We start from the raw sequence: 57,671 nt of genomic DNA, 5'->3' as shown, positions 1-57,671 counted from the left end.
TGGGAATGGCGCATCGAAGGTATGCCGCCGATGGACGAAACCTACTTCATGGTGCATTTCGACACGAACAGCGGCGGGGTCAAGAAGACCTCGAAGCGCGTCGCCGTGAAAGGCTAAACAAATCAATATCCTTGGCAGCTTGAGCGGCCCCCGGTAAACTAACGCTTCTGCCGAGGAGCGCTGCGACCCTTTAATTCGGGGGCCAGGCTCGGCAATGATCAACGGCGCTCGCAAACCCGCGTTTTCCTTGCCCCGGTTTGCGGCGCCGTTCGTTTTTGCGGCGTCCCCGGTGCAATTTCGCTTTGCCGAGGTGATCCATGCAGCCAAACCGTACCGCCGAACTCTCTTCCCTGCTCCAGCAACGCCTGCTCGTCCTCGATGGCGCCATGGGCACCATGATCCAGCGGCACGGCCTGCAGGAAGCTGATTACCGGGGTGAGCGCTTCAAGGATCACCCCCACGACCTGAAGGGCAATAACGACCTGCTGGTCCTGACCCGGCCAGACATTATCGGCGGCATCCACCGCGAATATCTGGAAGCCGGCGCCGACATTCTCGAGACCTGCACCTTCAACTCGACCGCGGTATCGCAGGCCGACTACAACCTGTCGGAACTCGTCTACGAACTGAATTTCGAAGGCGCCAAGCTGGCCCGTCAGTTGTGCGACGAATTCACCGCCGCCAATCCGGCCAAGCCGCGCTTCGTCGCCGGCGTGCTTGGCCCGACCAGCCGTACCGCCTCGATCTCGCCGGACGTCAATGATCCGGGCTACCGCAACGTCACGTTCGACGAACTGGTCGCCAACTACGTCGAGGCCATCACCGGTTTGGTCGAAGGCGGCGCCGACATCCTGCTCGTTGAAACGGTGTTCGACACGCTGAATGCCAAGGCCGCGCTATTTGCCATCGAGAAGTTTTTCGACATCGCCCAGCGTCGCTGGCCGGTGATGATCTCCGGCACGATTACCGACGCTTCCGGCCGCACGCTATCCGGCCAGACCGCTGAGGCCTTCTGGAATTCGCTGCGCCACGTCCAGCCGGTCAGTTTCGGCCTGAACTGCGCACTCGGCGCCAAGGAACTGCGCCAGTACGTCGAGGAACTGTCCCGCGTCTGCGACTGCTACGTCTCGGCCCACCCGAACGCCGGCCTGCCCAATGCCTTTGGCGGCTACGACGAAACGGCCGACATGCTGGCCGACGAAATCGAAAGCTGGGCAAAGGCCGGCATCGTCAATATTGTCGGCGGCTGCTGTGGCACCTCGCCGGAGCACATCGCTGCCATCGCCCAACGTGTTGCGACGGTCAGCCCGCGCCAGCGCCCCGCCATCGAACCGGCGCTGCGCCTGTCCGGTCTCGAAGCCTTCAACGTCACACCCGGCTCGCTCTACGTGAACGTCGGCGAACGGACCAACGTCACCGGCTCCAAGGCCTTCGCGCGCATGATCCTCGAAGGCCGTTTCGACGATGCGCTGGCCGTTGCCCGCCAACAGGTCGAGAACGGCGCCCAGATCATCGACATCAACATGGACGAGGCGATGCTCGATTCGCTGGCCGCCATGGACAAATTCCTCAAACTGATCGCCTCCGAGCCGGACATTTCGCGCGTGCCGATCATGATCGACTCGTCGAAATGGGAGGTCATCGAAGCGGGCCTGAAGTGCATCCAGGGCAAGGGCATCGTCAATTCGATCTCGATGAAGGAAGGCGAAGCCAAGTTCATCGAGCAGGCCAAGCTGGCCCGCCGCTACGGTGCGGCGGTCATTGTCATGGCTTTCGACGAGAAGGGCCAGGCCGACACGTTTGCCCGCAAGACCGAGATTTCCAAGCGCGCCTACGACCTGCTGCTGAGCATCGGCTTCCCGGCTGAAGACATCATCTTCGACCCGAACATTTTCGCCATCGCCACCGGTATCCCGGAACACGACAACTACGCGGTCGATTTCATCGAATCGGTGCGCTGGATCAAGCAGAACCTGCCGCACGCCCACATCTCCGGTGGCGTATCCAACGTCTCGTTCAGCTTCCGCGGCAACGACCCGGTGCGTGAGGCGATCCACACCGTCTTCCTCTACCACGCGATCAAGAACGGCATGACCATGGGCATCGTCAATGCCGGCATGCTTGGCATCTACGACGATCTGGAACCGGAATTGCGCCAGAAGGTCGAGGATGTGGTGCTCAACCGCAACCCGAATGCGGGCGAGGCGCTGGTCGATTTCGCCCAGACGGTCAAGGAAGGCAAAGCCAAGGACACCGGACCGGACCTCAGCTGGCGTGAGCAGAGCGTTGAGAAGCGCCTCGAACATGCCCTGATCAAGGGCATCACCGATTTCGTCGTGGCGGATACCGAGGAAGTCCGCGCCCAGCTCGAAGCTGAAGGCAAGCCACCGCTCGCCGTCATCGAAGGCCCGCTGATGGCCGGCATGAACCATGTTGGCGACCTGTTCGGCGCCGGCAAGATGTTCCTGCCGCAGGTGGTCAAATCGGCCCGCGTGATGAAACAGGCGGTCGCCCACCTACTGCCCTACATCGAAGCGGAAAAGACCCGCACCGGCCTGGGCAGCAAGGGCAAGATACTGATGGCGACGGTCAAGGGCGACGTGCACGACATCGGCAAGAACATCGTCGGCGTCGTGCTCGGCTGCAACGGCTACGACGTGATCGACCTCGGCGTCATGGTCTCCTGTGACAACATCCTGAAGGCGGCGCTCGAACACCGCGTCGACATCATCGGCCTGTCCGGCCTGATCACCCCGTCGCTTGAGGAAATGGCCCACGTCGCCAGCGAAATGCAGCGCCAAGGCATGAAGCAGCCGCTGCTGATCGGTGGCGCGACGACCAGCCGCGCCCACACCGCGATCAAGATCGCCCCCAACACCGAAGGCGCTGTCGTCTACGTGCCAGACGCCTCGCGCGCCGTTGGCGTCGCCACCAAGCTGCTCTCCACCGAGCAGCGCGATGGTTATATGGCTGAAATCGTCGCCGAATACGAGGCTGTTCGCGCCGAACACTCAGGCCGCAAGGGCGCGACGATGGTTACGCTGGCTGAAGCCCGCGCCAACCGTTTCACGTGGAACGAGCCGTTCACACCGGCCAAGCCGAAACAGCTCGGCCTGCAGACGCTCAACCCGAGCCTGAGCGATCTGGCGCTACTGATCGACTGGACACCGTTCTTCCAAAGCTGGGATCTGGCCGGTCGCTATCCAGCCATTCTCGACAACGAAACGGTCGGCGAAACCGCTCGCCAGTTGTTCACCGATGCCAAGGAAATGCTCGGCAAGATCATCAGCGAAAACTGGCTGAGCGCCCGTGCCGTCTTCGGCCTTTACCCGGCCAAGGCAGAGAACGAAGACATCATCATCTACAGCGATGAAAGCCGGACGACTGAACTGACCCGCTGGGTGGGCCTACGTCAACAACACAAGCAACCAAAAGGTCGCTTCAACATGGCGCTGGCTGATTTTATTGGTGAAAACGATTATGTCGGCGCCTTTGCCGTCACCGCCGGCCACCGCATCGAAGAGCGTGTCGCTGCATTTGAAGCCGCCCACGACGACTACTCCGCGATCATGCTCAAGTCGCTGGCCGACCGTCTGGCCGAAGCCGCCGCTGAATGGCTGCATCTGCAAGTACGTACCCAATACTGGGGCTACGCCCACGATGAAACCTTCACCAATGCCGAACTGATTGCCGAACAATACAAAGGTATCCGCCCCGCCCCCGGCTACCCGGCTTGTCCAGACCACACCGCCAAGCGCGAGTTGTTCGCCCTGCTCGATGCCCCGGCCAACGCCGGCATGCAGCTGACCGAGTCCTGCGCGATGACCCCGGCTGCGGCAGTATCCGGCTTCTACATTGCTCACCCGGCAGCGGCCTATTTCGCCATTCCGAAAATCGGGCGCGATCAACTGGAAGATTGGGCTGCCCGCAAAGGCATGTCACTCAAGGATGCCGAGTACTGGCTGGCACCCTTGCTGTAATGGCTGGTCGCGGCGCGCCTATGGTGCGTCGCGATCTTCCCTGAAGCCATATTCCTCAGCCGGATAAGCCTGCCACCGGCTGTCGCCCGTGAGTTCCAGCACCTGCTTGTGATACTTGAGGATGGCTGGACGATGCGTGACGCTGACCAGGGTCGTTTTCATTTCCTGAAGCAGCCGATAGAGGGCATCCTCGTTGGCGTTGTCCAGCGCACTGGTTGCTTCGTCGAGAATGGCGAAACGTGGCTTGCTGATCAGGATGCGGGCAAAAGCCAGGCGCTGCTGCTCGCCAACCGAGAGCACCTTCTGCCAGTCCATTTCAACATCCAGCCCCCCAAAACGGTTGGCCAGATCAGGCAGGTTGACCCGCTCCAGCACCTTCAGCAACTGCGCATCGGCAATCGACCGCTCCTTGTGCGGATAAAGCAGCTGGCTGCGCAAGGTGCCGAGCAGCATGTAGGGCTGTTGGGGCAGGAACAGGATGTCGTTCGGCTGCGGCCGGTAGATGGTGCCACTACCGGCATACCAGATACCGGCGATGGCGCGTAGCAACGAACTTTTACCGCTACCGCTCTCGCCGACAATCATCAGCCCCTCGCCTGGCTTGACCGCCAGCGACAGATCGCGGATCAGCGTCCGTTCGTAGTTCGGCGTCTGCAGGGTGAGGTTTTCCAGGGTCAGATGCGACGCATCCACCGACAAAATGGTACTGCCCCTGCCGACATGGCCCGCCGGATGGCCGGGCAGAAAGCGGGCCAGGGCATCGAGACGCTCGATACCGGCCGCAAAGCGACTCAGGCTTTCGAAATTCTCGACGATCAGTGAAAAGGCGCTGAGTATCGCAGCGAAAGCACCGGCCGCCTGTATCGCCCGGCCAACCTCCAGTTCCCCCGAGAGCACTCGCGAGGCGATGATGGCACTGGGCAGCACGATGGTCATCAGGCCATAGGCGTGCTGGAAGAAATTGAGTCCCATCTGGCTGCGGATTAGGCGCTTGAAGTTCTTGAAAGCAGCGGCAAAGCGCTGCCTGACCTGTTGCAGTTCCTGCGCCTCGCCCCGGTACAAGGCAATCGATTCGGCGTTTTCACGGACACGCACCAGACTGAAACGAAAATCCGCCTCCCGCCGCAACTGGTGGAAGTTCAGGTTCATCAGCCGGTTGCCGAAGACCAGGATCGTAATCAGCGTCCCCCCAATGGCGTAGAAAACCAGGAAATAGACCAGCTCATGGGAAATCGACCACAGCACGCGGCTAAAGGCAGCCAGTTGCAGGATGGACCCAATGAAGATCAGCAGGAAATACAGCGAACGCTGGGTGAAGGTATTGATATCTTCGGCCACCCGCTGGTCCGGGTTGTCGATTCCGGCATTGGCATTCAATTCATAGAAATGCCGGTGGCTGAAATAGCTTTCCAGAAAGTGGTGGGTCAGCCAGCGCCGCCAGTGGATGCCGAGTGTGTCCCGGACAAAGTAATACAGGGTGTAGATCGGCACCGCCGCAACCAGCAAGCCCAGACAGAACTTGATCGAATTCCAGAAACGCTCTTCGTCGCGGGCAGCGAGAGCGGAAGTAAATTCCCCGGTCTGCTCGTTGAACAACACGGCAAACTTGGTTTGCCCCAACAACAGCAGAATCAGCAGCGCCAGCAGCCCCCAGGCTTTCAGTCGTTCGTCCTGGCGCCAATATGGCGAGGCTATGGCCCAGAATCGCTGCCAGAGGTGTCGGTCGGCCGGCTTCATTATCGTGTCGCCATGGAGTTGTCCGGGGAGCCGAAAATCGGTCGCCACGTAGTGATCATGTTTTACTCCCCGGCCGCTGCCCGGGTCAAGCACCGATCTGCCCCCTGCCCGCCATAAACCAACAAGCAACTCCAAACCAGGTCAAAAATCGACGAAAATCCTGCCTATGAATCCCAGCACCAACGTCGACCTCACCCCATTCAACACCCTCGCCCTCCCCGGCCGCGCAGCGCGCTATCAAAAAGTCACCGCGCCCGAGGCGTTGACCGCGCCCGAGCTGGTCAAGGAAAAACGCTTCATTCTCGGCGGCGGCAGCAATCTGGTGCTGACCGGCGATTTCGATGGCCTGCTGCTGCACATGGCCATCCCCGGCAAACGACTGGTCAAGGAAGATGCCGAGGCGTGGTTTATCGAAGCCGGCGCCGGCGAGAACTGGCATGACTTCGTGCAATGGACACTGACCCGCGGCTGGCCGGGCCTGGAAAACCTGAGCCTGATTCCCGGCACAGTTGGTGCCGCACCGATCCAGAATATTGGGGCCTATGGGCTGGAAGTCGCCGATTGCCTGCATTCTGTCACCGGCTGGGATTTTGAAAAAAAAGCGCTGCTGACGATTGATCGGGACGATTGCCGTTTCGCCTACCGCGACAGCCTGTTCAAGCAGCAAGGCTGGCATTTGAACGGTAGGATCGCCATCACCTCGGTGATTTTTCGCCTGGCCAAGGCCTGGCAGCCGAACATGCGCTATGCCGACATCGCTCAGGAACTGGCGACACGAAAAATTGCCGCGCCAAGCGCTCAGGACATCGCCACGGCAGTCATCGCCGTCCGCCAGCGCAAGCTGCCCGACCCGGCAGTGACCCCCAATGCCGGCAGCTTCTTTCACAATCCGGTCGTTGAAGCCATACAGGCCGAAGCCCTGGCCGACGCTTACCCGACACTACCCCGCTACCCGCAGCCCGATGGTCGGGTCAAACTGGCCGCCGGCTGGCTGATCGAACAGGCCGGCTGGAAGGGCAAGGCGCTCGGTCCGGTCGGCATGTACGAAAAGCAGGCACTGGTATTGGTCAATCGCGGCGGCGCCACAGGCCAGGATGTGCAGCGAACCATGGCTGCCGTACAGGCTGCCGTGCGGGAAAAATTCGCGGTCGAACTGACGCCGGAACCGATATTTCTCTGAAGCAAGCTATTCAGCGGGTGTGTCGCTTGCCTTGACGAACAGACAGGCCGCGATGCCGGTGGCCACGGCATCGGCCATGCGCGCCTGGCGCTCAGGATCAAGCAACTCCAGCTCTTCGTCGCGATGCTTGATGACCCCGGCCTCGAACAGCACGGCCGGCAAGGTCGTCCGGTAAAGCACGACCAGATTGTCGTAATACCAGACACCATTCTCGGCATCGGCCGGGACATGCTTGCGGGCATGCCAGTCGGACGGCACGAAGCCGGCGCGGCGCATCATGGCGCCGATCGTGGAGGCGCAACGCAGGCTGGTTTCGAGATCCGGGTTCTGCGCCGAAACGAAGAGGCCGAAACCGCGCTTGACCTCGGTATAGCGCAGCGGCTGACCATTCCACTCCCAGTTAAGCAGCCACGGTTCGCCGACCGAGTCGTGATGAATGGCGATGAAGAAATCGCTGCCGATCGCCGCGGCCGGACGAGCGGCCAGACTGCCGATCTTGCCGTCGAAATTGACTTCCAGAACACCTAGCTCATGCTCGCGCAACGTTGCCGCCAGTCGCCCGGCAAAGTCCCGATTGAACTCGAATTCTGTTCGCCCACGGGCGCTGATCGCCCCCGTATCCTTGCCGCCATGGCCGACATCCACCGCAACCAGCGGTGGCGCGGCGATCACTGCCGTCGCCATCAGGAAGAAGGGGGATATCAGGAAGCGGACAAAACTCATGCACGAATTATCGCGGCAAATTAAGATATTTGCCCCAGCCCTGCCTAGCTCCTGATTTCCTGACCATGCCCAAGCTCACCGCTTTTTCGACCACCACCCCACCCCCATCCTATGACCGGCCCAGGCCGGACCGCCTGGTCAAGGGCAACCCGCTGCGCACCACCTGGGAACATTTCCTGACCGAAAACGGCGATCTGTCGGCCGGCATCTGGTCCTGCGAACCCGGCGCCTGGAATATCGCCTTTGCCCCAGGAAAAGATGAATTCTTCTGCATCATCGAGGGCCGTCTGCGGATCACCGACAGCGACCAGCAAGCCAGCGAATTCGGCCCCGGGGATGCCTGCATCATTCCAGCCGGCTTCACAGGCACCTTCGAAGTTCTCGAAGCCGTCCGCAAACACTATGTGCTGATAGAACGGCGGACATGAATTGCGCTATAGTTTGGCGGAAAAAGAGGGGAATACATGACTGTCGAGATAAACCAACCACGCGGTACTAGCGCCCATATGCCGGACCTCAACTGGAGCCAGGTCCGCGAGACCGTGCTGATGCTTGAGCTCTCTGCCGTGCAGATCGAAGCCGCGATGAAAGACAGCAACGCTTCCGTCGAAGTGCTGACCGACTCGTTCACCACCATGGCCGGTTACATGCGGATGATTTCCGATACCGTCCAGACCCTGCCCGACCAGGGTGAAGTCGGCGTCGCCAAACAGAATCTGACCGGCGTTTCCGAGCACGTCTCCGGCATGGTTCATCAAGCCATCATCGCCTTCCAGTTCTACGACAAGCTGGTTCAGCGCCTCGCCCACGTCGGGCTCAGCCTGGGCGACCTGAGCGATCTCGTTGCCGACAGCCGTCGTCTGTTCAATCCCGCCGAGTGGGTCGGCCTGCAGGACAAGATCAAGACCAAGTATTCCACCCGCGAAGAAATCGCCATGTTTGATGCCGTCATGAATGGCATGCCGGTTCAAGAAGCAGTCGACAAGTACATGGCCGAAATGAAGGAAAAGAGCGACGACATTGAGCTCTTTTAATCCCGACTCGCCCCCCCCTTGACCATGGCGCCTTCCAGCCAGATTCCGGCTGAAGCCCTGGAAGAAGCGCTAATGATCGCTGGGGTGGGGTGCTGGTCATGGCACACCGAAACCCGGCAGTTTAGGATCTCGCGCAATTTTCACAGCCTGCTGGGCTACAGTCCGGATGCGCTGCCGGAAACCCCTGAGGCCTGGCTAGCGCTGGCACATGCCGATGAGCGGCCGCAACTGAGCACGCTGTTCGCAAGACTGAGCGCGAATACCGCTCGCGGCTACCCACCCTTCACCTTGCGCCTGAAGCATACCAATGGCCTGTGGCACTGGTTCGAGGTACGAACCCCGTGCACTGGCACGGGAGATGGTGCCGCACCGCTTGTTATCACCTTCAACGAGATCACCCAGCAAAAGCAGGCCGAGGCTGCGCTACGCGACAGTCAGCTGCGCTTTCGGGCGCTCTACAACACCTCTCCCCTCGCCTTCATTCTGTGGGACCGGCAGGGCCATATTACCGAATGGAATCGCCGGGCCGAGCAGATGTTCGGCTGGAAGGCCGCTGAAGTCATCGGCAAGCAGGTACACCACCTTCTGCTATCAACCGAGCACCACGAGGCCTTTGCCGATACGGTTCGCGCGGTCATGCACGGCACCGGTACGGGTAAATTTACCGGCCCGGCGCATGGCAAGGACGGCGTGCTGCTTGTCTGCAACTGGTACAACGTTGCCTTGCGGACAGCACAAGGCAAGTTGGTCGGCATCCTGTCGCTGCTGCTCGACATCACCGAAGAGCGCCTGACTCACCAGCGCATCGAGAAAAGCGAGAAGATCTATCGGACGCTGGTGGAAACCTCGCCCGATGCCATCCTGCTCCTCGGCCTCGATGGCGGCCTGAAAACGGCCAACCAGCAAGCCCACCGCCTGTTCGGGCTCGACGAAATGCTTGATCTCGACTCAACCAATGTTCGCGACCTGCTGCCAGATAACGCAAGTACCGAGCACTTCCTCGACGACCCTGAAGATTTCAACGGCTTCATCGTCACCCGCCAGTTGTCGATGCAACGCCTAGATGGCGGTCGCTTCGATGCTGACACAGCATTTACCACGATCATGGACTCGACCGGGCAGCCCACCGGCATTGTCCTCTTCGCCCGCGACGTTACCGGAAAACTGCAAGCTGAACGCGAGCTGGAGGCGCATCGCGAAGACCTTGAACGTCTGGTTCAGGAGCGAACCTACGACCTCGAAAATGCCCACGACACCTTGGCCAAGATCATCGATGGCAGTCCGGTACCCACCCTGGTGCTCGACGCGGATCACAAGATCACGCACTGGAACGAAGCCTGCGAACAAATCATCGGCGTCAAGGCTGGCGATATCGTCGGAACAAGCAACCAGTGGAAGGCCTTCTATCCATCTCAGCGCCCGATCATGGCCGATCTCGTGCTCAACGGTGAAATGGCGCAGATTCAGGCACTGTATTCCGATAAATACCGGCGATCCAGGCTCGTACAGGGCGGTTACGAAGCGGAAGATTTCTTCCCCATGTTCAAGCGCTGGCTATTCTTCACCGCCGCCCCCTTGTACGACAAGCAGGGCAGGATCGTCGGCGCCATCGAAACCCTGCAAGACATCACGGAACGCAAACAGGCCGAAATTGCCCTGACAGAAGCCAAGCACGCAGCCGAAGCGGCCGCTGAAGCCAAAGCGGCATTCCTGGCCAACATGAGCCACGAAATCCGAACGCCGATGAATGCCGTCATCGGCCTCGCCCACTTGCTGCTCAAGGGCGACCTTTCGGGCAAGCAACGTGACTACATTTCCCGCATTCACGGTTCCGGGCAAATGCTGCTTGGGTTGATCAACGACATCCTCGATTTCTCGAAGATCGAAGCCGGACGGATGGTGCTGGAGGAAACCGAATTCGCGCTCGACGATGTGCTCGATAACGTCACCAGCGTTCTGCTGCATCGGGCCCAGGAAAAGGGCCTGATCATGCAATATGTGGTCGAACCCGATGTCCCGACAAATCTGCTTGGCGACCCGCTGCGCCTCGCCCAGATCCTGATCAACCTGCTCGGCAATGCCTTGAAATTCACCGCCAGCGGCTCGATCACCGTTTTCGTTCGCCGCCTGCCCGGAAATACCGCGCGCGCCGAACTGGAAATCGATGTCCAGGACACTGGAGTCGGCATGTCACAGGAGCAGCAGCAAGTCCTGTTTCAGGCCTTCAGCCAGGCCGACTCGTCAATTACCCGAAAATATGGCGGCACGGGCCTTGGCCTGACCATCTGCAAGCGGCTGGCCCAACTGATGCGGGGCGATATCTGGGTGACCAGCCAATCAGGTGTCGGCAGCACCTTCACGTTCACCGTAAACCTGGGCCTGAGTACGCTCGAAGCCAACCCGCCGCTCAGCGCGATGCGTCGCGCATTGGTCGTCGACGATAGCCCGCTGGCTCGCGCCATCCTCATCCGTCTACTCGAAAAACACGGCTATTCGGCGATTCCGGCCGAATCCGGAGCAGAGGCCTTGGGCCTGCTCGCCGATACGAGGACAGCCCCCTTCGAATTCGTCACCATCGATTTCAATATGCCGGGCATGGACGGCCTTGAACTGTCCGAGGCCATCCGCAACCAGATATCACCGTGCCCTCGACTGGTCATGGTCACCGCCAGCGATACGGCCGCCCTGGGTAGCGATGAACGCCTGCACTGCGTCGATGCCGTGCTCAGCAAGCCGGTAACGGCCGCCCAGATCGGCAAGCTGGTCAGGGACCGGGAATTGCAGAATCACGCCAAGCCAAATGCACCGGCACCACTGGCCGGCCTCCGTATCCTGCTGGTCGACGACATGCCGACCAATCTGCTGATCGCCGGTGAAATGCTTGAATCCTTCGGCATCACTGTCGATACTGCCGACAATGGCGTGCTTGCCTTGAAAAAAGTAATCGACGAAGGTAACGACTACGATATCGTGCTAATGGACATCCAGATGCCGGAAATGGACGGCCTGGAAGCCACCCGCCGCTTACGTGCCGTTGAGCGCAGCCAGAGTCTGCCGATCATCGCCATGACGGCAAATGCACAAGATTCCGAACGCCAACGCTGCCTGGCGGCTGGCATGAATGATTTTCTGACCAAACCGATCGATCCAGGCTTGCTGCAAGACACGCTTTTCCGCTGGCGCCCCCGGCAAGACACAACTGCTCCAACAAGAAAACAGGAGACGATTCCCATGACACCCGCCGATGGACTGCCGGATCTTCCTGGCATAAATACAGCAGAAGGCCTCAGACGAATGATGAACAAGCCTTCGCTTTACGAAAAGGTATTGCGCGATTTCCACGCCCGCTTCACTGACGAGGCCAAAGCCATCCGGGCAGCCATTTCGGCTGGTGATTTTTCGACGGCTGAACGCCGGGCCCACAGCACCAAGGGACTAGCCGGCACGATCGGCGCGGTGGGACTACAAAATGCTGCCCTGAACCTCGAACAGGCACTCCACAATGGCGAGGCGGCGCTGGAATCCATTTTTGATCAGTTCGAAAACGAACTGAGCATCGTCATCGGCAGTATCGCCCGCGCCTTCGGCATTGATCTGGCCGGTTGATCCAAGGTCAGAACGCTGCCGAGGCCTCCCAGACAATATTGGCCCTGGCCCCGCCCCGGCTTGTTCGATCAAGCATATCGATCAATGGCCAGGCACGCTGGCCGAGTGCGACCACCGGCTCCTTCTTCTTTCCCGTTTCATCGAACTCGTCATCCTGCGGCGGCGCCTCAGCCCGTTGCACTGCCTCGCGCAAGACCTGAGCTGCAGCAGCCATTTCGGCCTGGGTAAAAGCGCCACGAGCCGTGGTTTCCTTGCCAATGGCCTGCAAAAGCGGTCTGGCAGCCTCGGCAAACATCAGAATTTCCCCGGTTTCGCTGGATATAAAGCGGACTAGCATGATTTTCCCTTTCACTGCACCGATTCCATGTTGTCACATCGGCAGGCCTTCATGCACAATGAAGCAAAGCGGGGAGACAACACATGACAATGAATATTACCGCCAATCCTCTGGAGACAGGGGCTGACGAACTGGAGCGCTTCGCTCTTGAAGAATGCGTAAAACGACAACGGGTTGATCGTCGCGTCTCTGTCCTGATCATGTCGGACACGCGCTGTGAGATGGCGCTCAAGTTCGCCCGCCTCGGCGCGCAGGTCGTTGTTGCGGATGATGCCAGCCTCCAGACCGATATCGAGGGACGAATACTGGCCGCCGGACTGAACGAAGAAATTTCATTTAGCCCCTGTGCCCTGTCCAGGCTACCGGAAGAGATACCGGGCGAACCATTCGACATCATCATCATTCGCCGCGGCATGTGCTCCATGCCCTATGAGCAAGCCCGCCAGGTAGTTCGCCAACTACTGCTCAAGCTGAAAATCGGCGGCAAATTCTATCTCTCCGTTCTCGGCCTGCACTCGGAACTCAGCGAAGGCTACACCGCCGGAGAAGCGACCATCGACCAGCGCTTTGCCGAACTATCGCCTGTCCTCGCCGAGAAATACGACATCCGCCAACCCGTCTGCCTGTACACCGAGCGCAACCTGTTCATGCTCCTGCTCGAAGCCGGCGCCAGCGTCCTGCGCACCCTGACCACCACCTACGGCAACGTCAAGGGCATCGCCGTCCGGGTCTGATGCGCCTCGGCATCGACCTTGGTGGGACCAAGATAGAGATCATCGCACTAGCCAGCGACGGTCACGAGTTGCTGCGCCAGCGTATTGCAACGCCACAAGGTGATTACCTGGCCACCCTGATGGCCGTGGCTGGGCTGGTCGAGGCAAGCGAATCGAAACTCGGCCAGCGAGGCAGCGTCGGCGTCGGAATTCCCGGCGCCGAATCGCTGGCCACCGGGCTGATCAAGAATGCCAACTCGACCTGTCTGATCGGCAAGCCGCTCAAGCGCGACCTGCAGGCACTGTTGCGGCGAGAGGTCAGGCTGGCCAACGACGCCAACTGCTTTGCGCTGTCTGAAGCCATCGATGGCAGTGGTCGCGATGCCAATATCGTCTTCGGAATCATTCTTGGCACCGGCGTCGGCGGCGGCATTGTGGTCAATCAACAGGTACTGGCCGGTGCCAATGCGATTGCCGGGGAATGGGGGCACAACCCATTGCCCCTGGCAGCCGCTGACGATCTCCCCCTGCCCACCTGTTATTGCGGCCGGTCGGGGTGTATCGAAACCTATCTTTGCGGCCCGGCGCTGACGACCGATCATTATCGCCATACCGGTGAAACGCTGGCGGCAGCCGAGATCGAGAAGCGCGCCATAGCCGGCGATACGGCCTGCGAAGCCACGCTGCAGCGCTACGAGGACAGGCTGGGACGCGCCCTGGCTGGCGTCATCAACATCCTCGATCCACAGGTCATTGTCATCGGTGGCGGCTTGTCGAACCTGCAACGGCTGTATCGCAACCTGCCTGAACGTTGCACCCCGTACGTTTTCTCGGACGTCATCTACACGAAATTCCTGCCGCCCAGCCACGGGGATTCCTCGGGGGTCCGCGGGGCGGCGTGGCTGTGGAATTGATGGCAAAATCCGGAAACCATGGCAAACGTTTCCCTATTTATTGGCGGCATCCGGCCGCTCCCTGAATCCGGCCGACCAACCGGCATGTACAAGCAAGCGGTCACCACCGAACTTGTACTCGGCCCGGAAGGCTTCATCGGCGACCAACAAGCCGACCGGCGCGTCCATGGCGGCCCGGACAAGGCCGTTCATCTCTACCCGGCCCGCCACTATGCCAAACTGGCGGCTCGCTTCCCTGAAGCTGCCGCCCAACTGGTCATCGGTAGCCTGGGTGAGAATATCTCGACGGCCGATATTGACGAAAACGATGTCCGCATCGGCGATATCTGGCGCCTCGGTACGGCCCGCCTGCAACTTTGCCAGCCTCGCAACCCGTGCTGGAAAATTGACGAACGCTTCGCCAGTGAGGGCATGGCGGAATTCATCGCCAGGGAACGGCTGACCGGCTGGTACTGGCGGGTGCTCACCCCCGGAAATGTTGCCCTGGGCGATACCCTCGAGATCGAACGGGCAGCCTCCGCGGCCTTCACATTGGCCGAGGCGATGCAATGCTGGCAAGCGCATCGCCCGGCACTGGCCGATCTGGAAAGACTGGCTGCCACGCCGGGTATTGCCGAAAACTGGAAACAAAAGATCACGACGCGTCTCGAGTGGCTCCGCAAAAATCCACAAGTATTGCCACCACAGTCACCGGCGTTTCACGTGAAACCGGAGAATCCGTGACTCACCCCGACACCCGAAGCCTGTGGATCAGGCTATTCCTGCCTTTTGCCGCCGGCTACTTCCTCTCCTACCTGTTCCGCACCGTCAACGCGATCATCGGACCGGTTCTGGCGCGCGAACTTGGCCTTGGCGACAACGCGCTCGGCTTGCTGACCAGCACCTACTTTCTGGCCTTCGGCCTGGCGCAGTTGCCGCTCGGCATGCTGCTCGACCGCTTCGGGCCCCGTCGGGTCGAAGCCGGTCTGCTGGTCATCGCCGCCAGTGGTGCTGCCGTATTTTCAATATCGGATGGGCTGGGCGGGCTGGCCATCGGCCGGGCGCTGATCGGCCTAGGTGTTTCAGCCTGTCTGATGGCCTCGTTCAAAGCCTTTTCACAATGGTTCCCCCCTGAGCGCCAAGCCTCGCTGACCGGCTGGGTCATGGCCTCCGGCGGCTTGGGCGCGCTGGCTGCGACCAAGCCTCTGGAAATGCTGCTGGGGTTTACCGGCTGGCGGGAAATCGCCTTTGCGCTCGCTGTGGTTACCCTGATCGTTGCGGGCATCCTGTGGCTGAAAGTACCGGACAAGGCCACGGAACAGAAGGGCGCCGGCCTTGCCGAGCAGTTGGCGGGAGTCCGGACTATTTTTGCCAGCCGCCACTTCTGGCGCTATGCCCCGATGGGCTTCTTCTTCACCGGAGGCTTCTTGGCGGTGCAGGGCTTATGGGTCTCGCGCTGGATGACAGTGCTGGAAGGCATGGAACACACAGCCATTGCCACCCGCCTGACCTGGATCAGCGGCGCCATGCTGGCTGGCTTCCTGTTCATGGGCTTTTTCGCCACCACCCTCGTTCGACATGGATTGAAACTGGAACGAATTTATCTCGGCGCGATGAGCATAGCACTGGCCTGCTTTGCACTGATCAGCAGCCTGCCAACCGTCGCCGGTAATCTGTTTTGGCCGATACTCGGTATCTGTTTTTCGCTGTCCAATATTTCCTACTCGCTGGTTAGCCAGGCATTTCCACCCGCCGTCTCCGGTCGGGCCAACACCGCGCTCAATCTGCTGGTCTTCGCCGGGGCCTTTGGCCTGCAATGGGGCATCGGCAGTTCCGTCGATGCCCTCCAGGCCAATGGCTGGGCTGGCGATACGGCCTACCGTAGCGCCTTCTTTGCGCTGCTAGGCGGCCAGACTCTGGCCCTCGGCTGGCTTCTGCTGTCCGCCCGGCGCAACTGACACGGCAAGGTCGACCTGTTGCAGATGGCCGACCTCGCCGGCTTCGGTCAGATAGACGCCGGCCGCCCGGATTTGCCCCAGCAACTCGTTATCTTCAGTTTTTAACGCAAAAGGCGCCTCGACCGCACCGGTATAGAGCGCCCCAACCCCGCCCTGGCTCAGTGAGGTGTATGAATCACCCGACCAGATGGCGAGTTGTTTAAACGCAGCGTCGCCCTCGTCAATCCAGCCATTGTGGTCACCATCAAGCTTGGCGAGATCGGCAAACCCATTGCCGCTGACCGCGCCGAACAACTCGCTGCCGTTATCTGCCTTGCCGTTGCCATTGCGGTCAAAGACCAGAAATCCACGACCGGCGCCAAGGCCCGGAATTTCCTCCGGTAGGCCATCGGCGTTAAGGTCGAAGGCAATTCGCTCCGTCGTCAGTTCACTCGATTTGCCATCAAAATTGATGATCAATGGGTCGCGCAGTTCGACCGTACCGCTTTCATCCCGTGTTGAACTTTGATGATAATCACGCGCCAGATTGAGCGAGAAATCGAAGGCGATGTCGCGTCCATCGCTGGTCTTGACGCAGCCCTTACCGCAGACCGAGGTCTTTTCCGTCTCGCTCAGCTTCTCGGTCACATGCCTGCTCCAGGTCATCGCACGGCCGCGGGCCGCCGGCGGCAGTTCCTGCGGCAAGGTGTCGCCGGCGGCAATGTTTTCCTCGCACTTCTTGCCGTCAACGGCCGCGAGGATGGCATCGATCAGCGATTGCAGCAGCTTCTGGACGCGCTGCCGGACGGCAATCTGCTCGTCCGGTGCGCTGGTGGCCAAGGTGTCGAACATCTGCCGAAAGCCCATGCTGCCAGTGATTTCCATGCTCCGGCTAGTGCTTGCCTCATGGCTGGCCGAGAGTTGGACCGTTGAATCGAGGATTTTCATGATGCCCTCCTTGCTGTTGATGAATCATCACCACTGCAAGGTGCGTGCCGGTCAGAACTCCAGTGGATCGACCTCGATGTGCCAGCGCAGTTTGGACGGCGCCTTGATGCCCTCGATGGCTTCGCGCCAGAGCGGCAGAAAGACCTGTAGCGCCGGGCGGGAATACGACTCGGCCAGCAATTGGCCACGCTCCAGATTGGCCAGCCGGGCCAGCTTCATCGGCACCGGGTCGTAGATCATGATGTTCTCGTGTTCGCCGATCAGCGGCATGGCGGCGGCGGTCTTCAGGAAGGCGATGGCATCAGCCATTTCCGGCGCCTCGGCGCGCAAGACGGCCTGGAAGGCATAGGGCGGGAAGCCGGCTTGTTCGCGCTCCTTGAGCTGCAGGGCGGCAAAACCCGGATAGTCGTGTTTGACCAGCGAGGCGAACAGGGGGTGATCCGGGTATTGCGTCTGGATCTGCACCTCGCCCTTCAGTTCGGCCCGCCCGGCTCGCCCGGCGACCTGCATCAACTGGGCAAACAGGCGCTCCGGAGCCCGCCAGTCAGCGGCAAACAGTGCTGAATCGGCCCCCAGCACGCCGACCAGCGTCAGTTTGGGGAAGTCATGCCCCTTGGCCAGCATCTGCGTGCCGACCAGAATGTCGGCCTCACCACCGTGGATGCGGTCGAGCATCACCTCCCATTGCTTGCGGCTCTTCACCGAGTCACGGTCGACCCGGAGCACGCGGGCCTCAGGAAAGGCTTCCTGCAACCAGCCTTCCAGCCGCTGCGTGCCGCGCCCGAAGGGATGGATATCCTGGTTACCGCAGGTCGGGCAGGCTTTGGGAATACGATGCTCGCAACCGCAGTGATGGCAACGTAGCCGCTTATCAGCCAGATGCAGCACCATATTGGCGGCACAACGCGTGCAGCGTGACACCCAGCCGCAGGCCGGGCAGGCCAGCACCGGCGAATACCCCCGGCGATTCAGGAAGACCAGGCTCTGCTCACCACGGGCCAGGCGCTCCTTAATCGCGGCAATCAGCGGCTCACCGACGCCCTCCTGCAGCACCATCTTGCGGGTGTCGAGGATATGGATAGCCGGCAACGATGCTTCCGGGTTGGCCCGTTCGAGCAGGGTGATCAGGTTATAGCGCTTGCTCTGGGCATTGGCCCAGGTTTCCAGCGACGGGGTCGCTGAACCGAGCAGCACAGGAATGCCTAGCTGGTGGGCGCGAAACACCGCGACATCGCGCGCCGAGTAGCGCATGCCGTCCTGTTGCTTGAACGAAGCATCGTGTTCCTCATCGACGACAATCAGGCCAAGACGCGGCATGGGCGTGAAGATCGACAGGCGGGTCCCGAGCACAATGCTCGCCTCGCCGGAAAAGGCAGCCCGCCAGTTCCGCTCACGCGCCGCCTCGGCCAGTTCGCTATGCAGGGAAACCACTCCCGCCTCAGGAAACCGGGATCGCACCCGTCCCTCGAGCTGCGGCGTCAGGTTGATTTCCGGCACCAGCAGCAAGACCTGCTTGCCATCGGCCTGCGCTCTTTCTATCAGACGCAGGTAAACCTCGGTCTTGCCGCTGCCCGTCACCCCATGCAACAGATGGGCCGAAAACCCGGCCGCTGGATCCACCGCAGCCACGGCGATGGTTTGCTCTTCGGTCAGGGCGGGTGGCGCTATTGCGACCGACGAACGGCTCGCCCGGGCATTGCGACGGGTTGGCGGATCAAGGCGCTTGAGGCCGATCGGCAGGGCCTGCATGATCACTTCACCAAGCGCCGCCTGATAGTAAGCACTGGCAAACCGGCAAAGCCTGAAGAAATCGCCTGGCAAAGGCGGCAGATCGCGCAGCACTTCAATTGCCGGTTTCAGCTGTTCGAGTGGCCAGTCGCTTTCGGCCAGCACTTCGACAATCACCCCAAGTTTTTCGCCACGGCCGAAAGGCACCCGGACGCGCAAGCCGATATCCTCAGTCGACGCCGACTCGACGACATAATCAAAAAGTCGATGGAGCGGCAAATCGAGAGCAACGCGCAAAACTTGCATGGATTTAGCGGCTGACACCGTCATTTCTCCGAAAAAACTGGCTGGTCAGGATCAATTTTGGCCGCTTTTAAAGTTGTCCACAAAAACTGTGGATAACTTTGTGGATTTCTTTGGCGAATTGGCGCCAAGTCACGGTGCGGTAAGGTTTTTGTCACTCTGCCGAAATATTGAGCAACAGATAAAACCCTTTTAATTCAATATTTTAAATAAACACACTGGCGTCAAGGGTTTTCAAGCAATTTATTTCAGGTGGCGGCAAAGCTCTGTGCATAAGTCAAGCTTTGCCGCTCACTTATGCTATCACTTACGTGATAGCCGACTGTGCGAATGAACCGCTTCAACCAGCGCAGTCACGCTTTCCGGTGGTGTGAATTGCGAAATGCCGTGGCCGAGGTTGAAAACGTGGCCAGTATTGGCCGGGCCAAAGCTGTCGAGCACTTTTTTCGCTTCGGCAGCAACGATTTCCGGCTGAGCAAACAAGACGTTCGGATCCAGGTTGCCCTGCAAAGCCACTTTGTCACCGACGCGACGGCGAGCTTCGCCAATGTCGATCGTCCAGTCGAGGCCAACAGCATCGCAGCCGATATCGGCAATCTTTTCCAGCCACAGACCACCGTTCTTGGTGAACACGATGCTCGGAATGCGCTGACCGTCCTTTTCCTTCTTCAGGCCAGCCACGATGCGACGCATGTATTGCAGCGAGAACTCCTCGTAGGCGGCATTGGACAGCGAGCCTCCCCAGGTATCGAAGATCATCACCGCTTGCGCACCGCTATCGATCTGGGCATTCAGATAGGCGATCACGGAATCAGCGGTCACCGACAGGATGCGGTGCAGCAGGTCCGGCCGGTTGTAGAGCATGGCCTTGATGTTGCGGAAATCGCTGGAGCCCTCGCCTTCGACCATGTAACAGGCCAGCGTGTAGGGGCTGCCGGAGAAGCCGATCAGCGGAACGGAGTTGTCCAGCGCACGACGAATCTCTGACACGGCATCCATCACGTAGCCAAGATGCTCATAGGGATCGGTCACCGTCAGGTTGTTGATCGCCCATTCTTCGCGCAGCGGGCGCTCGAACTTGGGGCCCTCGCCTTCGGCGAAATACAGCCCAAGCCCCATTGCATCGGGCACGGTCAGGATGTCGGAGAACAGGATGGCGGCATCGAGGTCGTAGCGGGCCAACGGCTGCAGCGTGACCTCGCAGGCCATCGTCGGCGATTTGCACAAATTCAGGAAATTGCCAGCCCGTTTACGGGTTTCGCAGTACTCGGGCAGATAACGCCCCGCTTGGCGCATCAGCCACAGCGGTGTGTATTCGGTCGGCTCTTTGAGAAGGGCACGCAGGAAAGTATCGTTCTTGGGTCGGCTCACGTCGGACTCCGCCAGAAAATCGGAAAGGCGGAATTATCCGCCATTCCGACCGCCGGGTCACTGATACCGAATACCCGCAATCAAAATGCGCTCGCTCGGTGAGTGATGCGGCCCTACTCTTCGCCGCGCTTGCCGAGTTTGACGTCCAATTGCTTCAACTTGCGATAGAGATGCGTCCGCTCCAGCCCTGAACGTTCGGCCAGCTTGGTCATATTGCCGCCTTCCAGACGCAGGTGATGCTCAAAATACATTTTTTCGAAGGCATCCCGGGCTTCGCGCAGGGGCTGGTCGAACAAGGGCAGCAAGGAAAGAACTTCCGGACTTTCCCCTCCGTCGTGTGGCATGACCCGTGCCACATCGTCGGCGCTGATTTCTTCGTCGAGCGAGGTCACTGCCAGGTTACGAACCAAGGCGTAAAGATCGCTCCAGCTCGATTCCGGCTGTCTTTTCCACGACAAGGTACGCAAGGCATTCAACGCTGCCGTTGAAAAGCGCCGCAGCGGCACTTCGCCGCGTTCGACAAAGTTGCTCAGCAGCAAGCTGGCAATTTCCGGCAATTCGTCACCATGCCCAGCCAGCGATGGCATGGCCACCCAGATTTCACTCAGCCTGGTCAGCAACTTGCTGTCCCAGCCCGCCTCGTTGAGCGCGGTGATCGATGACACACTGGCGGCAATCAACTGCAAATTCAGTTTTTCCAGACGCTCGATGGCAAACGCCAGGTTCATCTGCTGCATCTTGCCGAGCACGGCCAGATCGGGCACAAACAGGATGCCGCCAGTGACCTTTTCCAGCATGTCCTGAGTCAGTGCGCTACTGATGCCGGACAAATCCAGCCATGGCGCCCGCGGCGGTTGCAAGGTGCGGGCACAGATTTCCGCCATGCCGCCATTGGCTCCCTTGAGTAGCAGCACCGGCGATTTGGCGGCAGCCTGTTCAAGGCGCCGCTTGAATTCCTTGACGAAGGCAGAGCGACTAAAGGCTTCCAGCGTCAGCGCCGGCCGCGCCGGCGGCTTGTCGTGCTTGAGCGCTTTTTGCACGGTCGACAACAGTTTCTGCAGCGCAATCGGCTTTTCCAGAAAATCGAACGCCCCGAAGCGCGTGGCCTCGACCGCCGTATCGATCGTGCCATGCCCCGACATCATGACGACCGGCATGTTGAGATGCCCGGCCGCATGCCACTCCTTGAGCAGCGAAATGCCGTCGGTATCCGGCATCCAGATATCGAGCAGCACCAGATCGGGACGCAGCTCTTCGCGGACCAGACGTGCCGCCGTGGCATTTTCGGCCAGGCGCACGTCGTAGCCTTCGTCGATCAGGATTTCCGACAACAGCTCGCGAATACCAACTTCGTCATCAACGACCAGAACTATGGCCATGCTTGGCTTCCTCCTCCTTCACCAGAGGCAGGCGGATGTCGATCCGCGCTCCGCCCTCGGGTGCATTGCTGATTTCGATAGAGCCCAGGTGTTCCTCGACGATTTTCTTGACGATGGGCAGGCCAAGGCCGGTACCGCGGGCCTTGGTGGTGACATAAGGTTCGAAGATGCGCGACAGCAACTCGACTGGAAAGCCAGGGCCATTATCGGCGATCAGTAGCCGAGCATAACGCCCAAGCGGCTCGGTCTGGATCAGGATACGAGCCCCCTCATGGTTCTCCAGCGCATCTTCGGCATTGCGCAGCAGATTGTGGATGATCTGCCGCAACTGCGTGGCGTCACCGAGTATCGGCGGTAAAGCGCTATCGAGCCGGTTCTCGATGACGGCCGAAGAGCTTTCATAGAGCCCCAGCACTTCGCCGATCAAGGCATTCAGGTCGAGCGGAGCGACTTCCGGCGCCGGCAGGCGGGCATAGTCGCGGAAGTCATCAACCATGCGCTTCATGGCCTGCACCTGATTGATGATGGTCTGCGTGCCGCGAGCCAGCATGTCGGCATCGCCGTTGGTCAGCTTGCTGGCCAGCTTGAATTGCAGACGCTCGGCAGAGAGCTGGATCGGCGTCAGCGGATTCTTGATTTCATGGGCCAGCCGGCGCGCCACTTCCCCCCAGGCCGCACTGCGCTGGGCTGCGATCAGCCGGGTGACATCGTCAAACACCACCACATCGCCACCGCCGCTGGCTTCCGGCAGGCGCGATCCACGCAACAGCAGCACCTGCGGCATGCCGTTCGGGCGCTCCATTTCGAGCTGGGCCTGCCACTCGATCTCTTCGGTGGCTGCGAAATTCTCACGAATGAAAGTACCGAGCGCCTGCTGACGCGGCCATTCGTCGACCAGGGCACCGATCAGGCCGATGAAATCATCATTCAGGATGGTCAGCGCCCCTTCATTGACCGTGCGCAAGACGAAACGACGGTCAAAAACCAGCACCCCCGTCGACAGATTGGCCAGAATCGATTCCAGGTAACCCCGTGCCGACTCCAGTTCCGCCCGGTGCCGTTCCGTTTCGCGCCGGGCATCATCGAGCTGCCGGGTCATCCGGTTGAAGGACTGGGTCAGCACACCAAGTTCATCGCCACTATAAATGGCCTGACGCGGCGAAAAGTCGCCCTGCGCCACCGCCTGCGTGCCTTCGGCCAGAATGTAGAGCGGTGCCACCAGCCGGCGCGCCATCAGATAAGCCAGCGCAAAAGCGCCAAACAGCGCGACGAGGACGGTCAGCGTCAGCGTCAGCGCGTAGATTCGCGTCAGCCCATCACGCGCCAGTTGCAGCTCCTGATAGTCGCGATAAACATCCTGCACGGCATCCGCATCATGGGCCAGGCTGGAGGGCACCGGCTGGGTCAGTTGCAGGATACGTGGTTCTTCGAACATGTCGCGCGCCGAGACCGGCACCAGAACACGCAGATAGAGCTTGCCGCCATCACCCTCGACCGTGCCTACCGCCCGCGTACTGCGGGCCTGCTTAAGCTGGGACTGGTTCGGCAGATCAGGCAACAGGCTGGACAATTCACTGGTCGCGCTCGAAAGCAGCTGTCCGCCCACCGAAAAAAGCGCTGCCGTCTGCACGCCCTTCTCTTCGCGCAAGCGCAGCAGCGCCGAACGACGTGACACTTCCTGGATGTCAGAAAGTTCGCTGGCCATGCTGCGCCCCTTGTCGACCAGGTCGGCCAACAGGGAGTCCAGCGCCGAACGCCCCAGTTGCAGCCCTGATTCGAGGGCTTTTTCCACCCGGACATCAAACCAGCTCTCGATCGAACGCGTCACGAACTGCACCGAAACCCCATAGACCAAGGCACCAGGCAATACGGCAATGAAGCCGAACATCAGCATCAGGCGCAGCTTCAGCCTCGCCCCGAAAACCTGGGCCTGATAATCGCGCCACAGTGTGCGCAACTGCCAGCCGACCAAACCGACCATACCCAGCGCCAAGACCACGTTCAGGGCAATGAGCAGCGGATAATTGCGCGAAAAGATCACTGTGTCGGCGGCTGTCGACATCAGCAGCAGGAACCACAGGATGCCTCCGATGGCTGCAGCAAAGGCCCCGCCGGCAGCGACGAAACGTTTCACTTGGCCTCCGTCGGGGGAGCGATGGCCGGCAAGGTGGCCTGCCAGGTTTTCCAGTCGGAAGCCAGGCTCCAGTCCTTGTTACCGAGCGCCGAAATCTGAAAAGGGCGTGGCAACTGGGTGACATCCAGACGCAGGCGTAGCGCCGCTTCGTACGGCTCGCCGGCTCGAATGCCTTTCTCGCCACGCTCGATGACTCCCCAGTTGCGCAGGCGGGACAGCACTTGCACCGCATCGGACAGGGTGGCGAAGGACTGGTGCAAACCACCAGTAGACAAGCGGTATTGCCGGGTCAACGCATGATAAGAAAGGCGATATGTCTGGCTGCGGCTGGCCAGTTTTTCGTCCAGCCAGTACCAGCGCGCTCTGGTTAGCTCGAAATCGGCGACGAAATACAGCACGACGCCTTTCGTCACGGCCTCTTCAAGGCGCGGGGTCAAATCAAATTTGAAATCCGCCGACAGGACATAGCTGTCGTCACCCGCGACCAACTGGGGATTGGTAATATCGATTTCTGCGGCCCAAACCACCAGCGGTACAAAAACAAACAGCGCCAGCCAGAGGCGCAGTCGTTTAAGCATGCTTTTCAAGTAGGCAGTAGTAAAAGCCATCGTGGTCGGCTGTTGGCAAAAGCTGTTCTTCGTGACAGCGGCGGGCCTCCGGCTGGCGCTCCAGAAAGCGCGCAATCTGCACACCGTTTTCGGTCGGAAAAACCGAACAGGTCACGTAAAGCAGTTTACCCCCGGGGCGAACGACCTGCCACAAGGCGTCGAGTATGCGGGCCTGGGTCTTGGCAAAACTGAAGATATCGGCCTCACGGCGCAACCACTTGGTATCAGGATTACGGCGGACGACGCCGCTGGCGGTGCAGGGCACATCGGCCAGCACCGCATCGAACGGCCGGCCATCCCACCAGGTGTCCAGCTTGACGCAATCAGCCGCCTTGACGCTGGCGGTCAGCCCGAGTCGAGACAAATTTTCCTCGATTCGGCGGCAGCGGGAAGGCTTCAAGTCCAGCGCCAGCAAATCGAGATCGCTGCGTTCCAGCAGATGCGCCGTCTTGCCACCAGGCGCGGCACAGGCGTCGAGCACCCTGCTACCCGGTTCCGGATCGAGCAGTGACGCCGCCATTTGGGCGCCCGGGTCCTGCACGGACAGCAGCCCGGCGGCAAAACCAAGCAGGGATTCGACCGGCACCGGCTTGGCCAACGCCAGGCCGGATTCACCAACCGCTGTGGCGCTTATCCCGGCGTCGGTCAATCGCGCCAGATAATCATCACGCGAGGCGCGGCGGACGTTGACCCGCAGCCCCATCGGCGGCGGGGCATTCCCGGCTGCAACGATGCGCTGCCAGTCATCCGGATAGGCGGCCTGCAACTGTGCCAGCCACCAGTCCGGGTGCTGGGATACGGCGACCGCATCGTCCGCCAGTGCGGCAACCAGGGCCTCTTGCTGGCGCAGAAAATTGCGCAGCACGGCATTGACCAACCCACGAAAACGCCCGTTCGCCAATTCGCCGGCGGCCGAAACCGCCTGATCGACCACGGTGTGTGCTGCATCCGGGCGGGTTTCCAGTCGATAAATCGAGACCAGCAACAGGGCGCGGACTTCTTCGACATCCAGCGGCTTGTCGAGCAGGCGACCAAGGAAAAAGTCACCCCGCCCGTAAGCCCGCAGACTGCCATAGACAAGATCCTGGACGGCAGGGCGGGCGGCTGGATCGACTCGAGCAAGAAGGCCGTCGGCCAGGCTCTGCCCGGCAAAGACGGCTGCATCGATGCGAGCGGCCTGCAGCAGGGCAAAAGCGAGTGAATTGAAGGGCAATCTGGACATAGTGCGCGATTATCGCACGCGGCATAATGAGCCAATGCGCCAAATCTTCTCTGCCCTGCTTTTCTTTTCATTGGCCTTGCCGGCCTACGCCTGGAACGCAGCCGGCCACCGCTTGGTAGCCGTTATCGCCTGGCAACAACTATCGCCAGCAACACGTGACGCTATCTCGGCCGCGCTGGCCCACCATCCGGACCATGAGCGCTGGGTCGAAAAAGCCCGCTCCCGCGAGGGGATAGCCGTTTTCGCCGAAGCCTCAACCTGGCCGGACGATATTCGCAATGACCCTCGCTTATATGACGAGGATCGCGAACCGCCCACCCCGGCCGTGCCCGGACTCCCTGAGACGGCACGCCACAAACGCTGGCACTACGTCGATCTGGACGCCACGGGCAAGGTTCGTGACGGCGAACTCGACCGGCAGATCGAACGCCTGAGCCAACTGCTCCAGGCCAAAGGCTCATCCCCCGGCACGCGAAAGAGCGAACAGATTGCCTATGCCCTGCCCTGGCTGCTGCATCTCGTGGCCGACATCCATCAGCCATTGCATGTCGGGCAGCACGGCGACGAAGGTGGCAACAAGGTTGAAATCGAGAATCCGTTCAACAAGCGCCTGCCCTTCAGCAGCCTGCATCTATACTGGGACGACCTACCCGGTCCGCCGTGGTTGCGCGGCAACCGCCTCGAAAAGAATGCCGGCCGATTGCTCGACAGCTATCCGAAACCGGTTCAGGGAAATGTGGCGCTATGGCGGGATGAAAGCCATCAATTGCTTGCTGCCGCCTACCCGAAAGTCAGCGGCAGCCTGCTTCCCATCATCAGCGAGGATTTTCAGGACAATGCCCGCCAAATCGCCAATCGACGCATCGTCGAGGCTGGCTATCGACTGGGACACCTGCTTGAAAGCATCTTCCGCGAGCGCGTTTCACGTGAAACGCAATAGAATTCCGTCATGAATGGCCTGCACCTGATCGCCGACCTGCACGACTGCCACTGCCCCTCGGGCCTGTTGCTCGATGCGCCACGACTGGAACGCTATTGCGTCGATGCCTGCCAACGTCATGGGCTGACGGTTGTCGGCCGGCTGTTCCATGCCTTCCGCGACATCGCCGACCAGCCCGCGGGCGTCACCGGCACGGTTGTCCTAGCCGAATCGCATCTTGCCCTCCATACCTGGCCGGAAATCTCCGCCGTCACGCTGGATGTCTATGTCTGCAATTTCAGTGGCGACAACAGTCAGCAGGCCAAAGCACTGTTCGCCGAAGTCATTGCCACCTTCCAGCCGGACCGGGTCGAGCAATCCGCCGTCCACCGTGGCCAACTCGGCTCAAGCAAAGACAAACTTTAGTAGCAGCCCGCTGCTACCCGCCGGGGCACCATTCTCTCCACAATGGGTCCACCCTTTTCCGACCGCATGGCCGGAGGGTTCACACCAACCAAGGAGACAACAATGGCTGCAAAGAAAATTCTGATGCTGACCGGTGACTACACCGAAGATTACGAGACCATGGTGCCCTTCCAAGCGCTGCTGATGGTCGGCCACACAGTACATGCCGTCTGCCCGGGCAAGAAGGCCGGCGACTTCGTGCGCACCGCCATCCATGATTTTGAAGGCGACCAGACCTACAGCGAGAAGCCCGGCCACAACTTCACCCTTAACGCCACTTTTTCCGACATTTCAGTCGAGTCGTACGACGCCTTGGTCATTCCGGGCGGCCGCGCCCCGGAATATCTGCGCCTCAACCCGCAGGTACTGGCCATGGTCCAGCACTTCGCCAACACCGGCAAACCGATCGCGGCGATCTGCCATGGCGCCCAACTGCTCAGCGCCGCCGGCGTTCTGAGTGGCCGTTCATGCAGCGCCTACCCCGCCTGCGCCCCCGAAGTCCGAGCCGCTGGCGGCCAGTACGCCGACATCCCGGTCGATCAGGCCCATGTGGACGGCAATCTGGTTACGGCTCCGGCCTGGCCAGCGCATCCGGCCTGGCTGGCCAAGTTTCTTCCCCTGCTCGGCACGCAGATCACCCTTTAAAGCACCGAGGGCGGCTGGCTTGCCGGCTGCCCGTTCGTTCAGGAGGCTGCATGTGTGAAATCTACGTCAAGGCCGACCCGATGCTCTACGAGTCAAGGGCCCGTTCGATCCGGATTCATGGTTTCGTAACCAAGATCCGGCTGGAAAACCTGTTCTGGGACATCCTGGCCGAACTGGCGGGCAACGAGGGCATGACGACCAACCAGCTGATCGCCAAGCTCTACGACGAAATCGAGGCCTACCGTGGCGAAGTGGAGAACTTCGCCTCCTTCCTGCGCGTCACCTGCCTGCGCTACCTGACGCTACGTCACCAGAAAACGGGGGAACGCCCCAGTCTGGCCGTGGTTAGCTCCCTGCCGCCGGCGATTCGGGAATTGCCCCGCAGCGTCGGAAACGCCTGATCGCAACGTTCAGGACATGGCCCGCAACCGGGCAATGCGCTCCTCGGTCGGCGGATGAGTCGAGAACAGTCCACGAATACCGCCAGCGGAGAGCGGGTTCAGGATCATCATCTGCGCCGTTTCCGGATGCGCCTCGGCCGGCGCCATCGGAATGCGGCCTTCGGCATACATCTGGATCTTGCCCAGCGCATCGGCGAGCGCATTCGGCGTACCGCTGATTTCCGCCCCACCTTGATCAGCCTCGAATTCGCGAGCCCGGGAAATCGCCATCTGGATCAGGCTGGCGGCCAGCGGCGCCAGAATTGCCACCAGAATGCCAACCAGCGGATTTACCGAACGACCGTTTTCGTCCCGCCCGCCGAAGAACATCGCAAAATTGGCCAGTGCCGAAATGGCCCCGGCCATGGTCGCCGAGATGGTCGAGATCAGGATGTCACGATGCTTCACGTGAGCCAGTTCATGCGCCATGACCCCACGCAGCTCGCGGGCCGACAGCAACTGGATAATGCCGGTCGTTGCCGCCACCGCCGCATGCTCCGGGTTGCGGCCGGTGGCAAAGGCATTGGGCTGGGCTTCATTGATGATGTACACCTTGGGCATCGGTAGCCCGGCCCGCTGAGCCAGTTCGCGCACCATCGCATAGAACTGCGGCGCACTGGTCTCGTCCACCGGCTGGGCGTTGTACATCTTCAGCACCATGGTGTCGGAGAACCAGTACGAGAACAGATTCATCGCACCACCGAAGACCAGCGCCATCAGCATGCCGGACTTGCCGCCGATCATGCCGCCAACAATACCGAACAGCGCCATGATGGCGGCCATCAGAATGGCAGTCTTCATCCAGTTGAACATGTTTAACTCCTTGCGGCTGTCTGACCCGGGAAGTTAACTATAGTCGTCCGCCAAAAATTCAAGCCGGAATGTCGAAACGGTCGCCAACAGCCAAGGGGTGACCAGCCAGGAATTGCTGGACCGGCAAGCGCTTGCCACCCGCTTTCTGCAACTCGGTCACTGCCAACGCGCCCTCACCGCAGGCGATGATGATGCTGTTCTTATCAACGGCCAGGATGGCGCCAGTTTCGCCCCGCCCTGCGACCGGCGAAGCCTGCCAAAGCTTGACCGTCTGACCACGAAACAAGGCTTGCGCCCCGGGAAAGGGGTTGAAGGCGCGAATATGACGATCCAGTTCAGCGGCACTTTTGCTCCAGTCGATCATTGCCTCGGCCTTTTCGATTTTTTGAGCGTAGGTCACCCCATCGGCCGGTTGCGGCTCGGCCGGCAAGGGCAGCTTGCCCAGCGCCTCGACGACCAGCCTTGCGCCCAGTTCCGCCAAGCGGTCGTGCAGCGTTGCCGTGGTATCTGTAGCCGCAATAGGGAAAGCCCCGCGCAACAGCACCGGTCCGGTATCCAGCCCGGCCTCCATCTGCATGATGCAGACACCGGTTTCGGCGTCGCCGGCTAGCAAGGCACGCTGGATTGGCGCCGCACCACGCCAGCGCGGCAGTAGCGAACCATGGATATTGATACAGCCGAAACGCGGCATATCAAGCACGACCTGCGGCAGAATCAGGCCGTAAGCAGCAACGACCATGATTTCGGCCCCAACGGCCGCAATTCTCGCCTGCGCTTCGGCGTCCTTCAGGGTCAGCGGCTGAAACACCTCAATGCCGTGCGTCAGGGCCACCTTCTTGACTGCGGATGGTTGCAGCGCCATGCCCCGGCCGGCCGGCCGGTCCGGCTGGGTCAGCACCAAGGCGACTTCGTGTCCAGCGTTGACAATTCCCTGCAAGGCTTGGGCAGCGAACTCAGGCGTTCCGGCAAAAATCAACTTCATGCGGTGACCCGCGCCTGCTTGGCCAGTTTGTTCCTGATGCGGGTCTGCTTCAATAACGACAGGTGGTCGACAAATACTGTCCCGTTCAGATGATCCAGCTCGTGCTGCAGACAGACGGCCAGCAGACCATCCGCCGCCAGGGTCTGCTGATTACCATCGAGGTCAAGATAGGTGACGACAACGCTTTCGGCCCGCTCAACCTTGTCGTAGATCCCGGGTACCGACAGGCACCCTTCTTCGCCAGTCTGCGAGCCTTCGCAGCGGCTCAGCACCGGATTAATGAAAGCCTGAAGTTCACTCTTGTCTTCAGAAACGTCAATGACCACAACACGTTTGTGTACATCGACCTGAGTCGCCGCCAACCCGATACCAGGGGCTTCGTACATAGTTTCTGCCATGTCGGCGACCAGTTTTCGAATGCTGTCGTCAACTTTGGCAACGGGGAGTGCAACCTTCTTCAGGCGCGGGTCTGGAAAACGCAGAATGGGTAAAAGGGCCATATGAAAACCGGAATAAAAGCTTGCTCGCTTAGGTTATTACGTGCAGAATCTAAAGCAATTCCGAGGTATGGAACGCAAACTGATTGCCGCCAATAAGACAGCGACGACGTTATTGCGTTCCACCGGCACGTGAGGTTACGACTATGGTTCGCATTATATCCGCGCTCATCCTGGCCGTGACGGCCGTCTGCGCATCGGCCGCCGAGCCGCTACAACTCGTCGACAATCCGCCTGATCGTCATATCGTCGTCAAGGGCGACACGTTGTGGGGCATTTCCGGCAAATTCCTCAAGCAGCCGTGGCGCTGGCCGGAAATCTGGCAGATGAACAAGGAACAGATCAAGAACCCGCACTGGATTTATCCGGGCGACGTCATCATGCTCGATATGTCGAGCGGTACCCCGCGCCTGAAGATTGGCAAACCCGTCACCGGGCAAAGCGGCAAGGTTCAGCCGACCGTCTATAGCACCCCGGTGCAGCAGGTCATTCCGAGCATCCCCCCCAATGCCATTGAACCGTTCCTCTCCAAGCCACTGATTATCGAGACAACGGATCAGAACGCGACAGTCAGCATCGTCGCAACCCAGGAAGATCGCATGCTGGTCGGTACGGGTGATTCTTTCTACGCCCAAGGCATTCCCGATTCAAGCATCGAAAAATGGAATGTATTCCGCAAGGGCAAGCCGCTGAAAGATCCGGATACCGGCGAGACTATTGCTTACGAAGCCGTTTTCCTCGGCAATGCCCGCTTGGTCAAGCCAGGCGAACCGGCAACGCTGCGCGTCACCCTGGCCAAAGAAGAAATGAATCGCGGCGACAATCTTTTGCCCGCTCCTCCCCCGGAAATTCTGACCTACGTACCGCACCGCCCTGAGCAGGAAGTCTCAGCCAAAGTGCTTGGTATTTATGGCGGGGTGCAAGAGGGTGGCGCCAATTCGGTCATTTCCATCAGCCGTGGCAAGAATAGCGGTCTCGAACTGGGACATGTCGTTGCGCTCTACCGGAATCGTGTTTCGGTCAGCATTGATGAAGACGGCCGTCGCACTTCAACTCCGGTACCTGAAGAACGTTATGGCCTTGCCTTCGTTTTCCGCGTCTTTGACCGCGTCGCCTACGCCTTGGTCGTCGAGTCCTCCAAGGCAGTCATCATCGGGGACTCCGCACTGAACCCGTGAGCCATAACGACAGTCTGGCCGCCTGGTTGCGGCTGACCCTGATCCCGGGCATCGGCGGCGAGACGCAAAGAAAGCTTCTCGCCGCTTTCGGTTTACCGGAAGCCATTTTCTCGGCTGGCCGCCTGGAAGCACGCGGCGTCATCGGTAACCGCGCCGATCTGCTGTTCGATTTTGATCCGACGGAAGCGGTAGCACACAGTCTCGAATGGGCCAGGCAACCGGGGCAACACATCATCTCGCTGGCCGACGAAGCCTACCCGAAAGCACTGCTCGAAATAGCCGACCCGCCCAGCCTGCTCTACGTACGCGGCAACCTAGCCCTGCTCCAGAAGCGCGGACTGGCCATGGTTGGTAGCCGCAATGCAACACCGCAAGGCGTGCAAACCGCCGAAAACTTCGCCAAAACGCTGGCCGCCAAGGGTCTGACAATCATTAGCGGACTGGCACTGGGGATTGATGCCGCCGCCCACCGTGGCGCCCTGGCTGCCAAGGGGGAAACCATCGCGGTGATCGGCACCGGGCCCGACCGCATCTACCCGGCACGCAACAAGGAGCTGGCTTTGGCGATTGTCGAATCCGGTGCGATCGTTTCCGAATTCCCGCTCGGCACACCGGCCATCGCTTCAAATTTCCCAAGGCGCAATCGGATCATTTCCGGACTATCGTGCGGCGTACTGGTGGTCGAAGCGGCGCCGGAAAGTGGCTCGCTGATCACGGCGCGGCTTGCCGCAGAGCAGGGGCGTGAAGTTTTCGCCATTCCCGGCTCGATCCACTCACCAGTTGCTCGTGGTTGCCACAAATTGATCAAGCAGGGTGCCAAGCTGGTTGAAACCGCTACCGACATCCTGGAGGAGCTGGGCAGTTTCAACGCAGCTCCCGCAGCAGACATCCCATCGGATAAGGCCGATGAAGGGCCGATTCTCACTGCACTTGGCCACGATCCATGCAGCCTTGACGACCTCGTCGAACGAACCACCATGAGCGCCGATCAGTTACTGCCGGAACTCCTGACACTGGAGCTTTGCGGCCTGATCGCCACCCTGCCCGGTAACCGCTACCAGCGCCTGAACTAGGCACCTATATATATTGACGGCTTGCCAAGCCGCTCGCCGGGCACTTATCATGCCCCGGCACCCAACAGGCCAAACCATGTCCAAAAAGCTGATCATTGCCGAAAAACCTTCCGTCGCCGCCGACATCGCTCGGGCGCTGGGGGGCTTCACCAAACACGACGATTACTTCGAAAGCGAAGAGCTCGTGCTCTCCTCGGCCGTCGGTCACCTGCTGGAACTGGCCTGCCCCGAAGAGTTCGAGGTCAAGCGCGGCAAATGGTCCTTCGCCCACCTTCCGGTCATTCCGCCACACTTCGCCCTGAAGCCGATCGAAAAGACGGAATCGCGCCTCAAGGTGCTCAACAAGCTGATCAAACGCAAGGACGTTACCGGCCTGATCAATGCCTGTGACGCGGGGCGTGAAGGCGAGTTGATCTTCAATTACATCGCCCAGAACGCCAAGTCCGGCAAGCCGGTCCAACGCCTGTGGCTGCAGTCGATGACCCAGGGCGCCATCCGCGACGGCTTCTCCCGCCTGCGTCCCGGGCAGGAAATGGAAGGCCTGGGCGATGCCGCCGTCTGCCGCTCCGAATCCGACTGGCTGGTTGGCATCAACGGCACGCGGGCGATGACTGCCTTCAACTCGAAGACCGGCGGCTTCCACCTGACCACCGTTGGTCGCGTGCAAACCCCAACGCTGGCCATCGTTGTCGAGCGTGAACGCAAGATTCGCGACTTCAAATCACGCGACTACTGGGAAGTCGAAGCCGATTTCACGGCCAAGGCCGGCTCCTACAAGGGCAAATGGTTCGACGAAGCCTTCAAGGGCAAAAACGACGACGAACATGCCCGCGCCGACCGCCTGTGGGAAGTTGCCCGCGCCGAAGCCATCCGCGCCGCCACTGAAGGCAAGCCCGGTGAAGTGACCGAAGAAGCCAAGCCGGAAACCCGTTTGTCGCCGGCGCTCTTCGATCTGACCACCCTGCAGCGCGAAGCAAACGCTCGCTTCGGCTTCTCGGCCAAGACCACGCTATCGCTGGCCCAGGCCCTGTACGAAAAACACAAGGTTCTGACCTATCCACGAACCGACTCCCGCTGCCTGCCAGAAGACTACCTGCCAACCGTCAAGGAAACCTTGACCATCCTGACCGGCGAAGGTGCCGGCAAGGGGCACGACGAAGTTCTGCTCGCCCGCTATTCACCGTTTGCCCACCAGATCCTGGCGCGCAACTGGGTGCTACCCAACAAGCGCATCTTCAATAACGCCAAGATCAGCGATCACTTCGCCATCATCCCGACGCCGCAGGCGCCCAAGAGCCTGAACGAAATGGAACAGAAGCTGTACGACTTCGTCGTTCGCCGCTTCCTGTCCGTCTTCTTCCCGGCCGCCGAATACATGGTCACCACCCGTATCACCCGGGTCGAAGGCCACCCCTTCAAGACTGAGGGCAAGGTGCTGGTCAATCCGGGCTGGCTCGCCGTCTACGGCAAGGAAGGCCAGGACGGCGACGAAGGTAATCTGGTTGCCGTCGATGCCAAGGAAAAGGTCAAGACCGACGAAGTCACCGTCAAGGCCAACGCCACCAAGCCGCCACCACGCTACTCGGAAGCCACCCTGCTCTCCGCCATGGAAGGTGCCGGCAAGATGGTCGACGACGAAGAACTGAAGGCGGCCATGGCCGGCCGCGGCCTAGGCACCCCGGCCACCCGCGCCCAGATCATCGAGAACCTGATCGGCGAGCAATACATGCATCGCGAAGGCCGGGAACTGATCCCGACCGCCAAGGCATTTACCCTGATGACGCTGCTCAACGGCCTCGGCATCAAGGAATTGACCCAACCGGAACTGACCGGCGACTGGGAATGGAAGCTCGGCCGTATCGAGAAGGGCGAATTCACGCGCGACGAGTTCATGCGTGAAATCGCCGAAATGACCCGTCACATGGTCGAACGCGCCAAGCAATACGAAGCCGACACCATCCCCGGCGACTTCGGTGTGCTGACGGCGCCCTGCCCCAAGTGCGGCGGCCAGATTCGCGAAACCTACAAGAAGTTCCAGTGCGGCAGTTGCGACTACGCACTGTGGAAGATCGTCGCCGGCCGTCAGTACGAACCGGCAGAAATCGAGCAATTGCTGACCGAAAAGCAGGTCGGCCCACTGACCGGTTTCCGCAACAAGATGGGCCGCAGCTTTTCCGCCGCGATCAAGCTCAATGATGAATTGCAGCCGGAATTCGACTTCGGCCAGGACAAGGCGGATGCCGCCGATGCAGAACCCGTCGATTTCTCCGCGCAGGAAAGCCTGGGCAAGTGCCCGAAGTGCGCGGCCAATGTCTTCGAGCACGGCACTTCCTACGTCTGCGAAAAATCGGTCGGCCCGGCCAAGACCTGCGATTTCCGCTCCGGCAAGATCATCCTGCAGCAGCCGATCGATGCCGCCCAGATGAAGAAGCTGCTGGCCGATGGCAAAACCGACCTGCTGAAGGAATTCGTGTCCAACCGCACCCGCCGCAAGTTCTCGGCCTATCTGGTCAATCAGGGTGGCAAAGTCGGATTCGAGTTTGAAAAGAAAGTGGCAAAACCCAAGGCTCCAGCCAAAAAGAAGACAGAAGCCTGATTGGCCTGCTGCTTGAAGCAAAAAGCCCTCGACAAAATCGAGGGCTTTTTCATTTCAGGCGCCGGAATGCACTTTCCGTACGCGTTCCACGTGAAACCTCAACGCACGGCCAAGGCCCCCGGTAGCTGGCAGGACAACAGCGCGGCGCGGACGGCATCGATCGCTTGCGGCCGCGGGAAGGTGATGCGCCAAACCAGGCCGACGGTGCGTTTGGGTTGGGTTCCGGCAAAAGGCAAGACCTTGACCAGCGGTTCCTTGGTGATCAGTGGATCGGCGGCGGTACTGGGCATGACCGCCACACCGGCACCGCTGGCCACCATGTAGCGGATGGTTTCAAGCGAACTGCCTTCGAGCGAGTGTTCCAGGGCATCCGGCGCATTCAGGCGGGGGCAGGATTCGAGCACCTGATCGCGGAAGCAATTGCCTTGGCCGAGCAGCAGCAGGTTCTGGCCATCCAGCTCATCGCCATTGACATCAGTGCGAGACGACCATGGATGGGTAGCCGGAACAACCACCCTGAACGGTTCGTCGTAAACCGGCTGAGCAACCAGGCCCGGTTCGCTGAACGGCAGTGCGATGACGATAACGTCAAGTTCGCCGGCCTTCAGCGCGGGAATCAGGTTGCCGGTGAAGTCTTCCTTGAGGAAGAGCGGCATTTTCGGCGCCTCGCGATTGAGAGCCGGGATCAGTTGCGGCAGCAAGTACGGTGCAATGGTGTAGATGATACCGACGCGCAACTGACCGGTCATCGGATCGCCGGTTGCTTCGGCGATTTCTTCCAGCTTGACCGCCTCATCCAGCACGCGCGTGGCTTGGGCAACGATACGCTCGCCCAGCGGCGTGATGCGAACATCGTTGGTGCCGCGCTCGAAAAGCGGGGCACCGATCTGGCCTTCGACCTTCTTCAACGCCACCGACAGCGTCGGCTGGCTGACGTGGCAGGCATCGGCCGCCTTGCCGAAATGCCGCTCACGGGCCAGAGCCACGATGTAGCGCATTTCGGTCAGGGTCATTTGGAATAGCCCAGTTTTTGCAGGTCGGCCGCTGACAACCAACGCCACTCGCCGGGTTTGAGGTCAGGCGGCAGCGTCAGTTCGCCGACGGCTTCACGATGCAGGGCCTCGACACGGTTGCTGACAGCAGCGACCATCCGTTTGACCTGATGGTACTTGCCTTCGGTCAGGGTCAGGCGCAGCAGTTTTTCACCAACGATTTCGGCGGCAGCAGCGCTAATCGGTTCGTATTCGTCGGCAAGGAGCACACCTGCCACCAGCTGATCGATCTGCGCCTGATCGAGCGGATGCTTGGTGGTTGCCAGATAGACTTTCGGCACCTTGCGCTTGGCCGATGAAAGCTGGTGGTTCAACTGCCCGTCATTGGTGATCAGGAGCAAGCCGGTCGTGTCTTCGTCGAGACGGCCGATCGGCTGAACATCGCGTTCGCGCAACGGAATTGGCAGCAGTTCAAGGACGCCGGCGTGATGTTTTGGCTTGCGCGAGCATTCGTAGCCGGCCGGCTTGTGGAGCATCAGCGTGGCGAATTCGGCGTAAGGCCAATCGACGCCATCGACCGTGAATACCAGTCCTTCGGTGTCGAGTTCGACAAAAGGATCGTCGCAAACCTGGCCGTTAACCGCGACACGATCACGGCGGATGAGGCCTCGGCATTCCCTGCGGGAACCGAAACCATGCTTTTGGAGGATACGTTCTAGTTGCATGGGAGGGATGTTAACACGACCCCATAATTTCGTTACCCGGCTGAGGGGTGCGCAAAGACGCACCGCGGACAGCATGAGCATCACGGCAAGGCGCGGTCGACAACACAATGGGCGGCCAGTGATGAAATACAATATCGCCATGAATTTCGAACACCTTATCCAAATCAACGACCCGGAAAACCCGCTGGTCGAATCATTGACGCGCGATCAGCTGTGGCTGGGACTGTTGCACCGCGTCGAGAATCCCGTTCCCTTCCTGCCGGGACTGGAGTCCTGCACCATCCTCGAACGCACGGCGGACGCCCTGCTCCGTGAGCTCGATTTCGGCCCGGCCGTGATCCAGGATCGCGTCACGATGACTGAGCGGCATTGGGTACGCTTCGACATCCAGCCTTCCGAAGCCCACCCGGGCGGCAGCCTGACCATCACCATCGAGGAGCCAGAGCCCAGCTTCCTGTTCCTGCGCTTTGCCTACGAGACCACCCTGGCCAACAACCCGAATTCAGAAGACCGCGCCTATATCGACTACGTGAAATCGGCCTACCATCAGTCCGACGTCGATTGCGTGCGCTTGATCCGCAGCCTGGCCGCCGGCGTCCCGCTGCAATAATCCCCCTGCACCCGGCCCGGTGTCATCGAAACGCCCGTTCCTGCGTTATTTGAAACATACAACCCGTAAAGTGGAATCATGAAACGTATTCTGACTGTGGCAGCCATCGTGGCTGCCTCATTAACCGCGACGGCTCACGCCGCTGATGTGGGCGTCTCGGTCAGCATCGGCCAACCCGGCTTCTACGGCCAGATCGACATCGGCGGTTATCCGCGTCCCCCGGTCATCTATGGGCAGCCGATCCTGGTCGAGCCTGTTCCGTACAGTCGTCCGCCGATCTACCTGCGCGTCCCGCCCGGCCATGCCAAGCACTGGCGCAAGCACTGCCACGAATACCGCGCCTGTGGCGAGCGTGTCTATTTTGTTCAGGACCAGTGGTACGAACGTGAATATGCGCCGCGCTATCAGCAGCGTGGTCGGGGTGACCGCGATCGCTGGGACGATGGCCGCCGCGATGGCTATCGTGACAACTACCGGGATGACCGCCAAGATCGGCGTGGTGACGACCGCCGCGGCGATGACCGTGAGCGGGGCCACGATCATGGTCACGGCCATGGACGCGATCGGTAACCGCCAGAGATAAAAAATCGCGAGGCAGAATTGAAAAAGGCCGAAGCACATTGTGCTTCGGCCTTTTGTTTGCCCCCGAAAGGACAAAAGACTTATTCGACGCCCTGGCTGGCCAGATAATCCTCGTAGCCACCAAGGTAATCGACGATACGGCCGTCGCTCTTCACCTCGAGCACGCGGGTGGACAGCGAAGAGACGAACTCCCGGTCATGGGAGACGAAGACCAGCGTGCCGGGGAATTTTTCCAGGCCACTGTTCAGGGCTTCGATCGATTCCATGTCGAGGTGGTTGGTCGGCTCGTCCATCAGCAGCACGTTATGTTTCGATAGCATCAGCTTGCCGAACAGCATGCGCCCCTGCTCACCGCCGGAAATGACGTTGACCGGCTTCTTGACTTCGTCGCCGGAGAACAACAAACGCCCCAGGGTGCCGCGAATCAGGGTTTCGAGGTCGCCACCGTCCTCGATGGTGGCGCGGGCATAGCCGGCGATCCAGTCGGTCAGGCTTTCGGTGCCGGCGAACTGGGCGCTGTGGTCCTGCGCGTAGTAGCCCGGGTAAGCCTTTTCAGCCCATTTGATCGTGCCGAATTGCGGCGTCACTTCACCCATCAGCAGCTTCAACAGCGTGGTCTTACCGACACCGTTCTCACCGATCACGGCAATCTTCTCGCCGGCGTTGATGGTCAGCGTCAGGTTATTGAAGATCTTGCGCTCGCCACCTTCGTAGGTGAAGGAAACATTCTCGATCTCGACCGCCTGACGGTGCAGCTTGGCCTTTTCGTCGTAGTCGAAACGAATCCACGGGTACTGACGCGACGATGGCTTGACGTCTTCCGGCTTCAGCTTGTCGATCAGCTTCATCCGGCTGGTTGCCTGCTTTGCCTTGGACGCGTTGGCCGAGAAGCGGCGGACGAAGGTCTGCAGTTCGGCGATGCGTTCCTTGGCCTTGGCGTTGGCGTTGGACAGACGTTCGCGGGCCTGCTGGGCAGCCTCCATGAAATCGTCGTAGTTGCCGGCGTAGGTCGTGATCTTGCCGTAGTCCAGGTCAGCCATGTGAGTACAGACCTGGTTCAGGAAGTGACGGTCGTGCGAGATGATGATCATCGTCGAATCACGATTGTTCAGCACGTCTTCCAGCCAGCGAATGGTGTTGATGTCGAGGTTGTTGGTCGGTTCGTCGAGCAACAGGATGTCCGGATTGGCGAACAGGGCCTGACAGAGCAGCACACGCAGCTTCCAGCCGGGGGCCACTTCGCTCATCGGACCGTTGTGCTGTTCAGTCGGGATGCCGACGCCAAGCAGCAATTCGCCAGCGCGGGATTCAGCCGTGTAGCCATCCAGTTCGCCGAACTGATGCTCGAGATCGGCTGCCTTCATGTAGTCGTCTTCCGTTGCTTCCGGATTGGCGTAAATGGCGTCGCGCTCACTCATGCAGGCCCACATTTCCTCGTGGCCCATCAGCACGACGTCGAGCACGCGCATGTCTTCGTAGGCGAACTGGTCCTGCTTCAGGTAGGCCATGCGCTCGTGCTTGTCTTTCGAGACATTGCCGGCAGAAGGTTCCAACGCGCCGCACAGGATCTTCATGAAGGTTGATTTTCCGGCGCCGTTGGCACCGATCAGGCCGTAGCGATAACCCTCGCCAAACTTGACGTTAACATTTTCGAAAAGGGGTTTGACCCCGAACTGCATGGTGATATTGGCGGCGACGAGCACTTGAATTCCGATCTCTACAAAAGCTGCAAAACAAGGGGTCGAATTCTACCTTTTTTCAAGCACTTGCGGTGACAACGGCTGCTCGTTGTGATACTTTTGCCACAATTGTCATTCGCTCAGGAGTGCCGGTATGCCCCACCGTTTTCGCGTTGCCATTGTCGAGGACAATCCGCCCCAGCGCATGATACTGACCCGCCTGCTGGAGAAGGATTACCAGATCGAATCGTTCGAAAGTGGCCCGATTTTCCTGGCGAGTGATGGTCTTTTCGACGCCGTACTGCTCGACATCGAAATGCCTGAACTCAGCGGCTATGACACCTGCCGGCGCTTCCGGGAACAGACGCGCGGCGCCGATGTGCCGGTCATTTTCGTTTCTGCCCACGACACCACACCGGAGCGTGTCGCCTCCTACGACGCGGGTGGCGACGATTTCCTGACCAAACCGATCGCCGCGCACGAATTGCGTCACAAATTGGGCAACGCCATCGAGTTGCGGGAAAAGGTCCGCACCCTGTCCAGCCAGACGACCGATGCGCAACGCGTTGCCTTCACCGCCATGACCAGCATGGGCGACCTCGGAGTGGTCATCGAATTCCTGCGCAAATCGGCCCAGGCCACCACCTATTCGGCCATTGCCGCCCGCCTGGTCGCAGCGATGAAAGCCTGGGGCCTGCAAGGCGCTGTTCAAGTCCGTGGCCGGCATGAACAGGTAGCGCTAAATGCCGAGGGACCCATGACGGCCATGCAGGCGGCCGTGTTGGAAAAACTGCGCGATATCGGACGTATTTTCGAAATGGGTTCGCGTGCCGTGATCAATTTCGACCACGTTTCCCTGCTGGTTGAAAACCTGCCGGTAGACGACCCGAACAAGGTCGGCCGCCTGCGTGATCATCTCGCCGTCCTGGCCGAAAGCGCCGACATGCGTATGGCCGCGCTGGATTCCGCCATCGAACGCGACCTGCAGAAACAGGGCATCGAAGCTGCTCTGGACGAACTCCGGGCAGCCATGCAGCAGGCAACGCATCATTCCGCCACCAGTCACCCGAGACAGCAGGCAACCATGCTCGAATCCATCGAACAACTGGGCAGGACCACTCATACCCTCGGGCTGACCGCCGTTCAAGTGGAGTATCTCGATGATCTGATCCGCCACATTCTGGAGGAATCCCAGCATTACTTCGACGACGTCGCGCAAAGCGAAAGCGACTTCGCCGATGTGTTCAGCCGCCTGGAACGCCTCGCACAAGCCGACTACCGGCTATAGTCCCTTTTGTTGCACCGCAGTGTAAGATTTGCGGCGATAACAAAAACCTCGGATTGAGACACAGCATATGGTTCCACACCTCACCACAGCCCTCACCGGCCCCCTGCTCGAACTGGAGCGTCGCTTCATCGCCGCCAGTCCGCAAATCGAACACTGGCTGCGCGGCCAGTGGCTGGAACACACGCCGCCGTTCTACTCGTCGTGCGACCTGCGCAATTCCGGCTTCAAGCTGGCACCGGTCGATACCAACCTGTTCCCGGGCGGTTTCAACAACCTGAACCCCGCCTTCCTGCCGCTTTGCGTGCAGGCGGCGATGAGCGCCATCGAAAAATTCTGTCCGGAAGCCCGCAGCCTGCTGCTGATCCCGGAAAACCACACGCGCAACCAGTTCTACCTGCAGAACGTCGCGCAGATCGCCGCCATTCTCAAGCAGACCGGCCTGAATGTGCGCCTCGGTTCGCTGAACCCGGAAGTCACCCAGCCGACGACTATCGAACTGCCCAACGGCCAGAGCCTGCTGCTCGAACCACTGGTTCGCACCAAGAACCGCCTTGGGCTGGACGGTTTCGACCCCTGCGCCATCCTGCTCAACAACGACCTGTCGGCCGGCATTCCGGCCATCCTGCAAGGCCTCCACGAGCAGGTCGTTCTGCCGCCGGTGCATGCCGGCTGGGCGGTACGTCGCAAGTCCAACCACTTCGCTGCCTACGATCAGGTCGCCAACGACTTTGCCAAGGCCATCGGCATCGATCCGTGGCGTATCAACCCGGCCTTCTCGGTCTGCCGCAGCGTCAATTTCCACGAACGCCAAGGTGAGGAATGCCTGGCCGCCAATGTTTCGGCTGTGCTCGACATCGTCAAGGAAAAGTACCGCGAATACGACATCGAAGAAACGCCCTACGTCGTCGTCAAAGCCGATGCCGGCACCTACGGCATGGGCGTGATGACGGTGCGCAACGTCGATGAGGTCATCGCGCTGAACCGCAAGCAGCGCAACAAGATGAGCGTCGTCAAGGAAGGTCTGGAAGTCAGCGAGGTACTGATCCAGGAAGGCGTGCATTCGTTTGAGACCCTGAACGATGCGGTGGCCGAACCGGTCATCTACATGATCGACCGCTATGTCGTCGGCGGCTTCTACCGTGTCCATACCGGGCGCGGCAAGGACGAGAACCTCAACGCGCCGGGCATGCACTTCGAGCCGCTGGCCTTCGAGACTGGCTGCAACATGCCCGACTACGGCTGTGGCAACCCGGACGCACCACCCAACCGCTTCTACGCGTATGGCGTCGTCGGCCGCCTGGCCTGCCTGGCCGCTGCCATCGAGCTGGAACGCACTGCGCCGGAAGACGTCTGAGTCGGCATGGCTCAGCAACTGCACTTTGAAAAACACCTGCTCGGCGGCAGCAGCCAGTCCCTGAAACTGGCTTTTGTGCTCGATCCGCTGGACCATCTGAAGGCTTGGAAAGATTCTTCGGTGGCGATGATGCGGGCTGCCGAGAAGCATGGTCACGAAGTATTCGCCATCGACGCCGCAACACTCGGCTGGCGCAAACCGGATGATGCCCACGCCGGTGGCATCTCCGGCGAGGCGCTGCACCTGCATCTGCGCCCGGACGACCACGACTGGTATCGCGAAACCGGCCGCGAATGGATGCCATTGACGGCCTTCGACGCCGTGATCATGCGCAAGGATCCGCCCTTCGATTTCGAATACCTGACCGCCACCTGGCTGCTTGAACGAGCCGAGGCCGACGGCGTACGGGTTTTCAACCGGCCACGGGCCCTGCGCGATCATTCGGAAAAGCTGGCGATCATGGAGTTCGCCCACTTTGCGCCGGCGACTGCGATCAGTCGTGACATGGCGCAAATCCACCACTTCATCGACGAGCAGCGAGACGTTATCCTCAAGCCACTTGACGGCATGGGTGGCAGCCAGATTTTCCGTGTGCATCGCAATGACCCGAACCGCAACGTGATCGTCGAAACACTGACCCACGAAGGGGCCAGGACCATCATGGCGCAGCGCTACGTGCCGGAAATCAGCCAGGGCGACAAACGTATTCTGCTCATCGCCGGCAAGCCAGTGCCGTGGTGCCTGGCGCGTATCCCCAAGGCCGGTGAGACGCGCGGCAACCTGGCCGTCGGTGGCACCGGCGTCGCTCAGGAACTGTCGGCCCGTGATCTGGAAATTGCCGAAACGCTGGGCCCCATTCTGTTCAAGCGCGGGCTGATGCTGGTCGGCATCGACGTCATTGGCAACTTCCTGACCGAAATCAACGTCACCAGTCCAACCTGCATGGTCGAAATCCGCCAGCAGTCGGGCTTTGATGCGGCCGGCGCCTTCATCACGGCCATCGAGCACGCATGCGGGCTGTCCTGAATCTTTTCCTGTCTGGCGTTTGCGTACTGCTGCTTGCCAGCTGTGGTCGGACGCAGCTGCAAGAACAGCAGGCCTACGTCTTTGGTACCCGTGTTGAGGTGCTGGTCGTCAGCGAGGATCCGGAACAGGGCCGCAAAGCGATTGCCGCCGTCTTGCGCGAATTCGACCGCCTGCACCGCGCCTACCACGCTTGGCAGGACTCGGAACTGATGGCCTTGAACACGGCATTTGCCCAGGGAAAAACCCGACAGGTCAGCCCTGAACTCGCCGCCTTCGTTCAGGAAGCACAGGCCCTTTCCCAACAGGGCGACACCCTGTTCGATCCCGGCATTGGTCAGTTGATCAAACTGTGGGGCTTCCAGGCCGACGAATTCAAGGCAGAACTGCCTGCTGCAGCCGATATCAAGGCCTGGTTGGCCAGCAAGCCATCCATTGCCGACGTCGTGATCGACGGCACCAATATCCGCAGCCGCAATCGTAACGTTGCCCTCGATTTCGGCGGCTACCTGAAGGGTGTCGCCCTTGATCGCGCCTCGGCCATCCTCCACGCTCAAGGTATCCACAACGCCCTGATCAACATCGGCGGCAATGTCATGGCGCTGGGCAGCAAGGAAGGCAAGAAGTGGCGCGTCGGCATCCAGCATCCACGTCAGCCGGGTCCGATGGCCACGGTCACGCTCGATGACGGCGAAGCGATCGGCACCTCCGGCGACTATCAACGCTTCTTCGAGGTCGACGGACGACGTTACGCCCACCTGCTCGATCCTCGCACCGGCTACCCGGTGGAACACACGCAGGCTGTCACGGTGCTCATCCCCAAGGGGCCAAAAGCAGGCACCTTGTCCGATGCGGCCTCCAAGCCGATTTTCATTGCAGGACCGGATGGCTGGCGCGATATGGCGCGAAAAATGGGAACCAGTCTCGTTTTGCGCGTCGACCATAGCAATCAGATTTTCGTCACCGAGGCACTGCGCCAGCGTCTTGAATTCATCGGCGCCCCCCCGAAACTCAACGTTGTCCAATAACTCAGGTGAGTGTTTCCTTGACACTTGTATGCCGGAAACGTATATCTCGCCACATTGATGCCAGAATAAAAATCCCAGCGACAACAAGGGTTATCGTCGACTAGCCAGCCAACCAAGGGAGGGGGAATGCCGCGAGGAATATCCTTCAGAAAGCCGGGATTCGCCAGCAGCCTGGTACTGCGTATCGGCCTGCTGATTCTGCTTTCACTCGCCGCCTTCACGATCAGCCTTTACTACCTGATCGGCCGGCCAACCGTCGATCGGTTGGCAGAAACCCAGATGCTGCTCGCAGCTGAGCAGTTGGAAGCCCGCTATACCCGCCTGTTGAAAACGGTTGAGATCACGCTGCGCAGCAGCCAGGGCTGGGGAAAAAACAGCGATATCGATCAGACCCGTCTGCTGCATTTCAACGAGTTTTTCTTCCCCATCATCGCCAACCATGGCGAAATCACCTCGGTCATATTCGCCCATGAATCGGGCCGGGAAATTCTCCTGTTGATGACCGACGACGGTCGCTGGATCAACCGGATCAGCAACCCGGCCGACTGGGGCAACCAGACCTACTGGATCACCTGGGATAAAAACCGCCAGATCGAAAGCGTCGAAATGCGGGAGCGCAATTACGATGCCCGCGAACGGCCATGGTTCAAGGGGGCGATGGGGCTGCCCGATGAGCAGAGCGTGTTCTGGACCGAGCCCTATATCTTTTTCACGACCAAGGAGCCGGGGATCACGGCGGCCATGCGCTGGCAGGCAGAAGATGGCTCCAGCTACGTCATTGGCCACGATGTCCGGCTGATCGACATCGCCGAATTTACCACCCGCATGACGGTCGGATCGCATGGCAAGGCCGGGCTGTTTCTGAAGGAAGGCAAGCTGATCGCGCCGCCCCGCGATCCGCGCTTTGCGGACCGTAACGCGATTAACCAGGCATTGCTGAAAACCTCCGAAGAGCTGGAACTTCCGGAGTTTGCCGAAGCCTTCAGGCTGTGGCAGATGGACCCTCATCCGCTCAAGCGACTGCACAGCTTCGATCGACCCGATGGCCGCTGGATCAGCTTCTTCCAGCCGATCTCCGGCAACACCAGCGGGATTTCGCTGGGTGTCGTGGCCCCGGAAAGCGATTTTGTCCCGATATCCAGCCAGGATCTGATACTGCTCGGATTGATCACCCTCTCCGCACTCGCTCTGGGCATGGCAGTCGCCATTCGCATTGCGAATCGCTTCGGTGAACCGCTCATTGCACTGGCCGAAGACAGTTCGCAAATCGGCAGCATGAATCTGGATAAACCCGTGACCACCGACGCCCCTTGGCGGGAGGTGATCCAGCTTGCTGCCGCCCTCGAGGAAATGCGGCAGCATCTGCAAAGTTCCCGGCGGACGCTTGAAGACACCAACATCGAGCTTGAACTCAAGGTGGCCAAGCGCACCCTCGCCTTGCGGCAAAACCAGGAAATCCTGCAGAAACGTGAGGCATTTTTCCGCGCCATATTCGACAATGCAGCGGTCGGCATCATCAGTCTGGACCCGGAGCGCAAGCCGGTACTGGTCAACCCGGCCTTCGCAAAATTTATCGACCAGCCGATCAATACACTGCTTTCGCACCTGGAAAACATCGCCCTGCCCAAGGAGGTACTGGGGCGGATCAATGATCTGCTCGGCCAAACAGGCAGCGCCCAGCAGCAGAGCCTGCGCAATGAATTCGAATTCATCGACAAAAACGGCGACACCCACTGGGGCGACGTCCAGATTGCTGCCGTCCGCGATGAAAATGGCGAGCTCGATTCCCTGCTGATCACCGTGCTGGACGTTTCCGACCGTCGCGAGATCGAAGCCGAGTTGATCCGGCAGTTTTCCTTCCTGCAGGCACTGCTCGACACCATCCCCAACCCCATCTTCTACAAGGGCGCGAACACCCATTTCCTGGGCTGCAATCAGGCCTACGAAGCGTTTTTCGGGATCAATCGGCGCGAGTTCGTTGGCAAACGGGTAGTCGATCTCGAATACCTCCCGGAAGATACCCGTCAGGCTTACCAAACTGAAGACGAGCAAGTCATCGAGGCGGGAAGCCGGATTAGTCGCGAAGTGAGCTTGCCAGGCGCGGACGGCAAACTGCATGACGTGCTCTACTCGGTCAGCGGCTTCCACTCCCCCGACGGCCGACCGGATGGCCTGATCGGCGTCATCGTCGATATCACGGCCCTGAAGGAAGCCGAACGCGAGGCCGACCGGGCACGCGCCACGGCAGAATCCGCCGCGGCAGCCAAGGCGGATTTCCTGGCCAACATGAGCCACGAGATTCGTACCCCGATGAACGCCATCATCGGCATGACCCATCTGGCCTTGCAGACCGAGCTGAATTCCCGCCAGAAAAATTACCTGACCAAGGTCGACAACGCAGCCAAGGGCTTGCTCGGCATCATCAACGACATCCTCGACCTGTCCAAGATCGAGGCCGGCATGATGCATTTCGAACATGCACCGTTCAGCCTGGATGCCAGCTTGGAGCGCCTCAGCGACATGTGCTCCCTGAAAGCCCGCGAACGAGGACTGGAACTGCTCTACGACATTGCGCCGGAGGTACCGGATCAACTGATCGGCGATTCGCTGCGTCTCGGCCAGGTGTTGCTCAATCTGGTCGGCAATGCGATCAAATTCACCGAAGCCGGTGAAATCACGGTCACGGTAAAACTGCTCGCCAACCGTGAAAACGAGGTCGACCTCGGCTTTGAAGTCATCGACACCGGCATCGGCATGAATGTTGAGCAGCAGTCGCAACTGTTTTCCGCTTTTACCCAGGCCGATACATCGACCACCCGAAAATACGGTGGTACCGGACTTGGTCTTTCCATCTGCAAACGCATCGTCGAGCTGCAGGGCGGCAGCATCGGCGTCAGTAGCCAGCCGGGGATCGGTAGCCGCTTTACCTTCCAGCTGCAGTTTGGAAGAGCGACGGAGCAAACGGGAACACCACGGCGCATCGGCTTGCCCAACAATCTGCGCGCCCTGATCGTCGACGACAGTCATGGTGCCTGTGAAGTCTTCCTGCACATGCTCACCGTCTTCGGGATCGACTGCCATGCCGTCCGCAGCGCACCGGCAGCGCTGCTCGAACTGGCTGCTGCGGCTGAAACCGGTCAAGCCTATGGCCTGCTCATCATCGACTGGAAAATGCCCGACATGGATGGCGTCGAACTGGTCGAGAAGATCAGTCAGAGCAATGGACCAGAAAGAACAGCCGCCATCGTCATGGCGACCGCCTACGACCATGAGGAACTGCTGGCCGCACTCGGCAAGCACCCCGTCGGTGCCATCCTCAGCAAGCCGGCGACGCCATCCTCGCTGTTCGACAGCATCATGGTCGCGTTGCATCGTGAGCCGACCACGCAAATGGTGCCCAACATCACTCCAACCATGCTTTCAGAGCAATTTGCCGGCCGGCACATCCTGTTGGTCGAAGACAACGAGGTCAACCGGGAATTGGCCGAGGAAATGCTGGGCAACATCGGCTTGCTCGTCGACACGGCCGAAAACGGCCAGCAGGCGATCGACCGCATTCGCCAAAACGCCTACGACCTGGTGCTGATGGACTGCCACATGCCGGTCATGGATGGCTATACCGCGACCGAATACATCCGCCACGAGTTGAAGTTGCCTCAGCTACCCATCATCGCCATGACAGCCAATGCTCTGCACAGCGATCGGGAGCATTGTCTGGCCGTCGGCATGGACGACCATATTCCGAAACCCATCGACGTGGCGGTCCTCCATGCCACCCTGCTGCGCTGGCTCAGTCAGGCTGGCGAGCGGACAAGCCCATCGCCTCTGCCAGCAGCAAGCCGCGACTTGACGTTGCCGGCCGGGGAAATTGATACGGCCACGGCCCTCGCCCGACTGGGTGGCAACCGCAGCCTGTATGACCGCCTGCTTTTGCGCTTCCAGGAAAACCAGGGCAGCGCAATCGAATGCCTGGCGGCCGACCGAACCAGAGGCGATAGCGCTGCCATGATTCTGCGCGCCCACACCCTGCGCGGCCTGGCCGGCAATATCGGGGCGACCGGCCTCTCCCGGCTGGCTGGCGACCTCGAGGAGCGCCTCAAACAGAATGCCTCTGTGAAGGAGGCCGGCATCGAAAACCTGCTGGGCAGCTTGGCTGAAAACCTGCCCAAGGTTCTGGCCGCCGCCGAAAAGCTGCGCCAGGAAACGCCGCAGATCACGCCAGCGCCGCTGCAAGAAGCACAGCAAGGCACCCTATCCGAACTGCAGCACCTTCTAGATAATGACGATGCGGCCGCCGTGCGGTATTTCGAGCAAATATCTGCCTGGCTCAAACAGGAGTTCGAGCCTCGTCTGGTTGATCAACTGGCCCGCCAGATCAATCAGTATGAATTCGATGTAGCCATGGAAACATTGCAGCAAATGACCATCAACCGGCAACAAGTCTGAGACACCTAATCGAGAGTCGCCAAGCCATGTCCCCCCTCCTGCCCAAACAAAGCATCCTGGTCGTCGACGACAGCCCCGAGAATATCGACTTGCTGAGTGAAGTGCTGCGCGACGAATATCGCATCCGCGTTGCCACCTCTGGCGAAAAGGCACTGAAAATTGTCTACTCGGATGAGCCGCCGGACCTGATCCTGCTCGACATCATGATGCCGGGGCTCAGCGGACTGGAGATCTGCCGACGCCTGAAGGCCAATCCGGACCGCCGGCGGATTCCGGTCATTTTCGTTACGGCCATGAGCAGCATGGATGACGAAAAGCGGGGTCTGGAAACCGGTGCCGTCGACTACATCACCAAGCCAATCAGCCCGCCCATCGTCAAGGCGCGCGTCCGCACCCACCTTGCCCTCTACGACCAGTCGCGCGAACTCGAACACATGGTGCAGCAACGCACCCACGAATTGCTGACCACTCGCCAACAAATCATCCGCCGCCTGGGTCGGGCGGCCGAGTTCAAGGACAACGAAACCGGCAACCACGTCCTGCGCATGAGCCACTACGCCCGACTGATCGCGCATGCGCACGGCCTGGGTGAAGAAGCCTCCAATGTCATTTTCAACACCGCCCCGATGCACGACATCGGCAAGATCGGTATTCCAGATTCCATCCTGCTCAAGCCGGCCAAGCTGGATGCCGAGGAATGGAAAGTGATGTACCAGCACCCGATCATGGGGGCCGAAATCATCGGCAAGCACGATAACGAACTGCTGGAAACCGCAAGGATCATCGCCCTGACCCATCACGAAAAATGGGATGGCACCGGCTACCCGCAAGGCCTCAAGGGCGAGGCCATCCCGCTCGAAGGCCGCATCGTTGCCATTGCCGACGTCTTCGATGCCCTCGTTTCCGTCCGCCCCTACAAAGCAGCCGTTCCACTCAATGAAGCGATGCAATATCTGGAATCCCAAAGCGGCCTTCATTTCGACCCCAGCCTGATGGATGCTTTCCGAAAAGCCCTGCCTGAAATCCTCCGCATCAAGGAAATCTACGCCGACGAAAACGGCGCCCTGACCGATCTGGAATTCCACATCAAGGAAATCTACGATCACAAGGACGATCCGCAAGGCTATCCGGAAAATCTGGCCAGTACGAATGGTGGTTTCGAGTAAGCCGGCTCGTCCTGAAACTCACCCACGGGGAAAACTGATCTCCCAATTGGACACGACAGCCCTCCCGGCGACGGAAATAGCCATTTGTCGATGACCGATCCCGCTCTTGAACAAGCCGTGGCATGGCTGCGCGCCGCAGATGCTTTGTTGGTTACCGCCGGAGCCGGTATGGGCATCGACTCCGGGCTGCCTGACTTTCGTGGGCCGGGCGGCTTCTGGTCGGTTTATCCTGCGCTGGGGCGGGCCAGAATCGCCTTTGAGTCCATCGCCAACCCGGCGGCCTTCGAATGCGACCCGCGGCTGGCCTGGGGCTTCTACGGCCATCGGCTCGATCTCTACCGCCACACCACACCTCATGCCGGGTTTCGGATGCTGCTCGACATGGCACAAGGGATGCAACATGGCATCCGGGCCTTCACCAGCAACGTCGATGGCCAGTTCCAGAAAGCCAGTTTTGCCGCCGACCAGGTCTGCGAAATCCACGGCTCCATCCATCATCTCCAATGCACCACCGCTTGCCGTGAGCGCATCTGGCCAGCCAATGACTTCCGGCCGGAAGTCGATGCCGAGAACTGTCGCCTGCTCGGCGATCTGCCCATTTGCCCACACTGCGGCGCCCTCGCCCGGCCCAATATCCTGATGTTCAACGACTGGGGCTGGCTGGAGCGGCGCACAACATCGCAATACCAAGGCCTGCGACAGTGGCTGACCACGGTTGAGCGGCTGGTCTGCATAGAAATCGGCGCCGGCACCAACATTCCGACCGTCCGGCATTTCTCCGAAGACTGTGGCGGCAAGCTGATCCGCATTAACCCTGGCGAACCCGATGTACCCAATCCGGCGGCCGGCATCGGCCTGGCGCTGGGCGGCCTCGCCGGCCTCACCCTGCTGAGTCAGGCACTATAGTGCCTATTCAGGCACTTTGGAGTCGATCGTCAGCGTTACCGGACCATCGTTAATCAGGCTGACCTGCATATCGGCGCCAAACACCCCGGTCGGTACTGCCTTGCCCAGTGTCGCTGACAGCTTGGTGACGAAACGCTCGAACAAGGGCTGTGACACCTCGCCTCGTGCGGCCCGACTCCACGACGGCCGGTTGCCCTTCTTCACCGAGGCATAAAGCGTGAACTGCGACACGGCAAGAACTTCACCTCCAGCATCAAGCACATTCCGGTTCATTACCCCGCTCTCATCAGCAAAGAGCCGCAGACGAACGATCTTCCCGGCCATCCAGTCGAGATCGGTCTCACTGTCAGCCTCCTCGAAACCGGCCAGGACCAGCAGGCCAGTGCCTATTTTCCCGACAATGTCCCCATCCACCGCGACCGACGCTGCACGTACACGCTGGACCACCACACGCATGCCGTTCTCCGCTCAGCCGACCGTCAGCATGGCCTGACGCAGACGCAAGGCATAGCCCTCCAGCGTTTCGCGCGACGGATCCTTGCGTGGCCAGGACAGGGCAATACCATCATCACCATGGCGTGGAACGACGTGCAGGTGAAAGTGGAAAACAGTCTGGTCGCCTTCCTTGCCATTGGCCTGCAGCAAAGTCAGTCCGGGTGGATCAAAGCTATCCTTGACCGCCTGCGCCACCCGTTGGGCGGTACGCATCGCTGCTGCCGCTTCGTCCGGCGTCAGATCGAGCAAGGTCGCGGCGTGGCGCTTGACGGTGACCAGCGTATGGCCGGGATTGACCTGACCGAGGTCCATGAAGGCCAGAGTCTGCTCATCCTCATAAACCTTGGCAGCAGGGATTTCGCCGGCAATCAGGCGACAGAAAATACATTGGCCGGGTGGCGAGGTATCAACGAATTTGGGCATGTCCACAAGTCAAGAAAAAGGCCAGCCGGAAATCGGCTGGCCTTCATTTTGGCGGTACGTGGCGGAAACGGTCAAATATCGACCCGAGCACTCAAGGCGTTCGTTTCGATGAATGCCCGACGCGGCTCGACATCCTCACCCATCAGCGTCGTGAAAATTTCGTCAGCCGCAATGGCGTCGTCAATCTGCACGCGCAACAGGCGGCGAACCTTCGGGTCCATGGTCGTTTCCCACAACTGCTCGGGGTTCATTTCGCCCAGACCTTTGTAGCGCTGCTTGGCAATGCCGCGTTCGACTTCATTGAGCAGCCACTTCATGGCGTCGGCGAAGTTGGTCACAACCTGTTTCTTCTCGCCACGGGCCATGGTGGCTCCAGCGCCGAACATATCAGCCAGTGTTTCGGCCGTGCGGCGCAACTGCGTGAAGTCACCGGAGAGCAGCAAATCCTCATCGATCAGGCCGACCTTCAGGTTGCCGTGGTGCATGCGCTCGACGCGCAGTATCCAGCGCTCCTGGATATCGTCAAACTTCGGCACCATGCGGGTTCCGGCCGGGATGAACCCAGCGATCCGCTCGGCACTGGCACGCGCATTTTCTTCGCTGGACAGGTCAATCGCGATGTTGTGGCGAACGATGGACTGCAGCACTTCCGGATTGATCAGGTGGGACAGGCGGTCGATTACGGCCTCAGTGGCCAGCCACGAGCGGGCCAGACCTTCCAGGGCCGGGCCGGTGATGCCTTCGGCGTCGGCACGCGGCGTCAGCACCGCTTCGTCGAGCGCCATGTTGAGCAGGAACTGGTGATATTCCTGATCGTCCTTCAGGTACCGCTCGGTCTTGCCGTGCTTGACCTTGTAGAGCGGCGGCTGGGCGATATAGACGTAACCGCGGTCGATCAACTCGGGCATCTGGCGGTAGAGCAGCGTCAGTAGCAGGGTGCGGATGTGGGCGCCGTCTACGTCCGCGTCAGTCATGATGATGATGCGGTGGTAACGCAATTTTTCGACGTTGAAGTCGTCCTTGCCAATACCGGTGCCGAGCGCGGTGATCAGCGTGACAATCTGTTCGGACGAGATCAGCTTGTCGAAACGCGCTTTCTCGACGTTGAGCACCTTGCCGCGCAGCGGCAGGATGGCCTGGAACTTGCGGTCACGACCCTGCTTGGCGGAGCCGCCGGCGGAGTCACCCTCGACGATGTAGATTTCGCACAGCGCCGGGTCTTTTTCCTGACAATCGGCCAGCTTGCCGGGCAGGCCGACGCCGTCGAGAACCCCCTTGCGGCGCGTCATTTCACGCGCACGACGGGCGGCTTCGCGAGCCCGCGAGGCTTCGACGATCTTGCCGCAGATCATCTTGGCGTCAACCGGTCGCTCAAGCAGGAAATCGGCAAGTTTCTGGGCGACGACTTCCTCGACTGCAGCACGGGCTTCGGAGGAAACCAGCTTCATCTTGGTCTGCGACGCGAATTTCGGATCGGGCATCTTGACCGATAGCACGCAGGCCAGGCCTTCGCGCATGTCGTCGCCAGCGATATCGACCTTGGCCTTCTTGGCGATCTCGTTTTCGTCGATGTATTTGTTGATGACGCGGGTCATCGCGGCGCGCAGGCCGGTCAGGTGGGTACCACCGTCCGACTGCGGAATGTTGTTGGTGAAGCAGAGCACCTGTTCCTGATAGGAGTCGTTCCACTGCATCGCCACTTCAACGCCGATGATGATGCCAGTGTCGGCAGCGCCCTGACCCACCTTGGCCTCGCCGGCCGAGTAGAAAATGCTCGGGTGAAGGACCGATTTGGTACGGTTGATGTACTCGACAAAGCTCTGTACACCACCAGCAAAAGCAAAGAGTTCTTCCTTGCCGGTACGCTGGTCGACCAGCTTGATGCTGACGCCGTTGTTCAGGAAGGAGAGTTCGCGCAAGCGCTTGGCGAGAATTTCGTAGTGGAATTCAACGTGGCCAAAGATTTCCTCGTCGGCCAGGAAGTGCACTTCGGTGCCGCGCTTCTCGGTATCGCCAAGAATCTTCATCGGCGACACTTCAAGTCCATTGCGGACTTCAATACTGCGGTCAACCGGCACGCCACGGCAGAATTCCATGAAGTGCTTCTTGCCATCGCGGCGAATGGTCAGGCGCAGGAACTTGGACAGCGCATTGACGCAGGAAACACCGACCCCGTGCAGACCACCGGATACCTTGTATGAGTTCTGGTTGAACTTGCCGCCAGCGTGCAACTCGGTCAGCGCAATTTCAGCCGCCGAGCGCTTCGGCTCGTGCTTGTCGTCCATCTTGACGCCGGTCGGGATACCCCGGCCGTTGTCGATGACGCTGATCGAGTTGTCGGTATGGATGGTGACAATGATGTCGTTGCAATGCCCAGCCAGCGCTTCGTCGATGGAGTTATCCACCACTTCGAAGACCAGATGGTGCAAACCGGTACCGTCCGAGGTATCGCCAATGTACATGCCCGGACGCTTGCGGACAGCCTCCAGGCCTTCGAGGATCTGGATACTGGATTCACCGTAGGCCGGTGATCCGGCGTCTTGCGGGCTGCTCATTGGCGTGTTTTCTTCGCTCATGCTTTGTGTTCCACGTGAAACTGCAAAAGGTCAGCCCGGCGGGCTGACCTTCCTTCAATTGCTGCTGTGATGGTCAGATACGCATCGGCATCACGACGTATTTGAAGCGGTCGTTGCCAGGCAAGGTGATCAGGGCGCTGGAATTGGCGTCGTTGAAACTCCACTGGATTTCATCGGCGTGGATGTTGTTCAGCACATCCAACAGATAACCGACGTTGAAGCCAACATCGATGACATCACCGGTGTAATCAACTTCGATTTCTTCTACGGCTTCTTCCTGTTCGGCATTGGCCGCGATCAACTTCAGGCTGTTGTCGCCAAGCACGACGCGAACGCCACGGAATTTTTCGTTGGTCAGAATGGCGGCGCGCTGCATGGCCTGCATCAACGTCTGGCGGCCAACCTTCATGTGGTTCTTCAAGGTGGCCGGCACGACACGCTCATAGTCCGGGAACTTGCCATCGATCAGCTTGGAAACCAGCACCACGGACCCGAACGAGAAGCGAACCTGATTCGGCGTCAGCGTGATGTTCAGCAGATCATCGGTATCGACCAGCAGGCGGTTCAGTTCGAGCACCGTCTTGCGCGGCAGGATCATTTCCTGACGCGGCAGGTCGGTATCGATCTCGACGCTGGCGTAGGCCAGACGGTGACCGTCGGTTGCGACAGCGCGAAGTTCCTTGCCTTCGACCAGTAGCAGCAAGCCGTTCAGGTAGTAGCGTACGTCCTGCGCTGCCATCGAATACTGAGTCTTGCTGATCAGCTGACGGAACGCCTTTTGCGAAATCGAAAACTGCTTGGTTTCGCCTTCGCTCATGGTCATGCGCGGGAAATCGTCGGCCGGCAGGGTCTGCAGGCTGAAGCGGCTCTTGCCGGCACGCACCTGCAAACGCTTGTCTTCCAGGACCAGGCTGACTTCAGAAGTATCCGGCAGCGAACGCAGGATTTCCTGCATCTTGCGAGCACCCACAGTGACCGCGCCATCACCCTCACCACCGGCACATTCCGTCGAGGTGGTGATCTGGATCTCAATGTCGGTCGCCAACAGGGTCAGGCGGTCGCCCTTCTTCTCCAGCAGCACGTTGGACAGGATAGGCAGCGTATGACGACGTTCGACAATTCCCGACACAGACTGCAGCGGGGCCAGAAGCGTGTCTCTTTGGGTTTTAATAAGAATCATATATTAAATTCCTTAATAGACTATATCGGGAACAATTCTGTGGATAATTGAAAAATTACTTTTAATTTCAATGGTCTGGGTCAGATTTTTGCATCTGCGAAAGTGCCTGAATTGCCTGTGGATGAAATCCGGATAATTTTCCCACAAAGCGGGAATCAACAGATGACTCACAATTGATCGACAACTTGTACACAGGGTTATCTACAGACTCATCCTTTCAATACTTGCAGCAAAACATGCAGGTCGTGATTGAGTTCGTTTTCCTTGATGCGCAGGGAATCGATCGTTTTTACTGCATGAATGACCGTGGTGTGATCACGCCCACCGAAGGCATCGCCGATTTCCGGAAAACTGTGCGAGGTCACTTCGCGGCATAGCCACATGGCAACCTGACGTGGCCGGGCAATGGCGCGTGTGCGCTTCTTGGAGAACAACTCGGCAACCTTGATCTTGTAATAGTCGGCAACGGTCTTCTGGATGTTGTCCATGCCCACATTGCGCACGGAGCCGATGACATCCTTCAGGGCTTCCTTGGCCAGGTCCAGCGCAATAACGCGACCATGGAAGGAAGAATAGGCCAGCACCTTCTTCAGGGCACCTTCCAGCTCGCGAACATTGGAACGCAGGTGCTTGGCAATAAAGAAGGCAACTTCGTCATCGAGCTGGATACCTTCAGCTTCCGCCTTCTTCTTCAGAATGGCGACCCGCATTTCCAGTTCCGGCGGTTCGATCTGTACGGTCAGCCCCCAGTCGAAACGGGTGACCAGACGGTCGTCAAGGCCGTTGATATCCTTGGGATAGGTATCGCAGGTGATGATGATCTGCTTGCGGGCCTCAATCAGCGCATTGAACAGGAAAAAGAACTCTTCCTGTGAACGGTTCTTGCCATTAAAGAACTGCACATCGTCCAGCAGCAGCACATCAAGTGAGCGGTAAGTCCGCTTGAAACTATCGAAAGACTTCTGCTGATAGGCCCGAACAACGTCGGAGTAATAATCTTCCGCATGTACGTAACGAACGATCTTTTCCGGATTCTCGGTGGCGATGGTGTTGCCAATCGCGTGAATCAGGTGAGTCTTGCCGAGGCCAGCCCCGCCATAGATAAACAGCGGGTTGTAGGCTCCACCCGGATTATTGGCGACCTGGACGGCTGCGGCACGGGCCAGATCGTTGGCCTTGCCAACCACCAGATTGTCAAAGGTGAATGACGGAAAGAGCCGGGACTTTTCGTAATTGCTACCCTTGCCCCGCGCCTTTTCCGAGGCGGCAGTCCGTTTTTCCGAGGTAGTCGCCGGATTGGCCGGTGCATTTTGGCCTGAATCAGTCGTTGTTGCTTGAATTCTGGCGGCTGTCGCCTTGCCACTGCCGATGACCAGCGCAATGGTGACCGGACCTTCAAAGAAGGTGCGACTGTAGTCTTCGATCCGTGTCAGGTAACGGTCGCGCACCCACTTCAGGATGAAACCATTGGGCGCAATCAGGCGCAGGCCATCTTCCAGGGCTGTGGATTCACCTTCGAGCCGGAGCGGCTTGATCCAGGTATTGAATTGTTGCGCGGGCAATTCCTGCTCGAAGCGCTGCAAACAGGATTCCCAGAAACCAGACATCGACGACAACACTCCTCCCCGCGCATTCGATATTGATTTCGATGGCGGTTATTAGATATTTGATTTAATTAATAATTTTTGAATATATCGGCGGACGCTCAGAGGCCGGCGAAGGCACGATTCTACCCCCCAACCGAAAAGTTATCCACA

General features: G+C 59.9%; 48 protein-coding genes and 1 riboswitch (1 of these 49 running past the window's edge). Of the genes, 27 read left to right on the top strand and 21 right to left on the bottom strand.

Going from position 1 to position 57,671, the window contains the following annotated elements:
• Both bamE and metH read left to right on the top strand, forming a co-directional pair.
• Positions 1–117 carry the end of an outer membrane protein assembly factor BamE domain-containing protein gene (gene bamE / locus DARO_RS00250; RefSeq protein ID WP_011285816.1) on the top strand. The gene continues 378 nt to the left of window position 1, outside the view, so only the last 117 of its 495 coding nucleotides appear in the window; the start codon falls outside the window, past its left edge; the stop codon is at positions 115–117.
• A gap of 49 nt (positions 118–166) precedes the next feature.
• Positions 167–237: riboswitch (S-adenosyl-L-homocysteine riboswitch) on the top strand.
• 80 nt (positions 238–317) lie between these two features.
• Complete coding sequence (gene metH, locus DARO_RS00245) at positions 318–3,980, top strand: methionine synthase (RefSeq protein ID WP_011285815.1); 3,663 nt, start codon at positions 318–320, stop codon at positions 3,978–3,980.
• 18 nt (positions 3,981–3,998) lie between these two features.
• On the opposite strand, the gene DARO_RS00240 is transcribed toward metH, so the two are convergent.
• On the bottom strand, positions 3,999–5,717 hold the full coding sequence (locus DARO_RS00240) for an ABC transporter ATP-binding protein/permease (RefSeq protein WP_041224137.1): 1,719 nt from the start codon (positions 5,715–5,717) through the stop codon (positions 3,999–4,001).
• 166 nt (positions 5,718–5,883) lie between these two features.
• On the opposite strand from DARO_RS00240, the gene murB reads away from it, so the two are divergent.
• The gene (murB, locus tag DARO_RS00235; protein ID WP_011285813.1) at positions 5,884–6,897 is read left to right on the top strand and encodes a UDP-N-acetylmuramate dehydrogenase; all 1,014 of its coding nucleotides are present in this window, start codon (positions 5,884–5,886) and stop codon (positions 6,895–6,897) included.
• A gap of 6 nt (positions 6,898–6,903) precedes the next feature.
• Here murB and DARO_RS00230 read toward each other — a convergent pair whose 3' ends face one another.
• Complete coding sequence (locus DARO_RS00230; RefSeq protein ID WP_011285812.1) at positions 6,904–7,620, bottom strand: N-acetylmuramoyl-L-alanine amidase; 717 nt, start codon at positions 7,618–7,620, stop codon at positions 6,904–6,906.
• A gap of 65 nt (positions 7,621–7,685) precedes the next feature.
• Here DARO_RS00230 and DARO_RS00225 point away from each other — a divergent pair, with 65 nt between their 5' ends.
• The 3 genes from DARO_RS00225 to DARO_RS21420 are packed head-to-tail and all read left to right on the top strand — an operon-like array spanning position 7,686 to position 12,260.
• A complete protein-coding gene (locus DARO_RS00225; protein WP_011285811.1) occupies positions 7,686–8,048 on the top strand; it encodes a cupin domain-containing protein in 363 nt (120 codons plus the stop codon).
• A gap of 36 nt (positions 8,049–8,084) precedes the next feature.
• Positions 8,085–8,654: a hypothetical protein gene (locus tag DARO_RS00220; protein ID WP_011285810.1), complete on the top strand. Its 570-nt coding sequence runs from the start codon at positions 8,085–8,087 to the stop codon at positions 8,652–8,654.
• Between the two features lie 24 nt (positions 8,655–8,678).
• Entirely contained in the window at positions 8,679–12,260 is a 3,582-nt protein-coding gene (locus DARO_RS21420) for a PAS domain S-box protein (RefSeq protein WP_011285809.1), read from the top strand.
• Positions 12,261–12,267: 7 nt separating this feature from the next.
• On the opposite strand, the gene DARO_RS00210 is transcribed toward DARO_RS21420, so the two are convergent.
• A complete protein-coding gene (locus DARO_RS00210; RefSeq protein WP_011285808.1) occupies positions 12,268–12,597 on the bottom strand; it encodes a DUF1840 domain-containing protein in 330 nt (109 codons plus the stop codon).
• 83 nt (positions 12,598–12,680) lie between these two features.
• Between DARO_RS00210 and DARO_RS00205 the strand changes: the two genes are divergently transcribed.
• The 4 genes from DARO_RS00205 to DARO_RS00190 are packed head-to-tail and all read left to right on the top strand — an operon-like array spanning position 12,681 to position 16,161.
• Positions 12,681–13,331, top strand: a complete 651-nt coding sequence (locus DARO_RS00205) for a hypothetical protein (protein WP_011285807.1) — start codon at positions 12,681–12,683, stop codon at positions 13,329–13,331.
• On the top strand, positions 13,331–14,224 hold the full coding sequence (locus tag DARO_RS00200; protein WP_011285806.1) for an ROK family protein: 894 nt from the start codon (positions 13,331–13,333) through the stop codon (positions 14,222–14,224). The genes DARO_RS00205 and DARO_RS00200 overlap by 1 nt, the downstream gene beginning before the upstream one ends.
• 18 nt (positions 14,225–14,242) lie before the next feature.
• The gene (locus DARO_RS00195) at positions 14,243–14,947 is read left to right on the top strand and encodes an MOSC domain-containing protein (RefSeq protein WP_011285805.1); all 705 of its coding nucleotides are present in this window, start codon (positions 14,243–14,245) and stop codon (positions 14,945–14,947) included.
• Entirely contained in the window at positions 14,944–16,161 is a 1,218-nt protein-coding gene (locus DARO_RS00190; RefSeq protein ID WP_011285804.1) for an MFS transporter, read from the top strand. The genes DARO_RS00195 and DARO_RS00190 overlap by 4 nt, the downstream gene beginning before the upstream one ends.
• On the opposite strand, the gene DARO_RS21415 is transcribed toward DARO_RS00190, so the two are convergent.
• Positions 16,105–17,088, bottom strand: a complete 984-nt coding sequence (locus DARO_RS21415; RefSeq protein ID WP_011285803.1) for an SPM autocatalytic domain-containing protein — start codon at positions 17,086–17,088, stop codon at positions 16,105–16,107. The two genes, DARO_RS00190 and DARO_RS21415, sit on opposite strands and share 57 nt — an antisense overlap.
• Before the next feature lie 51 nt (positions 17,089–17,139).
• Positions 17,140–19,122 carry a primosomal protein N' gene (locus DARO_RS00180; RefSeq protein WP_083761457.1) on the bottom strand — a complete coding sequence of 661 codons (1,983 nt, stop codon included), beginning with the start codon at positions 19,120–19,122 and terminating at the stop codon, positions 17,140–17,142.
• Between DARO_RS00180 and DARO_RS00175 the strand changes: the two genes are divergently transcribed.
• Positions 19,121–19,315, top strand: a complete 195-nt coding sequence (locus DARO_RS00175) for a hypothetical protein (RefSeq protein WP_041224133.1) — start codon at positions 19,121–19,123, stop codon at positions 19,313–19,315. The two genes, DARO_RS00180 and DARO_RS00175, sit on opposite strands and share 2 nt — an antisense overlap.
• Positions 19,316–19,422: 107 nt before the next feature.
• Here the strand turns inward: DARO_RS00175 and hemE are convergent, their stop codons facing one another.
• From hemE to rsmB, 5 genes are all read right to left on the bottom strand, one after another.
• Complete coding sequence (gene hemE / locus DARO_RS00170) at positions 19,423–20,490, bottom strand: uroporphyrinogen decarboxylase (RefSeq protein WP_011285801.1); 1,068 nt, start codon at positions 20,488–20,490, stop codon at positions 19,423–19,425.
• A 113-nt stretch (positions 20,491–20,603) separates the two neighbouring features.
• Positions 20,604–21,869 (bottom strand): response regulator, encoded by a 1,266-nt coding sequence (locus tag DARO_RS00165; protein ID WP_011285800.1) that lies wholly within the window; start codon positions 21,867–21,869, stop codon positions 20,604–20,606.
• The gene (locus DARO_RS00160; protein ID WP_011285799.1) at positions 21,847–24,003 is read right to left on the bottom strand and encodes an ATP-binding protein; all 2,157 of its coding nucleotides are present in this window, start codon (positions 24,001–24,003) and stop codon (positions 21,847–21,849) included. The genes DARO_RS00165 and DARO_RS00160 overlap by 23 nt, the downstream gene beginning before the upstream one ends.
• Complete coding sequence (locus DARO_RS00155) at positions 24,000–24,581, bottom strand: DUF4390 domain-containing protein (RefSeq protein ID WP_049758337.1); 582 nt, start codon at positions 24,579–24,581, stop codon at positions 24,000–24,002. The genes DARO_RS00160 and DARO_RS00155 overlap by 4 nt, the downstream gene beginning before the upstream one ends.
• Positions 24,574–25,833 carry a 16S rRNA (cytosine(967)-C(5))-methyltransferase RsmB gene (gene rsmB / locus DARO_RS00150; RefSeq protein WP_011285797.1) on the bottom strand — a complete coding sequence of 420 codons (1,260 nt, stop codon included), beginning with the start codon at positions 25,831–25,833 and terminating at the stop codon, positions 24,574–24,576. Before rsmB ends, DARO_RS00155 begins: the two co-directional genes overlap by 8 nt.
• A 34-nt stretch (positions 25,834–25,867) precedes the next feature.
• On the opposite strand from rsmB, the gene DARO_RS00145 reads away from it, so the two are divergent.
• The 4 genes from DARO_RS00145 (at position 25,868) to DARO_RS00130 (ending at position 28,263) form a co-directional block, all read left to right on the top strand.
• Positions 25,868–26,773, top strand: a complete 906-nt coding sequence (locus tag DARO_RS00145) for a S1/P1 nuclease (protein WP_011285796.1) — start codon at positions 25,868–25,870, stop codon at positions 26,771–26,773.
• Positions 26,774–26,782: 9 nt separating this feature from the next.
• On the top strand, positions 26,783–27,178 hold the full coding sequence (gene speD / locus DARO_RS00140) for an adenosylmethionine decarboxylase (RefSeq protein ID WP_011285795.1): 396 nt from the start codon (positions 26,783–26,785) through the stop codon (positions 27,176–27,178).
• A 102-nt stretch (positions 27,179–27,280) separates the two neighbouring features.
• A complete protein-coding gene (locus DARO_RS00135) occupies positions 27,281–27,862 on the top strand; it encodes a DJ-1/PfpI family protein (protein WP_011285794.1) in 582 nt (193 codons plus the stop codon).
• 50 nt (positions 27,863–27,912) lie between these two features.
• Positions 27,913–28,263 (top strand): ribbon-helix-helix domain-containing protein, encoded by a 351-nt coding sequence (locus DARO_RS00130; protein WP_011285793.1) that lies wholly within the window; start codon positions 27,913–27,915, stop codon positions 28,261–28,263.
• Positions 28,264–28,272: 9 nt separating this feature from the next.
• Here the strand turns inward: DARO_RS00130 and htpX are convergent, their stop codons facing one another.
• From htpX to def, 3 genes are read right to left on the bottom strand one after another with little or no spacing between them, the layout of a single operon-like run.
• Positions 28,273–29,115, bottom strand: coding sequence for a zinc metalloprotease HtpX (htpX, locus tag DARO_RS00125; RefSeq protein WP_011285792.1), 843 nt, complete (start codon positions 29,113–29,115; stop codon positions 28,273–28,275).
• Positions 29,116–29,173: 58 nt separating this feature from the next.
• Positions 29,174–30,097 (bottom strand): methionyl-tRNA formyltransferase, encoded by a 924-nt coding sequence (gene fmt, locus DARO_RS00120; protein WP_011285791.1) that lies wholly within the window; start codon positions 30,095–30,097, stop codon positions 29,174–29,176.
• Positions 30,094–30,597, bottom strand: a complete 504-nt coding sequence (gene def, locus DARO_RS00115) for a peptide deformylase (RefSeq protein ID WP_011285790.1) — start codon at positions 30,595–30,597, stop codon at positions 30,094–30,096. Before def ends, fmt begins: the two co-directional genes overlap by 4 nt.
• A 143-nt stretch (positions 30,598–30,740) precedes the next feature.
• Between def and DARO_RS00110 the strand changes: the two genes are divergently transcribed.
• The 3 genes from DARO_RS00110 to DARO_RS00100 all read left to right on the top strand — a co-directional run bounded on the left by DARO_RS00110 (position 30,741) and on the right by DARO_RS00100 (position 35,441).
• Complete coding sequence (locus tag DARO_RS00110) at positions 30,741–31,772, top strand: LysM peptidoglycan-binding domain-containing protein (protein WP_011285789.1); 1,032 nt, start codon at positions 30,741–30,743, stop codon at positions 31,770–31,772.
• On the top strand, positions 31,769–32,845 hold the full coding sequence (gene dprA, locus DARO_RS00105) for a DNA-processing protein DprA (RefSeq protein WP_011285788.1): 1,077 nt from the start codon (positions 31,769–31,771) through the stop codon (positions 32,843–32,845). Before DARO_RS00110 ends, dprA begins: the two co-directional genes overlap by 4 nt.
• 76 nt (positions 32,846–32,921) lie before the next feature.
• A complete protein-coding gene (locus tag DARO_RS00100) occupies positions 32,922–35,441 on the top strand; it encodes a DNA topoisomerase III (RefSeq protein WP_011285787.1) in 2,520 nt (839 codons plus the stop codon).
• Positions 35,442–35,539: 98 nt separating this feature from the next.
• Here DARO_RS00100 and DARO_RS00095 read toward each other — a convergent pair whose 3' ends face one another.
• Together DARO_RS00095 and DARO_RS00090 are read right to left on the bottom strand one after the other, a co-directional pair.
• Entirely contained in the window at positions 35,540–36,454 is a 915-nt protein-coding gene (locus DARO_RS00095; protein WP_011285786.1) for a hydrogen peroxide-inducible genes activator, read from the bottom strand.
• A complete protein-coding gene (locus DARO_RS00090) occupies positions 36,451–37,158 on the bottom strand; it encodes a 16S rRNA pseudouridine(516) synthase (protein WP_011285785.1) in 708 nt (235 codons plus the stop codon). Before DARO_RS00090 ends, DARO_RS00095 begins: the two co-directional genes overlap by 4 nt.
• A gap of 139 nt (positions 37,159–37,297) precedes the next feature.
• Between DARO_RS00090 and DARO_RS00085 the strand changes: the two genes are divergently transcribed.
• The gene (locus DARO_RS00085; RefSeq protein ID WP_011285784.1) at positions 37,298–37,768 is read left to right on the top strand and encodes an SRPBCC family protein; all 471 of its coding nucleotides are present in this window, start codon (positions 37,298–37,300) and stop codon (positions 37,766–37,768) included.
• A gap of 78 nt (positions 37,769–37,846) precedes the next feature.
• Positions 37,847–38,338 (top strand): hypothetical protein, encoded by a 492-nt coding sequence (locus DARO_RS00080; protein WP_011285783.1) that lies wholly within the window; start codon positions 37,847–37,849, stop codon positions 38,336–38,338.
• Positions 38,339–38,430: 92 nt separating this feature from the next.
• On the opposite strand, the gene DARO_RS00075 is transcribed toward DARO_RS00080, so the two are convergent.
• On the bottom strand, positions 38,431–40,053 hold the full coding sequence (locus tag DARO_RS00075) for an ABC-F family ATPase (RefSeq protein ID WP_011285782.1): 1,623 nt from the start codon (positions 40,051–40,053) through the stop codon (positions 38,431–38,433).
• A 130-nt stretch (positions 40,054–40,183) separates the two neighbouring features.
• On the opposite strand from DARO_RS00075, the gene DARO_RS00070 reads away from it, so the two are divergent.
• The 7 genes from DARO_RS00070 to DARO_RS00040 all read left to right on the top strand — a co-directional run bounded on the left by DARO_RS00070 (position 40,184) and on the right by DARO_RS00040 (position 51,240).
• Positions 40,184–41,317: a response regulator gene (locus DARO_RS00070; RefSeq protein ID WP_011285781.1), complete on the top strand. Its 1,134-nt coding sequence runs from the start codon at positions 40,184–40,186 to the stop codon at positions 41,315–41,317.
• 67 nt (positions 41,318–41,384) lie between these two features.
• The gene (gene gshA, locus DARO_RS00065; RefSeq protein WP_011285780.1) at positions 41,385–42,671 is read left to right on the top strand and encodes a glutamate--cysteine ligase; all 1,287 of its coding nucleotides are present in this window, start codon (positions 41,385–41,387) and stop codon (positions 42,669–42,671) included.
• A 6-nt stretch (positions 42,672–42,677) separates the two neighbouring features.
• A complete protein-coding gene (gene gshB / locus DARO_RS00060; RefSeq protein ID WP_011285779.1) occupies positions 42,678–43,697 on the top strand; it encodes a glutathione synthase in 1,020 nt (339 codons plus the stop codon).
• The gene (locus tag DARO_RS00055) at positions 43,682–44,722 is read left to right on the top strand and encodes an FAD:protein FMN transferase (protein ID WP_011285778.1); all 1,041 of its coding nucleotides are present in this window, start codon (positions 43,682–43,684) and stop codon (positions 44,720–44,722) included. Before gshB ends, DARO_RS00055 begins: the two co-directional genes overlap by 16 nt.
• 126 nt (positions 44,723–44,848) lie before the next feature.
• Positions 44,849–49,168: a response regulator gene (locus tag DARO_RS21410; protein WP_011285777.1), complete on the top strand. Its 4,320-nt coding sequence runs from the start codon at positions 44,849–44,851 to the stop codon at positions 49,166–49,168.
• Positions 49,169–49,194: 26 nt separating this feature from the next.
• Positions 49,195–50,334 carry a response regulator gene (locus DARO_RS00045; protein ID WP_011285776.1) on the top strand — a complete coding sequence of 380 codons (1,140 nt, stop codon included), beginning with the start codon at positions 49,195–49,197 and terminating at the stop codon, positions 50,332–50,334.
• A gap of 90 nt (positions 50,335–50,424) precedes the next feature.
• The gene (locus DARO_RS00040) at positions 50,425–51,240 is read left to right on the top strand and encodes a Sir2 family NAD-dependent protein deacetylase (protein WP_011285775.1); all 816 of its coding nucleotides are present in this window, start codon (positions 50,425–50,427) and stop codon (positions 51,238–51,240) included.
• Positions 51,241–51,243: 3 nt separating this feature from the next.
• Here DARO_RS00040 and dtd read toward each other — a convergent pair whose 3' ends face one another.
• The 5 genes from dtd to dnaA all read right to left on the bottom strand — a co-directional run bounded on the left by dtd (position 51,244) and on the right by dnaA (position 57,521).
• Positions 51,244–51,696: a D-aminoacyl-tRNA deacylase gene (gene dtd, locus DARO_RS00035; RefSeq protein WP_011285774.1), complete on the bottom strand. Its 453-nt coding sequence runs from the start codon at positions 51,694–51,696 to the stop codon at positions 51,244–51,246.
• Positions 51,697–51,708: 12 nt separating this feature from the next.
• Positions 51,709–52,158, bottom strand: a complete 450-nt coding sequence (locus tag DARO_RS00030) for an HIT family protein (RefSeq protein ID WP_011285773.1) — start codon at positions 52,156–52,158, stop codon at positions 51,709–51,711.
• 71 nt (positions 52,159–52,229) lie between these two features.
• The gene (gyrB, locus tag DARO_RS00025) at positions 52,230–54,734 is read right to left on the bottom strand and encodes a DNA topoisomerase (ATP-hydrolyzing) subunit B (protein ID WP_011285772.1); all 2,505 of its coding nucleotides are present in this window, start codon (positions 54,732–54,734) and stop codon (positions 52,230–52,232) included.
• Positions 54,735–54,807: 73 nt separating this feature from the next.
• Entirely contained in the window at positions 54,808–55,914 is a 1,107-nt protein-coding gene (dnaN, locus tag DARO_RS00020; RefSeq protein WP_011285771.1) for a DNA polymerase III subunit beta, read from the bottom strand.
• Between the two features lie 209 nt (positions 55,915–56,123).
• A complete protein-coding gene (dnaA, locus tag DARO_RS00015; RefSeq protein ID WP_011285770.1) occupies positions 56,124–57,521 on the bottom strand; it encodes a chromosomal replication initiator protein DnaA in 1,398 nt (465 codons plus the stop codon).
• Positions 57,522–57,671: the final 150 nt, after the last annotated feature.

It is taken from the genome of Dechloromonas aromatica RCB (genome assembly GCF_000012425.1).
The sequence above is the reverse complement of the archived record's forward strand: the minus strand, read 5'-3'. Positions and strand labels throughout refer to the sequence as shown.

Coding starts and splice junctions, on each gene's coding strand:
- metH (WP_011285815.1), top strand. CDS start 318: ATGCAGCCAAACCGTACCGCCGAACTCTCTTCCCTGCTCCAGCAACGC.
- DARO_RS00240 (WP_041224137.1), bottom strand. CDS start 5,717: ATGAAGCCGGCCGACCGACACCTCTGGCAGCGATTCTGGGCCATAGCC.
- murB (WP_011285813.1), top strand. CDS start 5,884: ATGAATCCCAGCACCAACGTCGACCTCACCCCATTCAACACCCTCGCC.
- DARO_RS00230 (WP_011285812.1), bottom strand. CDS start 7,620: ATGAGTTTTGTCCGCTTCCTGATATCCCCCTTCTTCCTGATGGCGACG.
- DARO_RS00225 (WP_011285811.1), top strand. CDS start 7,686: ATGCCCAAGCTCACCGCTTTTTCGACCACCACCCCACCCCCATCCTAT.
- DARO_RS00220 (WP_011285810.1), top strand. CDS start 8,085: ATGACTGTCGAGATAAACCAACCACGCGGTACTAGCGCCCATATGCCG.
- DARO_RS21420 (WP_011285809.1), top strand. CDS start 8,679: ATGGCGCCTTCCAGCCAGATTCCGGCTGAAGCCCTGGAAGAAGCGCTA.
- DARO_RS00210 (WP_011285808.1), bottom strand. CDS start 12,597: ATGCTAGTCCGCTTTATATCCAGCGAAACCGGGGAAATTCTGATGTTT.
- DARO_RS00205 (WP_011285807.1), top strand. CDS start 12,681: ATGACAATGAATATTACCGCCAATCCTCTGGAGACAGGGGCTGACGAA.
- DARO_RS00200 (WP_011285806.1), top strand. CDS start 13,331: ATGCGCCTCGGCATCGACCTTGGTGGGACCAAGATAGAGATCATCGCA.
- DARO_RS00195 (WP_011285805.1), top strand. CDS start 14,243: ATGGCAAACGTTTCCCTATTTATTGGCGGCATCCGGCCGCTCCCTGAA.
- DARO_RS21415 (WP_011285803.1), bottom strand. CDS start 17,088: ATGAAAATCCTCGATTCAACGGTCCAACTCTCGGCCAGCCATGAGGCA.
- DARO_RS00175 (WP_041224133.1), top strand. CDS start 19,121: ATGGATTTAGCGGCTGACACCGTCATTTCTCCGAAAAAACTGGCTGGT.
- DARO_RS00180 (WP_083761457.1), bottom strand. CDS start 19,122: ATGCAAGTTTTGCGCGTTGCTCTCGATTTGCCGCTCCATCGACTTTTT.
- DARO_RS00165 (WP_011285800.1), bottom strand. CDS start 21,869: ATGGCCATAGTTCTGGTCGTTGATGACGAAGTTGGTATTCGCGAGCTG.
- DARO_RS00155 (WP_049758337.1), bottom strand. CDS start 24,581: ATGCTTAAACGACTGCGCCTCTGGCTGGCGCTGTTTGTTTTTGTACCG.
- rsmB (WP_011285797.1), bottom strand. CDS start 25,833: ATGTCCAGATTGCCCTTCAATTCACTCGCTTTTGCCCTGCTGCAGGCC.
- DARO_RS00145 (WP_011285796.1), top strand. CDS start 25,868: ATGCGCCAAATCTTCTCTGCCCTGCTTTTCTTTTCATTGGCCTTGCCG.
- speD (WP_011285795.1), top strand. CDS start 26,783: ATGAATGGCCTGCACCTGATCGCCGACCTGCACGACTGCCACTGCCCC.
- DARO_RS00135 (WP_011285794.1), top strand. CDS start 27,281: ATGGCTGCAAAGAAAATTCTGATGCTGACCGGTGACTACACCGAAGAT.
- DARO_RS00130 (WP_011285793.1), top strand. CDS start 27,913: ATGTGTGAAATCTACGTCAAGGCCGACCCGATGCTCTACGAGTCAAGG.
- htpX (WP_011285792.1), bottom strand. CDS start 29,115: ATGTTCAACTGGATGAAGACTGCCATTCTGATGGCCGCCATCATGGCG.
- fmt (WP_011285791.1), bottom strand. CDS start 30,097: ATGAAGTTGATTTTTGCCGGAACGCCTGAGTTCGCTGCCCAAGCCTTG.
- def (WP_011285790.1), bottom strand. CDS start 30,597: ATGGCCCTTTTACCCATTCTGCGTTTTCCAGACCCGCGCCTGAAGAAG.
- DARO_RS00110 (WP_011285789.1), top strand. CDS start 30,741: ATGGTTCGCATTATATCCGCGCTCATCCTGGCCGTGACGGCCGTCTGC.
- DARO_RS00100 (WP_011285787.1), top strand. CDS start 32,922: ATGTCCAAAAAGCTGATCATTGCCGAAAAACCTTCCGTCGCCGCCGAC.
- DARO_RS00095 (WP_011285786.1), bottom strand. CDS start 36,454: ATGACCCTGACCGAAATGCGCTACATCGTGGCTCTGGCCCGTGAGCGG.
- DARO_RS00090 (WP_011285785.1), bottom strand. CDS start 37,158: ATGCAACTAGAACGTATCCTCCAAAAGCATGGTTTCGGTTCCCGCAGG.
- DARO_RS00085 (WP_011285784.1), top strand. CDS start 37,298: ATGAATTTCGAACACCTTATCCAAATCAACGACCCGGAAAACCCGCTG.
- DARO_RS00080 (WP_011285783.1), top strand. CDS start 37,847: ATGAAACGTATTCTGACTGTGGCAGCCATCGTGGCTGCCTCATTAACC.
- DARO_RS00070 (WP_011285781.1), top strand. CDS start 40,184: ATGCCCCACCGTTTTCGCGTTGCCATTGTCGAGGACAATCCGCCCCAG.
- gshA (WP_011285780.1), top strand. CDS start 41,385: ATGGTTCCACACCTCACCACAGCCCTCACCGGCCCCCTGCTCGAACTG.
- gshB (WP_011285779.1), top strand. CDS start 42,678: ATGGCTCAGCAACTGCACTTTGAAAAACACCTGCTCGGCGGCAGCAGC.
- DARO_RS00055 (WP_011285778.1), top strand. CDS start 43,682: ATGCGGGCTGTCCTGAATCTTTTCCTGTCTGGCGTTTGCGTACTGCTG.
- DARO_RS21410 (WP_011285777.1), top strand. CDS start 44,849: ATGCCGCGAGGAATATCCTTCAGAAAGCCGGGATTCGCCAGCAGCCTG.
- DARO_RS00045 (WP_011285776.1), top strand. CDS start 49,195: ATGTCCCCCCTCCTGCCCAAACAAAGCATCCTGGTCGTCGACGACAGC.
- DARO_RS00040 (WP_011285775.1), top strand. CDS start 50,425: ATGACCGATCCCGCTCTTGAACAAGCCGTGGCATGGCTGCGCGCCGCA.
- dtd (WP_011285774.1), bottom strand. CDS start 51,696: ATGCGTGTGGTGGTCCAGCGTGTACGTGCAGCGTCGGTCGCGGTGGAT.
- DARO_RS00030 (WP_011285773.1), bottom strand. CDS start 52,158: ATGCCCAAATTCGTTGATACCTCGCCACCCGGCCAATGTATTTTCTGT.
- gyrB (WP_011285772.1), bottom strand. CDS start 54,734: ATGAGCGAAGAAAACACGCCAATGAGCAGCCCGCAAGACGCCGGATCA.
- dnaN (WP_011285771.1), bottom strand. CDS start 55,914: ATGATTCTTATTAAAACCCAAAGAGACACGCTTCTGGCCCCGCTGCAG.
- dnaA (WP_011285770.1), bottom strand. CDS start 57,521: ATGTCTGGTTTCTGGGAATCCTGTTTGCAGCGCTTCGAGCAGGAATTG.